The sequence below is a fragment of the Streptomyces sp. NPDC055189 genome (assembly GCF_053606765.1).
The window spans coordinates 1-55297 of record NZ_JBSGSG010000064.1 but is presented as its reverse complement, the minus strand read 5'-3'; the positions used below and the strand labels follow the sequence as shown (position 1 = coordinate 55297).

At 70.2% G+C, this 55297-nt stretch carries 57 protein-coding genes (1 of these 57 cut by a window edge); 23 read left to right on the top strand and 34 right to left on the bottom strand.

The features are described from left to right. The 6 genes from ACWFR3_RS33325 to ACWFR3_RS33300 all read right to left on the bottom strand — a co-directional run. Positions 1-1013 carry the 5' portion of an aspartate-semialdehyde dehydrogenase gene (locus ACWFR3_RS33325; protein ID WP_453738409.1) on the bottom strand. Its footprint begins 52 nt before the window's first position, so 1013 of the gene's 1065 nt are visible here — the first part of the coding sequence; it begins with the start codon at positions 1011-1013; the stop codon falls past the left edge of the window. Beyond that, positions 1010-2281 carry an aspartate kinase gene (locus ACWFR3_RS33320; RefSeq protein WP_453738408.1) on the bottom strand — a complete coding sequence of 424 codons (1272 nt, stop codon included), beginning with the start codon at positions 2279-2281 and terminating at the stop codon, positions 1010-1012. Before ACWFR3_RS33320 ends, ACWFR3_RS33325 begins: the two co-directional genes overlap by 4 nt. A 281-nt stretch (positions 2282-2562) precedes the next feature. Next, positions 2563-3141 carry a Uma2 family endonuclease gene (locus tag ACWFR3_RS33315; protein WP_453738407.1) on the bottom strand — a complete coding sequence of 193 codons (579 nt, stop codon included), beginning with the start codon at positions 3139-3141 and terminating at the stop codon, positions 2563-2565. Positions 3142-3191: 50 nt separating this feature from the next. Further along, a complete protein-coding gene (locus ACWFR3_RS33310) occupies positions 3192-4244 on the bottom strand; it encodes a hypothetical protein (protein WP_453738406.1) in 1053 nt (350 codons plus the stop codon). Positions 4245-4584: 340 nt separating this feature from the next. Further along, a complete protein-coding gene (locus ACWFR3_RS33305) occupies positions 4585-4836 on the bottom strand; it encodes a DUF397 domain-containing protein (RefSeq protein WP_453738405.1) in 252 nt (83 codons plus the stop codon). Next, on the bottom strand, positions 4826-5626 hold the full coding sequence (locus ACWFR3_RS33300; protein WP_453738404.1) for a helix-turn-helix domain-containing protein: 801 nt from the start codon (positions 5624-5626) through the stop codon (positions 4826-4828). The genes ACWFR3_RS33305 and ACWFR3_RS33300 overlap by 11 nt, the downstream gene beginning before the upstream one ends. 84 nt (positions 5627-5710) lie before the next feature. Here ACWFR3_RS33300 and ACWFR3_RS33295 point away from each other — a divergent pair, with 84 nt between their 5' ends. From ACWFR3_RS33295 to ACWFR3_RS33285, 3 genes are all read left to right on the top strand, one after another. After that, positions 5711-6109 (top strand): hypothetical protein, encoded by a 399-nt coding sequence (locus ACWFR3_RS33295; RefSeq protein WP_453738403.1) that lies wholly within the window; start codon positions 5711-5713, stop codon positions 6107-6109. A gap of 95 nt (positions 6110-6204) precedes the next feature. Beyond that, a complete protein-coding gene (locus ACWFR3_RS33290) occupies positions 6205-6612 on the top strand; it encodes a PadR family transcriptional regulator (RefSeq protein ID WP_453738402.1) in 408 nt (135 codons plus the stop codon). After that, complete coding sequence (locus ACWFR3_RS33285; RefSeq protein WP_453738401.1) at positions 6554-7693, top strand: hypothetical protein; 1140 nt, start codon at positions 6554-6556, stop codon at positions 7691-7693. Before ACWFR3_RS33290 ends, ACWFR3_RS33285 begins: the two co-directional genes overlap by 59 nt. Before the next feature lie 63 nt (positions 7694-7756). Here the strand turns inward: ACWFR3_RS33285 and ACWFR3_RS33280 are convergent, their stop codons facing one another. The 3 genes from ACWFR3_RS33280 to ACWFR3_RS33270 all read right to left on the bottom strand — a co-directional run bounded on the left by ACWFR3_RS33280 (position 7757) and on the right by ACWFR3_RS33270 (position 9613). Next, positions 7757-8446, bottom strand: a complete 690-nt coding sequence (locus tag ACWFR3_RS33280) for a DUF5063 domain-containing protein (RefSeq protein ID WP_453738413.1) — start codon at positions 8444-8446, stop codon at positions 7757-7759. Between the two features lie 112 nt (positions 8447-8558). Beyond that, positions 8559-9158 carry a recombination mediator RecR gene (recR, locus tag ACWFR3_RS33275; protein ID WP_030781910.1) on the bottom strand — a complete coding sequence of 200 codons (600 nt, stop codon included), beginning with the start codon at positions 9156-9158 and terminating at the stop codon, positions 8559-8561. Positions 9159-9271: 113 nt separating this feature from the next. Continuing rightward, entirely contained in the window at positions 9272-9613 is a 342-nt protein-coding gene (locus tag ACWFR3_RS33270; protein WP_190084082.1) for a YbaB/EbfC family nucleoid-associated protein, read from the bottom strand. A gap of 357 nt (positions 9614-9970) precedes the next feature. On the opposite strand from ACWFR3_RS33270, the gene ACWFR3_RS33265 reads away from it, so the two are divergent. Continuing rightward, a complete protein-coding gene (locus tag ACWFR3_RS33265) occupies positions 9971-10750 on the top strand; it encodes an SLATT domain-containing protein (RefSeq protein ID WP_453738400.1) in 780 nt (259 codons plus the stop codon). A gap of 152 nt (positions 10751-10902) precedes the next feature. On the opposite strand, the gene ACWFR3_RS33260 is transcribed toward ACWFR3_RS33265, so the two are convergent. The 5 genes from ACWFR3_RS33260 to ACWFR3_RS33240 form a co-directional block, all read right to left on the bottom strand. Continuing rightward, positions 10903-11553: a hypothetical protein gene (locus ACWFR3_RS33260; RefSeq protein WP_453738399.1), complete on the bottom strand. Its 651-nt coding sequence runs from the start codon at positions 11551-11553 to the stop codon at positions 10903-10905. A 67-nt stretch (positions 11554-11620) separates the two neighbouring features. After that, the gene (locus ACWFR3_RS33255; RefSeq protein WP_453738398.1) at positions 11621-14056 is read right to left on the bottom strand and encodes a glycosyltransferase; all 2436 of its coding nucleotides are present in this window, start codon (positions 14054-14056) and stop codon (positions 11621-11623) included. Continuing rightward, on the bottom strand, positions 14053-14769 hold the full coding sequence (locus tag ACWFR3_RS33250; RefSeq protein ID WP_453738412.1) for a GntR family transcriptional regulator: 717 nt from the start codon (positions 14767-14769) through the stop codon (positions 14053-14055). Before ACWFR3_RS33250 ends, ACWFR3_RS33255 begins: the two co-directional genes overlap by 4 nt. Before the next feature lie 247 nt (positions 14770-15016). Beyond that, a complete protein-coding gene (locus ACWFR3_RS33245) occupies positions 15017-16384 on the bottom strand; it encodes an aminotransferase class III-fold pyridoxal phosphate-dependent enzyme (protein WP_453738397.1) in 1368 nt (455 codons plus the stop codon). A 119-nt stretch (positions 16385-16503) separates the two neighbouring features. Then, positions 16504-16983, bottom strand: coding sequence for a hypothetical protein (locus ACWFR3_RS33240; protein ID WP_453738396.1), 480 nt, complete (start codon positions 16981-16983; stop codon positions 16504-16506). Between the two features lie 72 nt (positions 16984-17055). Here ACWFR3_RS33240 and ACWFR3_RS33235 point away from each other — a divergent pair, with 72 nt between their 5' ends. Together ACWFR3_RS33235 and ACWFR3_RS33230 are read left to right on the top strand one after the other, a co-directional pair. Then, a complete protein-coding gene (locus ACWFR3_RS33235) occupies positions 17056-17772 on the top strand; it encodes a response regulator transcription factor (protein ID WP_453738395.1) in 717 nt (238 codons plus the stop codon). Further along, positions 17772-19133 (top strand): sensor histidine kinase, encoded by a 1362-nt coding sequence (locus tag ACWFR3_RS33230; protein WP_453738394.1) that lies wholly within the window; start codon positions 17772-17774, stop codon positions 19131-19133. Before ACWFR3_RS33235 ends, ACWFR3_RS33230 begins: the two co-directional genes overlap by 1 nt. Here ACWFR3_RS33230 and ACWFR3_RS33225 read toward each other — a convergent pair. Next, on the bottom strand, positions 19057-19878 hold the full coding sequence (locus ACWFR3_RS33225) for a VTC domain-containing protein (protein ID WP_453738393.1): 822 nt from the start codon (positions 19876-19878) through the stop codon (positions 19057-19059). The two genes, ACWFR3_RS33230 and ACWFR3_RS33225, sit on opposite strands and share 77 nt — an antisense overlap. After that, positions 19875-20540, bottom strand: coding sequence for a DUF4956 domain-containing protein (locus tag ACWFR3_RS33220; protein ID WP_453738392.1), 666 nt, complete (start codon positions 20538-20540; stop codon positions 19875-19877). The genes ACWFR3_RS33225 and ACWFR3_RS33220 overlap by 4 nt, the downstream gene beginning before the upstream one ends. A gap of 188 nt (positions 20541-20728) precedes the next feature. Between ACWFR3_RS33220 and ACWFR3_RS33215 the strand changes: the two genes are divergently transcribed. The 3 genes from ACWFR3_RS33215 to ACWFR3_RS33205 all read left to right on the top strand — a co-directional run bounded on the left by ACWFR3_RS33215 (position 20729) and on the right by ACWFR3_RS33205 (position 23901). Further along, the gene (locus ACWFR3_RS33215) at positions 20729-21325 is read left to right on the top strand and encodes a DJ-1/PfpI family protein (protein WP_453738391.1); all 597 of its coding nucleotides are present in this window, start codon (positions 20729-20731) and stop codon (positions 21323-21325) included. Then, positions 21322-21840: a MarR family winged helix-turn-helix transcriptional regulator gene (locus ACWFR3_RS33210; protein ID WP_453738390.1), complete on the top strand. Its 519-nt coding sequence runs from the start codon at positions 21322-21324 to the stop codon at positions 21838-21840. The genes ACWFR3_RS33215 and ACWFR3_RS33210 overlap by 4 nt, the downstream gene beginning before the upstream one ends. A 78-nt stretch (positions 21841-21918) precedes the next feature. Next, the gene (locus ACWFR3_RS33205; RefSeq protein ID WP_453738389.1) at positions 21919-23901 is read left to right on the top strand and encodes a serine/threonine-protein kinase; all 1983 of its coding nucleotides are present in this window, start codon (positions 21919-21921) and stop codon (positions 23899-23901) included. Between the two features lie 62 nt (positions 23902-23963). Here the strand turns inward: ACWFR3_RS33205 and ACWFR3_RS33200 are convergent, their stop codons facing one another. Then, positions 23964-25247: an adenylosuccinate synthase gene (locus ACWFR3_RS33200; protein ID WP_453738388.1), complete on the bottom strand. Its 1284-nt coding sequence runs from the start codon at positions 25245-25247 to the stop codon at positions 23964-23966. Positions 25248-25411: 164 nt separating this feature from the next. Between ACWFR3_RS33200 and ACWFR3_RS33195 the strand changes: the two genes are divergently transcribed. Next, positions 25412-26254 carry a diacylglycerol kinase gene (locus tag ACWFR3_RS33195; RefSeq protein WP_453738387.1) on the top strand — a complete coding sequence of 281 codons (843 nt, stop codon included), beginning with the start codon at positions 25412-25414 and terminating at the stop codon, positions 26252-26254. 97 nt (positions 26255-26351) lie between these two features. On the opposite strand, the gene ACWFR3_RS33190 is transcribed toward ACWFR3_RS33195, so the two are convergent. Further along, positions 26352-26885 carry a GbsR/MarR family transcriptional regulator gene (locus ACWFR3_RS33190; protein WP_453738386.1) on the bottom strand — a complete coding sequence of 178 codons (534 nt, stop codon included), beginning with the start codon at positions 26883-26885 and terminating at the stop codon, positions 26352-26354. Positions 26886-26982: 97 nt separating this feature from the next. On the opposite strand from ACWFR3_RS33190, the gene ACWFR3_RS33185 reads away from it, so the two are divergent. The 5 genes from ACWFR3_RS33185 to ACWFR3_RS33165 all read left to right on the top strand — a co-directional run bounded on the left by ACWFR3_RS33185 (position 26983) and on the right by ACWFR3_RS33165 (position 32854). Next, the gene (locus tag ACWFR3_RS33185; protein WP_453738385.1) at positions 26983-27903 is read left to right on the top strand and encodes an ABC transporter ATP-binding protein; all 921 of its coding nucleotides are present in this window, start codon (positions 26983-26985) and stop codon (positions 27901-27903) included. After that, on the top strand, positions 27900-29513 hold the full coding sequence (locus ACWFR3_RS33180; protein ID WP_453738384.1) for an ABC transporter permease: 1614 nt from the start codon (positions 27900-27902) through the stop codon (positions 29511-29513). The genes ACWFR3_RS33185 and ACWFR3_RS33180 overlap by 4 nt, the downstream gene beginning before the upstream one ends. Positions 29514-29626: 113 nt before the next feature. Next, the gene (locus ACWFR3_RS33175; protein ID WP_453738383.1) at positions 29627-30952 is read left to right on the top strand and encodes a sensor histidine kinase; all 1326 of its coding nucleotides are present in this window, start codon (positions 29627-29629) and stop codon (positions 30950-30952) included. Continuing rightward, entirely contained in the window at positions 30949-31617 is a 669-nt protein-coding gene (locus tag ACWFR3_RS33170) for a response regulator (RefSeq protein WP_453738382.1), read from the top strand. Before ACWFR3_RS33175 ends, ACWFR3_RS33170 begins: the two co-directional genes overlap by 4 nt. A 19-nt stretch (positions 31618-31636) precedes the next feature. Next, a complete protein-coding gene (locus ACWFR3_RS33165) occupies positions 31637-32854 on the top strand; it encodes a cytochrome P450 (protein ID WP_453738381.1) in 1218 nt (405 codons plus the stop codon). Between the two features lie 19 nt (positions 32855-32873). Here ACWFR3_RS33165 and ACWFR3_RS33160 read toward each other — a convergent pair whose 3' ends face one another. From ACWFR3_RS33160 to ACWFR3_RS33115, 10 genes are all read right to left on the bottom strand, one after another. Further along, positions 32874-33752 carry an alpha/beta hydrolase gene (locus ACWFR3_RS33160; protein ID WP_453738380.1) on the bottom strand — a complete coding sequence of 293 codons (879 nt, stop codon included), beginning with the start codon at positions 33750-33752 and terminating at the stop codon, positions 32874-32876. Positions 33753-33873: 121 nt separating this feature from the next. After that, positions 33874-35148 carry a kynureninase gene (gene kynU, locus ACWFR3_RS33155; RefSeq protein WP_453738379.1) on the bottom strand — a complete coding sequence of 425 codons (1275 nt, stop codon included), beginning with the start codon at positions 35146-35148 and terminating at the stop codon, positions 33874-33876. Then, positions 35141-35962 (bottom strand): tryptophan 2,3-dioxygenase family protein, encoded by an 822-nt coding sequence (locus tag ACWFR3_RS33150; RefSeq protein WP_453738378.1) that lies wholly within the window; start codon positions 35960-35962, stop codon positions 35141-35143. Before ACWFR3_RS33150 ends, kynU begins: the two co-directional genes overlap by 8 nt. A 159-nt stretch (positions 35963-36121) precedes the next feature. Beyond that, a complete protein-coding gene (locus tag ACWFR3_RS33145; protein WP_453738377.1) occupies positions 36122-36535 on the bottom strand; it encodes a DUF3151 domain-containing protein in 414 nt (137 codons plus the stop codon). 90 nt (positions 36536-36625) lie between these two features. Beyond that, positions 36626-37657 carry a class II fructose-bisphosphate aldolase gene (gene fbaA, locus ACWFR3_RS33140; protein WP_453738376.1) on the bottom strand — a complete coding sequence of 344 codons (1032 nt, stop codon included), beginning with the start codon at positions 37655-37657 and terminating at the stop codon, positions 36626-36628. 154 nt (positions 37658-37811) lie between these two features. Then, a complete protein-coding gene (pyrE, locus tag ACWFR3_RS33135) occupies positions 37812-38363 on the bottom strand; it encodes an orotate phosphoribosyltransferase (RefSeq protein ID WP_453738375.1) in 552 nt (183 codons plus the stop codon). A gap of 30 nt (positions 38364-38393) precedes the next feature. Further along, positions 38394-39200 (bottom strand): aldose epimerase family protein, encoded by an 807-nt coding sequence (locus tag ACWFR3_RS33130; RefSeq protein ID WP_453738374.1) that lies wholly within the window; start codon positions 39198-39200, stop codon positions 38394-38396. Positions 39201-39288: 88 nt separating this feature from the next. Beyond that, entirely contained in the window at positions 39289-40104 is an 816-nt protein-coding gene (locus ACWFR3_RS33125; RefSeq protein WP_453738373.1) for an SRPBCC family protein, read from the bottom strand. 46 nt (positions 40105-40150) lie between these two features. Beyond that, complete coding sequence (locus ACWFR3_RS33120) at positions 40151-41716, bottom strand: polyamine aminopropyltransferase (protein WP_453738372.1); 1566 nt, start codon at positions 41714-41716, stop codon at positions 40151-40153. A 36-nt stretch (positions 41717-41752) separates the two neighbouring features. Next, positions 41753-42280 (bottom strand): DUF2617 family protein, encoded by a 528-nt coding sequence (locus tag ACWFR3_RS33115; RefSeq protein ID WP_453738371.1) that lies wholly within the window; start codon positions 42278-42280, stop codon positions 41753-41755. Between the two features lie 721 nt (positions 42281-43001). Between ACWFR3_RS33115 and ACWFR3_RS33110 the strand changes: the two genes are divergently transcribed. Further along, a complete protein-coding gene (locus tag ACWFR3_RS33110) occupies positions 43002-44201 on the top strand; it encodes a pyridoxal phosphate-dependent aminotransferase (protein WP_453738370.1) in 1200 nt (399 codons plus the stop codon). Positions 44202-44276: 75 nt separating this feature from the next. Here ACWFR3_RS33110 and ACWFR3_RS33105 read toward each other — a convergent pair whose 3' ends face one another. Next, positions 44277-44816 (bottom strand): YbjN domain-containing protein, encoded by a 540-nt coding sequence (locus tag ACWFR3_RS33105; RefSeq protein ID WP_190084111.1) that lies wholly within the window; start codon positions 44814-44816, stop codon positions 44277-44279. A gap of 103 nt (positions 44817-44919) precedes the next feature. Beyond that, complete coding sequence (gene clpB / locus ACWFR3_RS33100) at positions 44920-47553, bottom strand: ATP-dependent chaperone ClpB (RefSeq protein ID WP_453738369.1); 2634 nt, start codon at positions 47551-47553, stop codon at positions 44920-44922. A gap of 192 nt (positions 47554-47745) precedes the next feature. Between clpB and ACWFR3_RS33095 the strand changes: the two genes are divergently transcribed. Then, complete coding sequence (locus ACWFR3_RS33095) at positions 47746-48174, top strand: pyridoxamine 5'-phosphate oxidase family protein (protein WP_453738368.1); 429 nt, start codon at positions 47746-47748, stop codon at positions 48172-48174. A 132-nt stretch (positions 48175-48306) separates the two neighbouring features. Here ACWFR3_RS33095 and ACWFR3_RS33090 read toward each other — a convergent pair whose 3' ends face one another. Next, entirely contained in the window at positions 48307-48672 is a 366-nt protein-coding gene (locus tag ACWFR3_RS33090; RefSeq protein WP_453738367.1) for a hypothetical protein, read from the bottom strand. Positions 48673-49045: 373 nt separating this feature from the next. Here ACWFR3_RS33090 and ACWFR3_RS33085 point away from each other — a divergent pair, with 373 nt between their 5' ends. The 3 genes from ACWFR3_RS33085 to ACWFR3_RS33075 are packed head-to-tail and all read left to right on the top strand — an operon-like array spanning position 49046 to position 51955. Beyond that, positions 49046-49960 carry a helix-turn-helix transcriptional regulator gene (locus ACWFR3_RS33085; protein ID WP_453738411.1) on the top strand — a complete coding sequence of 305 codons (915 nt, stop codon included), beginning with the start codon at positions 49046-49048 and terminating at the stop codon, positions 49958-49960. 26 nt (positions 49961-49986) lie between these two features. After that, positions 49987-50961 carry a helix-turn-helix transcriptional regulator gene (locus ACWFR3_RS33080; RefSeq protein WP_453738366.1) on the top strand — a complete coding sequence of 325 codons (975 nt, stop codon included), beginning with the start codon at positions 49987-49989 and terminating at the stop codon, positions 50959-50961. A 19-nt stretch (positions 50962-50980) separates the two neighbouring features. Next, complete coding sequence (locus tag ACWFR3_RS33075; RefSeq protein ID WP_453738365.1) at positions 50981-51955, top strand: LuxR C-terminal-related transcriptional regulator; 975 nt, start codon at positions 50981-50983, stop codon at positions 51953-51955. 21 nt (positions 51956-51976) lie between these two features. On the opposite strand, the gene ACWFR3_RS33070 is transcribed toward ACWFR3_RS33075, so the two are convergent. Both ACWFR3_RS33070 and ACWFR3_RS33065 read right to left on the bottom strand, forming a co-directional pair. Further along, positions 51977-52603 (bottom strand): Uma2 family endonuclease, encoded by a 627-nt coding sequence (locus tag ACWFR3_RS33070; RefSeq protein WP_453738364.1) that lies wholly within the window; start codon positions 52601-52603, stop codon positions 51977-51979. 106 nt (positions 52604-52709) lie between these two features. Continuing rightward, positions 52710-53177, bottom strand: a complete 468-nt coding sequence (locus tag ACWFR3_RS33065; RefSeq protein ID WP_453738363.1) for an ATP-binding protein — start codon at positions 53175-53177, stop codon at positions 52710-52712. 258 nt (positions 53178-53435) lie between these two features. Between ACWFR3_RS33065 and ACWFR3_RS33060 the strand changes: the two genes are divergently transcribed. The 3 genes from ACWFR3_RS33060 to ACWFR3_RS33050 are packed head-to-tail and all read left to right on the top strand — an operon-like array spanning position 53436 to position 54757. Then, entirely contained in the window at positions 53436-54317 is an 882-nt protein-coding gene (locus ACWFR3_RS33060; protein WP_453738362.1) for a helix-turn-helix domain-containing protein, read from the top strand. A gap of 12 nt (positions 54318-54329) precedes the next feature. Beyond that, positions 54330-54533: a DUF397 domain-containing protein gene (locus tag ACWFR3_RS33055; protein ID WP_453738361.1), complete on the top strand. Its 204-nt coding sequence runs from the start codon at positions 54330-54332 to the stop codon at positions 54531-54533. 11 nt (positions 54534-54544) lie between these two features. Further along, positions 54545-54757 carry a DUF397 domain-containing protein gene (locus ACWFR3_RS33050; RefSeq protein WP_453738360.1) on the top strand — a complete coding sequence of 71 codons (213 nt, stop codon included), beginning with the start codon at positions 54545-54547 and terminating at the stop codon, positions 54755-54757. On the opposite strand, the gene ACWFR3_RS33045 is transcribed toward ACWFR3_RS33050, so the two are convergent. After that, positions 54725-55237 (bottom strand): hypothetical protein, encoded by a 513-nt coding sequence (locus ACWFR3_RS33045; RefSeq protein WP_453738359.1) that lies wholly within the window; start codon positions 55235-55237, stop codon positions 54725-54727. The two genes, ACWFR3_RS33050 and ACWFR3_RS33045, sit on opposite strands and share 33 nt — an antisense overlap. Between the last annotated feature and the right edge of the window lie 60 nt (positions 55238-55297).

Sequence of the window (55297 nt, the reverse complement as noted above, 5' to 3'; positions counted from 1 at the left end):
GTGTTCAGAGCGGCCCCCTTGCGCAGATTGTCCCCGCACACGAAGAGCTCAAGGGCGGTCGGATCGTCCAGCGCCCGCCGCACCCGGCCCACCCACGTGGGGTCGGTGCCCACCACGTCGGCGGGGGTCGGGAACTCGCCCGCGGCCGGGTTGTCGAAGAGCACGACGCCCGGCGCGGTGGCCAGGATCTCCCGTGCCTTGTCCACCGTGACCTCGTCCTCGAAGCGCGCGTGGACGGTCAGCGAGTGCGTGGTCACGACCGGCACGCGTACGCACGTGGCCGCGATCTTCAGATCGGGAAGCCCGAGGATCTTGCGGGACTCGTCCCGCACCTTCATCTCCTCGGAGGACCACCCGTCGTCCCGCAGCGTCCCGGCCCACGGCACCACGTTCAGCGCCACGGGCTCCAGGAACGGCCCGGTGTCGTCGCCGACAGCACGCCGTACGTCACCGGGGCTCGTGCCGAGCTCCGAGCCCGCCACCAGCTTCATCTGCCGCCGCAGCGTGTCGACGCCGTCGCGCCCGGCCCCGCTCACCGCCTGGTACGAGGAGACGATCAGCTCGCGCAGGCCGAACTCGGCATGCAGCGCGCCGATGGCCACGATCATCGAGAGGGTCGTGCAGTTCGGATTGGCGACGATGCCGCGCGGGCGTACGCGCGCGGCGTGCGGATTGACCTCGGGGACGACCAGCGGCACGTCCGGGTCCATCCGGAAGGCGGCGGAGTTGTCCACGACGACGACGCCCTTGGCCGCGGCAACGGGCGCCCACTGCGCGCTGACCTCGTCGGGCAGCTCGAACATGGCCACGTCGACGCCGTCGAAGGCCTCCTCGCTCAGCGCGAGGACCTCGACCTCCTCACCGCGCACGGCCAGCTTGCGGCCGGCCGAGCGCGGTGAGGCCACGAGTCGGATCTCGCCCCAGATGTCGGCGTGCTGCGACAGGATCTGGAGCATGACCGCGCCGACGGCCCCGGTCGCTCCGACGACCGCGAGCGTCGGCTTTCCGGTCATCGCCCGGTGCCTCCATAGACCACGGCCTCGTCCGTGTCGGAGTCGAGGCCGAAGGCGGTGTGCACGGCGCGCACGGACTCGTTCGCGTCATCGGCACGCGTCACGACCGAGATGCGGATCTCGGAGGTCGAGATCAGCTCGATGTTCACGCCCGCGTCGCTGAGCGCCTCGAAGAAGGCGGCGGTGACGCCGGGGTTCGTCTTCATACCGGCGCCGACCAGCGAGATCTTGGCGATCTGGTCGTCGTAGCGAAGGGAGTCGAAGCCGATGTCGGCGCGGGTCTTCTCCAGCGCGTCGATCGCCTTGCGGCCCTCGGCCTTGGGCAGCGTGAACGAGATGTCCGTGAGACCGGTCGAGGCTGCCGACACGTTCTGGACGATCATGTCGATGTTGACCCCGGAGTCCGCGATGGCGCGGAAGATCGAGGCGGCCTCACCCGGCTTGTCCGGCACGCCGACGACCGTGATCTTGGCCTCCGAGGTGTCGTGCGCGACACCGGAGATGATGGCCTGCTCCACCTTGCGGTCCCCTTGCGGTTCGTTGCTGACCCACGTGCCCTGCAGTCCCGAGAAGGACGAGCGGACGTGAATCGGGATGTTGTAACGACGGGCGTACTCCACACAGCGGTGGAGCAGCACCTTGGACCCGGAGCTCGCGAGCTCCAGCATGTCCTCGAACGAGATCCAGTCGATCTTCTGGGCCTTCTTCACCACACGCGGGTCGGCGGTGAACACACCGTCGACGTCCGTGTAGATCTCGCAGACCTCTGCGTCGAGCGCGGCCGCGAGGGCGACGGCGGTCGTGTCGGATCCACCACGACCGAGCGTGGTGATGTTCTTGCCCTCCTGGCTGACGCCCTGGAAACCGGCGACGATGGCGATGTTGCCCTCGTCGACCGACGTCTGGATCCGCCCGGGGGTCACATCGATGATCCGCGCTTTGTTGTGGACGGAGTCGGTGATGACACCGGCCTGGCTGCCCGTGAACGACTGGGCCGCGTGACCCAGGTTTTTGATCGCCATGGCCAGCAAGGCCATGGAGATCCGCTCCCCGGCGGTCAGCAGCATGTCGAATTCACGCCCGGCAGGGATCGGGGATACCTGCCCGGCAAGATCGATCAACTCATCCGTCGTGTCACCCATTGCGGACACCACGACAACGACCTGATGGCCGTTCTTCTTGGCGTCGACAACCCTCTTGGCGACCCGCTTGATGCCCTCGGCATCGGCTACGGAGGAGCCTCCGTACTTCTGCACGACAAGGCTCACGTGCGCTCCTCGCTCAGTCCGTCTCTTACCGCACTGCTGCGGTCGGCTCAGTCTAACGAGCGGCCGAAATTCGCCTCGCGGATATCGCATGGTGAGATGTCCCGCCCACCAGGTGATCATCCACAGGCATACGCCCCCGCTGCTCGGGAGGTACGTTTCGACCGCTCGGCTTGGCACATGCCCGTTTGGAAGTGGGCCACTCCGGAAAGTGGGGCGGGTCACAGCTCCGGGACCCGCTCTTCCCAGGCTCCAGCCTGCCCGCGCCTCAGTCTTCCCGGGCCTCAGTCGGCGTAGTCCTTGAGTTTCTCGGTGTTGAGGGTGATGGCTACGGGGTCCGGCAACTTGACGTCCGCACCGAACGGCTCCTTTGCCTGGCGGCGGTAGCGACCACCCTCCGGATCCGCGTACACCGTGACGGAGCAGTCGTCACGGTCGATCAGGAGATAGACCGGGATACCTGCCGCCGCATAGCCGTCCGGTTTCTCGATGCGGTCACGCCGGTTGGTGTCCGAGTCGTACGACGTGATCTCGACGACCATGAGCGCACCCTCGGGATCCGACCACTCACCATGGCCCTTGAGACCGCCTTCCAGTACGAGAAAGCCATCTGCCCGGGCGCGCCCTCGGCGGTAGCGCTCGGCCTTCACACCGCGCTCGGCATGCAGCCAGAAATCAGGACGCTGCTGCAGGCATTGTCGCTGCAGCCAAGCGATGATCTCGCTGTGATTGCCGTCCGGCATGGGCTTGACCACGATCCTTCCGTTGATGAACTCCAGCCACACGTGCTCGGGCGCGTGGCGCTCCAGCTCCTCGAATTCCTCGACGGAGATCAGCGGTCGGTCGGTGGCCCTGGGGGTCATGGCGTCGCCTCCTTGACTCCATGGTGCCTGGGCCGGCACTTCCTGCACGCTCATACGCCACCTCGCCCCGCCGGAAGCCCCGCCGCGCGGCGCAGCTCCGCCACGCGCGCGGTCACGTCCACCACGGCGTCGTCCGCTGCGGGGCGGGGGCGGGCGAGGAACGTGTCCGGGATGGGGATGGCCCGGCGAGCTCCCACCACAGCGTCCACCGCGTCCACCACGTCCGCTGCGTCCTCCACACACTGCTCGCAGTCGCAGGTCTCGGTCTCGGCACGGCACTCCGCGCAGATCCCGTTGATCAACTTCACGGACGTCTCGGGCTCTTCGCAGAGCCCGCAGACGAAGACGGCGCGGGTGACGCGGACGCGGCCAGGGGCCGCGGGCGTCTTGGGGTTCGGCCTGGGAGGCATCTTGCTCTCCAATCGGGTACGGGCGAGACCGCCCGGATTCGTGACGGTGGGCGGCAGCCCGGAGGTGAGGGCGAGGGTGATGTCCCGCGGGGTGGCCCCACGGGCCAACCACTCCGCAGCGCGGGGCTCCAACTGCTTGCACTCCCCTTCGGAGAGGGCCATGCGGCGGTCGGCGGTGCGGAGGCTCGCGAGGGCGCGGTAGGCGGGGGTGGGGGTTTCGGGGGACTCGGGGGTCTCGGGGGACTTGGGGTTCTCGGGGTTTTCGGGGGCGGGGTCCGGCTCCGTCTCCGGCGGCGGCTCCTCGGCGCGGGCGAGGCCCGGCTGGCAATCGTGCGTGACGTCCCGCCCGTGCCGGGCGCGGGCGAACTCCGCCCACCACTCCTCTGACCTGCGGATACGCGACCAGTACGTACGGGTGACCCAGCGCATCGAGTCGTCCTCGACGGTGAGGTGCTCCTTGATCCACCGGAGATGGCCGACCTCGGTCAGCCGCCCCAGCGAGGTGCGGACGGCTTGCTGGCCGTACAGGGGGTGCGCGGCGGCGAGGTCCTTGTAGCCCATCGCGGCGCCGTCTTCCAGATGGTCGACGAAGACGGCGATATCGGCGTCACGCGGATGCAGGTGCGCGAAATCCGCTTCCGTGTGCGGCTCTACGTCATCCGCAGGGCGCTTCCCGTAGCCCGTTTTGGCCATGGGGTGAGACGGGGACGGCAGGACAGGATTACGCTTGGCGTAAGTCACGGTCGAGGTCTTTCGATCCGTAGGACTAGGCCCCGGAGTTGGTGTTGGCGCACCGCCGGGGCCGTTCTATTGCCGCGAACGTAGAGCGCCTTTACGTTGCGGCGCAAGCTGACTACGGAACGTCACCCTTGAGGGTGACGCGCAGCTCAACTCCCCGTTCGGACTGGTTGGTTGGCTTCTATCTCCCAATCAACCAACCCAGGGAGGAGCTCGGGGCTCGGAGCTTGAGCTCCGGGGTGAACTGCAGGAAAGTCCCGCTCGGGGGCCGTAAATGGCCCTGTTCGGCGGGACTTTATTGAGAACGGGTGGCGTACCCGAGGAAGGCGGACCAGGCGGACGCCGGGAGGGTCAGGCGGGGGCCGGTCTCCGGGGGGAGCTTGGAGTCGCGTACGTGGATGGCGGTGGGGCAGGGGGCTATCTCTACGCAGGCGCCGCCTTCGCCATCGCTGTACGTGGACTTTCGCCAGTCGAGGGCGACTTCGAGGCAAGCATCCCCTTCGGGACCGCTACGACTGGACTTGAACCACTTCAGCTCATCGCTCACAGGTCTCCGCCATCCGCTCGATGAAGCGTGCCGACTCATCGGGGTCGAGAGCCATGCCGCGGATCATGCTAAGTCGTTCAGTCTGAGCGCTCATGACTTCCGGGTCGGCGGTCAGCTGACTCGTTGATGGCGCCTCCGTATACGCGAGACGTTCGTGATCCCGCGTCTCCAGCAGAATCATCTCGCCATGCAGGGCAGCAGTCATCGCCCGACCGAACGGCAGTACCTGGATCGACACGTTATGTCGGCGACCAGTATCCAAGAGGTGCAGCAGCTGATCCTTAGCAACGTACGGATTGACCAGCGCCGCCTCGTACACGACATAGCTGCACGCCACGAGCGGCTTACGAGTGTGAATTTCCTGTCGCTCCAGCCGCGCAGCAACCCGTTCCTCGATGGTCTCCTCATCCAAGGGCGGGACATGGTTACCGATCAACCTCCGCGCGAACGACTCCGTTTGCAGCGGCCCTGGGACCAGCAAGGGCTCGTACCACCACACGGTGATCGCCTGCTGCTCGTAAAGCATGAAGTCCTGCGCCCGAGCCGGAAACTTCTCCGCCCTCACGTACTCCTTCGCCGCACTCAGCAGCCCATCCGCATTGCAGAGCTCATCCGCCGCGTCCAACGCCCGAGCCGTAGGCATGCGAACGCCTTGCTCCATGGCCTTGATGGTGTCCGGAGAGTAGTTGGAGGCGGCCCCCAGCTCCTCACGCGTGACGCTCGCCTTGGTCCGCCACCGCTTCATCTGGTTGCCGCTGTAACGCCAAGTCGGGTTGTACTGAACGGACACAACAACCCCCTCCGGCGGATACACCGCGTTGTGTATCCCCTCAGTCACTACCGAGAGTAGCCCCGCGCAACGCACCGTGTAGCCATGACGAACGCAATCCACTGGCCCGAGTGGGTCCCCATGGCGGGGCACCATCTCCGCATGTCCGGCGTCCACTTCGACGCGCTGCGGATTCAGGGCGCACCAGGGGGACTGGTCGCCGCGCGGCTGGTCAGGGAGACGGGGGATGACGCGGGCCCCGTCATCTGCGAGGCATCGGGCGCCCGGTGGATGTACTTCCTGGTGGCTCCCGGTACGGCCAAGGACCACAGCTGGCCGCTTGGCGTACAGCGCTTCGGCACGCCGCGCACGGTGACGTACATCGGGGTTCCTGCGCTGGCGGGCAACACGTGGCCGCTGAGCTGGTACAGCGAGCCGACGCCCACGGCTCCGTACGTGGAGCCGGCCCGGCTGCTGAAGGCGCTGGGGCCGGTCGGGAGGTAGGGGGGATTGGGGGTGGTGGATGTCGGAGTTCTGGACTATTCTGAAAACGCAACTAGTCGAGAAGGACGGAAAGACGGGGACGGAGGGCTGAGCAGGTGCCGGAGTTCAGTTCCGCGTGGCTGCGGGCGGCGCTGCCGCTGTGTCTGCTCGGGATGCTGGAGCGCGGAGAGAGCTATGGGTACGCGCTGCTGCAGGAGCTGAGCGCGGCCGGGATGGCCAATGCCAAGGCGGCCACCCTCTACCCGGCCCTGACCAGGCTGGAAGAGGAAGGCGCCGTCGACATCCGCTGGAGTGCGGGCGAGGGCGGGCCCGGCCGGAAGTACTACAGCCTCACGGACGCGGGGCGCGAGCGGCTGGTCGTCGAGTACCACGCGTGGCGCGACTTCGACGGCGTGGTCACGGCCTTGGCCGGCTCGAAGGATCAGCGAGAACTGGGGGAACACGATGACGCGAACGGACGGCAGGGCACAGAAGCAGAGGCAGGAGCAGGAGCAGAAGGCTGACTGGGGCAGTGGCGATGACGCGCGGTGGGCCGCCGAGTTCGAGCTCGCGTTGGCCGTCGAGCACTCGGCGCCGGACGGGCTCGCCGAGCAGGTGCTTGAAGAGGCTCGGCTGACTGGCGTCGAGGCGGGGATACCCGTCAGGGAGATCTTCGGCAACCCTGCCGCGTACGCAGAGACGGTGGCCGCCGAGCGGATCGACGAGGCGCACCGCAGCTCAGTCGACCTCGAAGGCTTCGCCGCAGGTGATCGGTTCACCAGCTCGTTGCTCTTGGCCGGTGGGCAGGTCTTCCTGTTCGGTGTCGTGTTGTGGGTCAGTGGCGGGCTCTGGATCGATGTCGGCTGGCCCACGGGTGGCGCCGGTCTGCTGCTCACCGCGCTCGTCGTACTCGTCACCGGTGTCATTCCCGAACTGCGGGCTGCCGGGCGGCTTCGCGCGGGGAGGGTTGCCGCCGTCTGCGCCGGGGTGCTCGTCCTGGCCTGCGCGGCAGGGTTCACCGCAATACCCCGTGGGCCCCAAGTGAGCATTCCGGCACCGTCGTTGTTCGTCGTCGGCGCGCTGCTGGGTGTGCTGGGGTGGAATCTCTCCCCCGCGCGCGTCGGGCGCTGGTTCCGCGAGCGGGCAGCCGAGCCTTCCGAGGGGGTACGGCGGGACGACGACGAGGCCTGGCTGAAGCGACTCTCCGCGTTGCTGCGGGGGCGGCACGGGGTTTCGGCCGGCGAGGCCGCGCGGTGCGTGGCCGAGGCGCGGGATCATCTCGCCGCTTCGGGCGGACGTGCTGTCGACGAGTTCGGGGACGTCGACGTCTACGCGCTGCGGCTCAGCGAAGGGCCCCAGAAGCCACGGCGCGCGGCCCGGGCCGAGTTGATACCCACCGTCCTGTTCACCGGGGGCCTTCTCTGGTGGGGCCTCGACCTGGTCAACGATCCGGAGCCCGCGTCGCCATGGTTCTGGGCCAAGGTCGCCGTGCTGGTTGCCGGCATCTGGGCCTGGGTCACCACGACGTGGTCCCTGTGGCAAAAGCTCCGCCCGGCCCGCACGGGCGGGGCGGGCGGGCCGGGCGGCACGGACAGCACGGCGTGAGCTCTGTCCGGCCCTGGTATGCCGGGGTCGGATACTGCACCGAGCGCAGGCCCAGGGGCCCGGTTACTGCACCGAGCGCAGGCCCAGGGGCCCGGCGATCTCCTCCGCCATGACCTTGCCCGCTGCCTCGGCGAGCGCGTCCTCGGCCAGGTCTTCGTCCGTGTCCAGGCCGTTGAGGTCTTCGAGGGGCTGGTTCAGACGGATGTGGGCCACCAGGGACTGGAGGGCACGCAGGGCGCCCGAGGCGGTGGAGCCCCAGTTCGAGAAGTAGGAGAACTGCCACCACCAGAGGGCCTCCACCGTGCGGCCCGCGCGGTAGTGGGCAAGGCCGTGGGAGAGGTCGGCGATCACGTCTGCCAGGTCGTCCGAGATACGGCAGGCGACCGGAGCCTTGCGGGGCTCGTAGGGGTCGAAGACCTCGGAGTAGACGTCGATCGGCTCCAGCATGGCGGCCAGGCGCTCGCGCAGGTCGTCCACGTCGCGCTCGGGGCCGAGGTCGGGTTCGTAGCGCTCCTCGGGGACGATGTCCTCGTGTGCGCCCAGGCGGCCGCCGGCGAGGAGGAGTTGGGAGACTTCGAGGAGTAGGAAGGGGATCGCCGAGTCCGGCTCGTCGCCCTTCGCCACCTCCGTCACCGCGACGATGAAGCTCTCGATCTGGTCCGAGATCTGGACCGCGAAGGAGTCCGGGTCCTGGGCGGCGGCGTGCAGGAGGACCGTGGGCTCGGGGGCGTCGATCGGCTCCAGGTCGGCCATCGGCCCGCGCGTGACGATCGGCTCGCGCGCGACGGTCGGTGTCGGCTCAGGGGCGGCCGTCACTGCCTGCTTCGACGTCGACTTCGGATTCGTGGACTTCTCAGGCTGCTTCTTAGACATCTAGGAGTCGTCTCCCCTCGAAGGCGCGGCCCAGGGTGACCTCGTCCGCGTATTCCAGATCTCCCCCGACAGGGAGCCCGCTGGCCAGGCGGGTTACCTTCAGGCCCATGGGCTTGATCATGCGGGCGAGGTACGTCGCTGTGGCCTCCCCCTCCAGGTTGGGGTCCGTGGCGAGGATCAGCTCGGTGACCGTGCCGTCCGCCAGGCGCGCGAGCAGTTCTCGTATCCGCAAGTCGTCCGGGCCGACGCCCTCGATGGGGCTGATCGCTCCACCCAGTACGTGGTACTTCCCCCGGAACTCACGCGTACGCTCGATCGCCACGACGTCCTTCGGCTCCTCGACGACGCAGATGACGCTCAGGTCGCGGCGCGGGTCGCGGCAGATGTTGCAGAGCTCTTCCTGCGCGACGTTGCCGCAGGTCGCGCAGAAGCGGACCTTGTCCTTCACTTCAAGGAGGGCGTGCGCGAGGCGGCGTACGTCCGTCGGCTCCGCCTGCAGGATGTGGAAGGCGATCCGCTGCGCGCTCTTGGGACCGACGCCGGGCAGCCTGCCCAACTCGTCGATGAGGTCCTGAACCACGCCTTCGTACACGGGGTGCCTTTCCTGTCCTGCTCTTGCCGAGTATCGCGTCTTGCCGAGTATCGCGGTTTGGTACGTACGGTAGTTGGCCTCTGGCCCTCTTAGAAGGGAAGGCCGGTCGGCCGCTAGAAGGGGAGGCCCGGGATGCCTCCGCCGCCCAGACCCTGCGCGAGCGGGCCCAGCTTCTGCTGCTGAAGCGCCTGCGCGTTCTCGTTGGCCGCCTGGACCGCCGCGACGACCAGGTCCGCGAGGGTCTCGGTGTCCTCAGGGTCGACCGCCTTGGGGTCGATCACCAGGCCGCGCAGCTCACCGGAGCCGGTGACCGTCGCCTTGACGAGGCCGCCGCCCGCCTGTCCTTCGACCTCGGTGCGCGCGAGTTCCTCCTGCGCGGTCGCTAGGTCCTGCTGCATCTTCTGAGCCTGCTGGAGCAGCTGCTGCATGTCGGGCTGGCCACCACCGGGGATCACGATCAGCTCCTGTCTCGAATGTTCTGGGACGGTCTGTGGAGGTATTTACGGTGGATTTTCCACCTGGAACGAGCCTACGTGGTCGGGGGAGCCATCGCCCCAGCACTCTTTCGAGTGAGACCAGCCGTCCTCCTATACCTGATCAAGCGGCTCTTCCGGGCGGAAATACCTCGAATCCGGGCTCATGGCCACCCATTGGGCGGTAGGACTGGGGCTGCGCATGACTTCAGTCGCGTCAGTCGCATCGGTCGCATTGGTCACGGGAGTCGCTGCAGTACCAGCTGTTACGGGGCGTGCACCGTGAGGAACCGCCGCAGGGAAAAGTCAGGGATCTCGTAGAGGTAGAGGGAGTGCCGGGTGAGCCAGCCGGAGATGCAGCCCGAGGGGGTGCCCCAGGAGGGGCAGGGTGCCGGGGCGGGTCCGCAGCAGGGCGTTTCTGGTGGTGGTGCCGGTAGTGGGGCCGGTGAGGATCTGGTGGGGCGGGCCTTTCCGCTCGGCGACTGGGGGGAGCCTGCTCAGCGGCTCGACGAGTTGTACCGGTGGGTGGAGCGGGGGGCGCTCAACACCGTGCGGTGGTACCTCTCCGACCGGGCGTGGAAGCGGCGAGGGGCGCGGCTCGCGCGGGTCGGGGCGGCGGTGGGGGCCGTGGGCGCGGGGGTGTTTCCGCTGCTCGATCTGGCGGGGGCAGTGGGGGGCGTTGCCACGTGGGGGTTCGTCTCGCTGCTCGCGGGGGCCGCGTGCGTGGGGTGCGACCGGTTCTTCGGCCTCACGTCCGGGTGGATGCGGGACGTGGCCACCGCGCAGGCCGTGCAGCGGCGGCTTCAGGTGCTGCAGTTCGACTGGGCGTCGGAGAGTGTGCGGGAGGTCCTCGGGCCTACCGAGGGGACTGCCAGTGAGGCCGCCGAGCGGTGTCTCGGGGTGCTTCGGCGGTTCTCGGAGGATGTGACCGAGCTTGTGCGGGCGGAGACCGCGGACTGGATGGTGGAGTTTCGGTCCGGGCCCGCGCCGTTGGCCATGCAGGCGGCGGTTCCTTCCTCCCGGGGGGAGGCAGGGGCTTCTCTTCCCGCGCGGGCCGCGTTGCCGCCGGGGGCTCGGCCGCCGAACATGCCTCGGCAGCGGCCGCCTGAGCCTCGGTGAGGGGCGCTGGCGCTGGCTGGGGCCGGGCGGGTGCGGGTCGGGGCGGGCCCTGCGGGGCCTCCCCAATCCCGCCCCTTCCCGAAACTGGGGCTCCGCCCCAGACCCCCTACAAGATGTCCTCGAACGCCGGACGGGCTGAAAGGTACTCAGGGTCAGCTGTAGATGATCATGGAGCCTTGCGCCAGGCTTCTGGTTGTCGCCGCGTGGAGGCCCAGCCATACGTGGCGTTCCCGTGCGAAGGGGCTGTCGTCGGGGGGAGCCGGGGCCGCCGGTTCCTCCAGGGATGTGGGGCCCCGGGGCGGGGTCGGAGGGCGCGGCGGGTTGGCCGCGTCGATGCCGATGGACGGGGCCACGAATTCCAGTTCCCGCAGAAGCGCGTGGGACGAGCCCAGCGGGCCGCCCCCGGAGAGGAGTTCGTCGTTCGAGAGAGGGGCGGGGAAGTCCACCGGGACGTACGCCCCCGCGTGGTCGTAATGCCAGACCAGGTGCGACTGCTGGGCCGTCGAGTCGAACATCTCCAGCAACTGCTCGTAGTCACCGCCCAGTTCGTCCACGGGCGTGACCTCAAGGCCGCAGACCTGCAGCAGATACGCCCGGCGCAGGAAATGCAGCGCGTCGTAGTCGAAGCCCGCCACCGGGGCGACGTCCCCGGAGAGGCCCGGCATGTAGGCGAAGACGGGGACGGAGGGCAGTCCCGCCTCGTGCAGCGCCTTGTCGTACACAGCGATCTCTTCGGCGAAGGGATTGTCGGGGCTGTGGCACAGCACGTCGACGAGCGGGACCAGCCACAGGTCACAGGCCAAGGGGGCTCCTCATGTCGGACATCGGACGTTCCTCGCGTTCAGGCAGCGTAGTCCGGGCGGACGCCCGCTAGCTGCCCCTGTGCAGATCCCAGATCCACACCCCGTCTACCCACTTTCCGGGCCGGTCAAGGAGTTGCTCCACCGTTGCCCGCAGTGCGGCGTCGTGCTCCTGGGGCGCGAGGACCAGGACGCCCGCCTTCCAGTACGTCAGATCCTCGCGCGCCGCCCTGCGCCAGGCGTCCGTGAGTTGCGGGGCACGGCCCGACGAGCGGACGTCCGCCAGGAGGTTCGAGGTGTTGCGGGGCGAGGCGCCGTAGATGCCGATGCGGTCCGGGCCCCAGGGCCCGTTGAAGTAGCCGCCGGGCAGGCTGAAGCCCAGGTCGGCGGTGGTCTGCCAGTGCAGCGCCTCCGCGCCGGCCGGGTCCGGCAGCGGTATCGGTACGAGGGACTCGCCGTCGCCCACGTACTTCCGCCAGGTCCCGTCGGCGATGAACGCCGGGGGCTGCGCCCGCTCCACCGCACGCAGCGGCGCCGGCACGATCGGCAGGAGCGCGAGGGCGACCGCGGCCACGCCCGCGTACCGCGCCGCCGTCGCCCGGCGCCCGGGAGCCAGGAGGCGGGCGAGCGCCAGTGCGAGCAGCATGCCGAGCGCCGGAGCGCACACCATCGCCACCCGCGACTCGATGACCGACTCGAAGAGCGGGGCGTGCGCCAGGGGCGCCCACGGGCCGGGAAGCACGATGTCCGTCAGCGGAATCCGGAACTTCGGTCCCAGGGAGAGGACCGCCGCCGCGACGGCCGTGAACGCGAGCGCCTTCACCACCGCCTGCTCCCAGAGACGTACGACGACGGCGAAGGCCAGCGCGACCAGGGGCCAGCCATAGAAGGCGTTCTGCTCGGTGGGGTTCTGGGCGAGGGCGCTCGCGGTCTCCGCGCTGCCCGCGAGCGAGCGTTCCGCGAAGGAGAGGAGGGCGAGCGGGCTGTTGCCCGCGTTGTCGCCGTGCAGCACGCTCGTGTAGCTCTGCGGCCCGAAGAACTGCCAGTACAGCGGGAAGGCGACCAGCGGGACCGTGACCGCCACGGCCACCCCGAGGCCGCGCGCCAGGGGCCGGAACGCCTCCCTCGCCACGTCCTTGCGCACCACGCCGTACGCCGCCGCGAACAGCAGCATGCCCATCGCCGCGAGCAGCAGCGGTTCCTCGCCGAGGAAGATCTGGTAGGTGGTGAAGAGGCCGAGGACGACCCCGTCGCGTACAACTCTGTCGCCGTCGCCCTCGCAGAGGCGCAGTGCCCTGTCGATGATCAGCGGGATCATGAACAGGACCATGAAGTTCGGGTGCGCGTGGGCGTGGCTGATCATCGGTGGCGCGAAGGCGGCGAGCGCCGCGCCGACGGCCGCCGCGCCCCGGTGCCGTACGAGACGCCTGAGGATCAACCAGTACCAGGCGACCGCCGTCGCGGCCAGGCCGAGCGTCATCGCCGCGTTCAGGGCTACCGCCGGGCCGAAGAGCCAGGTCACGGGGGCAAAGGGGACGGAGAGGCCGAGCATGACCGTGTTGGCCATGAGGTTCACGCCGTCGGGGAAGTTCTGGAGGGTCGTGAAGAGGGGGTTGTGGAGGTGGCGGACGTTGTCCGCCGTCACCGCGAAGAACCACTCCCACTGGTTCTGGTCCTGGAGGGAGTCGGGGAGATAGCGGTCGCCGGGTGCGACCAGGCGGCCCGAGTAGAGGATGACCGCCATGGAGAGGAAGAGCGCCGCCACGAGCCAATCCGCCGGGCGGACGGCGCGGACCTTGAGCGAGGTCAGTTCGGCGAGGACCTTCACGTAGTCGAAGGGGCGGACCTTCGAGCCCTCCTGGTGCGCCCAGCGCACCGGCACCTCGGCCACCGGCCAGCCGGCGCGGCGGAAGTACTGCAGTATCTCGACGTCTATCCCCCAGCCGCGCAGGCGGGACGCGGCGAAGGCTTCACGGGCACGGTCGCCGTCGAAGAGCTTGAAGCCGCACTGGGTGTCGCGGACTCCGGGGACGGCGACCGTTCGTATCAGGAAATTGCCGCTGCGGCCGAGGAGCTCGCGCAGTCGGTGCTGGTGGGCCTCGATGGTGGCCTCCGCGCCCGCGCGGGAGCCGATCGCCGCCTCGTGGCCGTCGGTGAGCGCCTTGTCCAGGCACTCCAGTTCCTCGATGGGGGTGGCCAGGTCGGCGTCCGTGATCAGTACGCGGTCGCCGCGCGAGGCGAGGACGCCCAGGCGCAGGGCGTGGCCCTTGCCGCGGTTGCGGTCGGAGTGGATCAGCTGGACGCGGACATCGGCGGCCTCGGCGTCGGCCGCGATGTCGGGGGTGGCGTCCGTGGAGCCGTCGTCCACGACGATCAGCTCCCACCGGGGGCGTTCGCCGTCGCCCGCGTAGCCGTCGTCGAGATACGCCCGGATAGCGGCGAGCGTCGGCGCCAGGCGCCGTTCCTCGTTGTAGGCGGGGACGACGACGGTCAGATCCACACTCATGCAGCGGCCGCTAGACGTTCGATGAGGGCGAGCGAGTGGGTGTTGTACTCGTCGATGATTCTGTGCGCGGCCTCGGGGTCGCGGTGCGCGAGGGCGTCGACGAGCTCGGTGTGCCGGGCCCAGAGGGTGCCGCGCAGGTCGCCGTCGCCGCGTTCGACGGCGCGGCGCAGGTAGGTGACGGCGCAGACCCAGGACTGGACGCGGATGCGGTGCAGGAAGTCCGAGAGGTAGGCGTTGCCGAAGAGGGCGCTGAGTTCGCGCCAGAAGCGCAGGTCGTAGCCGATGAGGACGTTCAGGTCGCCCGCGCAGGCGGCGCGGGCGGCTTCCTCGCCGCGGCGGCGTACGGAAAGGAGCGCGGCGGCGGCTTCGCTCTGCGGCTTGGGTCCCAGCGGGGTGCCGTTTCTCGCGAGGTCGCGGAAGATTCCGTCGGCGACGAGCCTGCGGGCCTCCAGCATGCCGCGGTAGTCCGCGAGGGAGTGCTCGTGGACGCGGTAGCCGCGGTGCTGGTCGGCGTCGAGGAGGCCTTGCGCGGCGAGGTTCACCAGGGCTTCGCGGACGGGGGTCGCGGAGACGCCGTACTGCTCGGCGATCTCCTTGACCGTGAACTCCTGGCCCGGCTCCAGACGACCGCCGAGGATCTCGTCGCGCAGCGCGTCGGCGATCTGCTGGCGCAGAGTGCTGCGGATGACGGCGGGGCCGTCGGTGCCGGGCATCTGGGGTCCCTCGGAGTCGTCGTACGGGTCGCACTTGCTTACGAGCACGTCAGACTACGCGGTCGGGGTTCCCGGGGGCCGGGGCCGTTCTCGGGCGCGGGGCAATCGGGTGGGTGGGCGGGAAAGATCCGCCGCGAAGCGGCGGCACAGGCGGCGACGGCCCCGCGGCCGGCAACGGCGGGCGTCGGCCCCGGGCCGGGCCGGGGCGGGGCGGCCCCGGCGCCCGGGGGCCCCGGGGCCGGTCCGGTCAGGCCGTGTGTTCGTCCGCCACCGCCAGCGCGGCGTCAAGGGCCGCCAGGCCCTCCTTGGCCTCCGTGTCCGTGATGTTGCACGGGGGGACCACGTGGGTGCGGTTCATGTTGATGAAGGGCCACAGGCCCTGCTTCTTCGCGGCGGCGCCGAACGCGGCCATCGGGGCGTTCGCCTCGCCCGTGGCGTTGTACGGGACCAGGGGCTCGCGGGTCTCCTTGTTCTTGACCAGCTCCAGGGCCCAGAACATGCCGAGTCCGCGGACCTCGCCGACGCTCGGGTGCCGTTCGGCGAGCTCGGCGAGGGCGGGAGCGATGATCTCCGTGCCGACGCGGGCCGCGTTCTCGACGATGCCCTCGTCCTCCATGGCGTTGATCGTCGCCACCGCGGCCGCGCAGGCCAGCGGGTGGCCGGAGTACGTGAGACCGCCGGGGTAGGGCCTGCGGGCGAACGTGTCGGCGATGGCGGAGGAGATCGCGACGCCGCCGAGCGGGACGTAACCGGAGTTCACGCCCTTCGCGAAGGTGAGGAGGTCGGGGACGATGCCGCCGTCGAAGTGGTCGGCGGCGAACCACTTGCCGGTACGCCCGAAGCCCGCCATCACCTCGTCCAGGATGAGGACGATGCCGTGCCGGTCGCAGATCTCGCGGACGCCCTTGAGGTAGCCCGGCGGCGGGGTCATGATGCCGGCGGTTCCGGGGACGGATTCGAGGATGATCCCCGCGATGGTCGCGGGGCCCTCGAAGGCGATGGTGTCCTCCAGGTGCTGGAGGGCGCGCTCGCACTCCTGCTGCTCGTTCTCGGCGTAGAACGCGCTGCGGTAGAGGAACGGCGCCCAGAAGCGGACGACGCCCGCCGAGCCGGTGTCGGAGGCCCAGCGGCGGGGGTCGCCGGTGAGGTTGATCGCGGCGGCGGTGGCGCCGTGGTACGAGCGGTAGGCCGAGAGGACCTTGGGGCGGCCGGTGTGGAGGCGCGCCATGCGGGTCGCGTTCTCCACGGCCTCCGCGCCGCCGTTGGTGAAGAAGATCTTGTCCAGGTCGCCGGGGGTCCGCTCGGCGATGAGGCGTGCGGCCTCGGAGCGGGCTTCCACGGCGAAGGCGGGGGCGAAGGTCGTCATCTCCGCCGCCTGCTTCTGGATCGCGGCGACGACCTTCGGGTGCTGGTATCCGATGTTCGTGAAGACGAGGCCGCTGGTGAAGTCGAGGTAGCGGTTGCCTTCGTAGTCCCAGAAGTACGAGCCCTCGGCGCCGGCTACGGCGAGGGGGTCGATCAGCTCCTGGGCGGACCAGGAGTGGAACACGTGTGCGCGGTCTGCTGCCTTTACGGCGGCGCCGACCTGGGGGTTCGGGTTCGGCTGAGGGGTCATGGGGGCGAGGGTAAGTGTCCACGGTGTGGACTGCACATGGGCGTCCTGTTTCGCGGGGGCGGGGGGCACTGGACAGTGTGTCGGGGGCTTTTCCCCGACCCCGCCCGCCGGACGGACTATCAGTCGTCCGCCACCACCCTCGCCCCCGGCCGCCCGTCCGCCCCGCAGCGGATCTCGTACGGCAGGTCGTCCTGGTCATCGTCGTCGTCGCTCGGTTCCGCTTCCAGACGGGCCACCCTGCCCGGGCCCCGTTCCACGTCGTCGTCGATGTGGAAGCCGTCCGACGGGCTCCACGAGACCAGGTACACCGTGCCGTCCTTCCGGCACTCGACCGTCGCCGTTCCGCCCGTGAAGCGCAGGGTCGACCGCTCCGATACCGGTTTGGGGGGCGTGCTGGACGGCGAAGGCGATTTCGGCGGGGGAGACGCCGATGCCGACGTAGCTGCAAGGGCTCTCTCCACCGCGCCCTCGTCCAGGGGACGGCTGTGCGCCGCGTTGCCGCTGTCCGAACTGGCCAGCTGCCAAGCGCCCAGCGCTCCTGCGGCCGTACCCATCGCCACCCATGCCGCGGTCACCGCCGCGCTCCGCCACTTCCTCATCCGGCCACTGTGCCGCACAGTTTCCTAACGCCCGGTTAAGGGCTGCCCAAAGCACCTGACTACGGTGGATGTATGGCCCATCTTCTCGTCGTGGAGGACGATCCCCAGCTGCGCGGTGCCCTGGTGCGGGCTCTGCGCGACAAAGGACATGCCGTCGCCACCGCGCCCAGCGGCATGGCAGGTCTGGACGCCGCGGTCACCCACCGCCCCGACCTCGTCGTGCTCGACCTGGGGCTTCCGGACGTGGACGGCGGGCAGGTTCTTCGCATGCTGCGTGCCGTCAGCGACGTACCCGTCATCGTCGCGACCGCCCGCGACGACGAACCGGAGATGGTGGCCGTCCTGGAGAACGGCGCCGACGACTACATCGTCAAGCCGTTCGGCGCCGCCCAGCTGGACGCCCGTATCAAGGCGGTCCTGCGCCGCCTCGGTGCCGCCGAAGTGGCCGAGGAGCCCCTGCGCGTGGGGGGTCTGGCCATCGATCCGGCCGCTCGCGAAGTCACCCTGGACGACGGTCCTCTCGATCTCACCCCCCGTGAGTTCGACCTGCTCTCCTACCTCGCCCACCGCCCCGGCCAGGTCATCTCCCGCCGCGAACTCCTCGCCGAGGTATGGCAGCAGCCCCTCGGCGGCGCCGACAAAACCGTCGACGTCCATCTCTCCTGGCTCCGCAGAAAGCTCGGCGAGACCGCTCAGGCGCCTCGCTACCTCCACACGGTCCGCACGGTGGGCGTAAAGCTGACGCCCCCCGAAGAGAGCCCCGCCCCCCAAGACCCGGCGGCCGGCTGATGCGACGCAGTCTTCTCCTCCTCACCGCCGCCACCACCGCCCTCGTACTCACCGCCCTCCTCGTCCCCCTCACCCTCCTCACCCGCACCCACGCCGCCGACCGCACCACCGCCGAGGCCACCGCCCGTGCCCAGTGGGTGGCGCACGCCATCGGGCCCGCCCTCGCGACCCCGGACGAGCGTGAGACCGCTGAGCAGACCGTGGAGAGCGTCAACACGCAGGATCTGCCGACCACTTCGCTCGTCCTCGCCGACGGCAGCGTCATCGGGCCCGATCCCGGCGGGGCGCCCCGCGTCACGGACTCCATCCGCCTGGCCCGCACCGGACGCGCCTTCACCTACGAACCCTCCACCGGCGGGCGTCAGGTCCTCGTCCCCGTGCAGGGGGCCGCCGGCGGTACGGCCGTGGTGCAAGTGACCCTCAGCGACAAGCAGCTGTACGCGGGGACCATGACCTCCTGGCTCGTGCTCGCCGGGATCGGGGTCGGCCTCGTCCTCATCGGTCTTCTCCTCGCCGACCGCCTCGGCGCCCGCCTTGTCGGCGCCACCCGCCGCCTCGCCCGCACCGCGGACCGCTTGGCCGCAGGCGACCTCACCGCGCGCGCCACCCCGGAAGGCCCGCCCGAACTGCGCCTGGTCGCTGGCCAGCTGAACCACCTCGCCACCCGCATCGACGAACTCCTCACCGCCGAGCGCGAGAACGCCGCCGACCTCGCCCACCGCCTGCGCACCCCCGTGGCCGCCCTGCGCCTGGACGCGGAGACCCTCCGCGACTCGGAGGAGGCCCAGCGCATCGCCGCGGACGTCGCCGCCCTGGAACGCAGCGTCGACGACGTGATCCGTAAGGCCCGCCGCCCATTGCGGGACGCCCCTTACGCGGACCTGGCCGCCGTGGCCCGCGAACGCGCGGCCTTCTGGCTGCCGTTGGCAGAGGATCAAGGACGTACGACGGAGACCGAGACAGGGTCAGCGGCGGAAGCCGCTCCCGTACCCGTGCCCGAAGACGACCTCACCGCCGCCATCGACGCCCTCATCGGCAACGTCCTCGACCACACCCCCCAGGGCACCCCGTTCCGCATCACCGTCCGCACCACCCCGGAAGGACAGGCCGAACTCACCGTCGCCGACGAAGGACCCGGCCTCCCCGCGACCTACGCGGCCGCACGCGGTTCCAGCGGCGGCGGCTCCACGGGGCTCGGCCTGGACATCGCCCGCCGCACGGCGGAATCCGCGGGCGGCACCTTCGACATGGCGTCGGACGCCAACCGCGGCACCCGCGTGACGCTCACCTTCCCGCGTGCGCCCCGGACGCCTCCGCAGCCCTCGGAAACGCGACCCGGACCGCCCGGGCCCACCGATTGACCCCGAGCTCCGGCCGCAGCGCGGCGAAGCCGCCGCAGTACTTCGTGAAGTCGGCGGCCCGCACTCCGTACCGGTGCAGGACCCGGTCGGCCTCGGTCAGGTGCCCTTGCGTCTTGGTCTCCACCAGGACGAGCCCGGAGTCCGCCGCCACCGACCGCCCCGTGGCCACGTCCCGCACCACGAGCCCGGCATCACACGTGATCCGCTGCCCGTCGGCCACGAAGGTCGCCCGCTGGTACTCCGTGACCAGGGCCGTGGTCAGACCGCCCGGAGCCTCGATTCCGTACGACCCGCTCAGCACACCCGCGAGGAAGCCCTGGCGCTCGGAGTCGAGCACACGGTCGTCGCCCTCAAGACGCTGCCGGTGCTTGACCGTCTCGCCGCGGCCGCTCTTCAGCTTGATCTCGAACTGCCGCTCGCCGCTGTCCTGGTAGACCCGCTCCCGGATGCGGTAGCGCAGCCGCCTGCCCTGCCGGTGATGGTGATAGGTGAGCAGCTCAGGGGTGTCGTAGTACGTCGAGTGGTAGCTGAACCAGCGCTTTCCGCCGATGCTCAGGGCCCGGAAGGGGCCCGAGGCGCGGCGCGGGTCCGTGAGGAGCGCGGCCAGGTCGTCGAAGATCTCGACCGGCACGAGATAGCTGTTGTCGTAGCGGGCGAGCAGTTCGGCGCGCGCGTTGACCTCGTCGAGCGAGATGGGGTGCGCGGCGAGTGCGGCGCGTCCGATGGCGCGTACGGCGGGGTTCACACGGTCTCCTTCTGGGGGACGGGGGCAGGCGTGCGGGACCGGGTCGTGCGGCGTCGTGGTGCTGTACGTATGAACTCCCCGGCCCGCTCGGAAGGTTCCGGTTGCCGGAAGCGGACTTCCAGAACCATCAGGTCACGGACGTAGTCGATCTCCTGGACGGTCCAGCCGAGCGGCTCGCCCAGGCGCCGCGACAGCTCGGCACGCAGGGCGGTCTCCTCGCGGTACACGGCGTCCAGAGTGATGACCGCACGCCGGTCACCGGCGAAGAGGCGGGGATGGTCGGCGCCGTACATCACCAGGAGCAGCACGGCCGCGAGCCCGGCGGCGACCGGCAGATCGAGGCCCGGAAGGCCGCAGAGCAGGCCCAGGACGAGGGTGATGAAGTAGTACGCCACCTCCTGGTGCTGCACCGCGTCCGAGCGGAGCCGGACGATCGAGAGCACCCCGAAGAGCCCGAACCCGAGCGCGAGACCGCCGTTGCCGCCGGCGCTCGCGAGGGCGGAGACGACCGCGAAGAGCGCGACGTTCAGGGCGAGGTAGGCGGGCACCAACTCCCTTCTGCGGTGGCGTGGATAGAAGACCCCGAAGGTCAGGAGGGTCACGGCCACCAGATCGAGGCCGAGATGGGCGGCCATCTGTCCGAGGTTCTCTGCGCTGTCCATGACCAGGACGCTAGGGAACGGCGGGTTAAGGGCGCCCCCAGCGGGAGTTAACGAGCCCCGGACGGTCGCACGGCCGAGTATCGGCGATGCATTGACAGCATGCTGTCTTTTTGACAGCATGCTTACATACGCACCGACACAGGCACCATGCACCACGCCATGAACCACCCCACCCCGTGGAGGCAGTCATGACCCGCAAGCCCGTGCACCTCGCCGTTTACGACACGCTCGCCGACTGGGAGCCCGGTTACGCCACCGCGTACCTCGCCCGCGCCGGGTACGAGATCCGCACCGTCGCCGCCGACTCGTCCGCCCCCGTCACCACGGCGGGCGGCGTCCGCATCCAGCCCGACCTGGCCCTCGCCGACCTGCGTCCCGAGGACAGCGAACTGCTGATACTGCCCGGCGCCGATCTGTGGGACACGGGCGACGACCTCGCCCCCTTCGGCCGCGCGGCCCGCGCCTTCCTCGACGCGGACGTGCCGGTCGCCGCGATCTGCGGGGCCACCGCCGGGCTCGCCCGCGAAGGGCTGCTCGACGAGCGCACGCACACCAGCGCCGTGTCGTTCTACCTCGCGGCCACCGGATACAAGGGCGGCGAGCGGTACGTGGACGCCGACGCCGTCACGGACGGCGGGCTGATCACGGCGGGGCCGACCGAGCCCGTGGCCTTCGCCCGCGAGATCCTCGGGCGGCTCGGCGCCTTCGAGGGCGCGAAGCTGGACGCCTGGTACCGCCTGTTCCACGACTCGGACGCGTCCGCCTACGAGGTGCTCGAATCGTGAGCGCCGACCGCGACCAGGCGTCTGCCGACCGCGACGAAGCGCCCGAGGAGCGGGTGCGGGAGCAGCAGGACCTGTTCTCCCGCACCGCCCTCGGCGCCTTCCGCCTCAACGGCCAATTCCTCTCCGTGGCGGACGACTTGGCCAAGACGGGCGACCTCACCGCCGCCTGGTGGCAGGTGCTCGGCGCCGTCCTGCGCGAGCCCCTGCCCGTCGCCGGGATCGCCCGCGCGATGGGCATCACCCGGCAGAGCGTGCAGCGCATCGCCGATCTCCTCGTGCGCCGCGGCCTCGCCGAGTACGTGCCGAACCCCGCCCACCGCCGCGCCAAGCTCCTGCGCCCCACGGACGAGGGCCTGGCCGCCGTCAGGAAGATCGACCCCGGCCACGCGGCATGGGCCGCCCGGCTCTCGGACGCGCTCGGCGAGGAGGAATTCGCCGAGACCGTAAGGGTGTTGGAGCGGCTTTCCGGCGTCCTGTCCGGCCTGGATACGGAACAACCCGTTACGGAGCCGTAGCAGGCAGTCCGTGCGCCGATGTCGCAGCGCCCCACTATCCTCGATCTGTTGCACACCAACGGGGGAGGTCGCGCGGCGATGGAAAAGCTCGGGCCCGGGGATCCACAGCGAATAGGCGCCTACCGGCTGCTCGCGCGGCTCGGCGCGGGCGGCATGGGGCACGTCTATCTGGCGCGGTCCGACCGGGGACGTACGGTCGCGGTGAAGCTGGTGCGTGAAGAACTCGCCGAACAGGAGGAGTTCAGGAACCGCTTCCGGCAGGAAGTGCAGGCGGCGCGGCGGGTCGGCGGCGCGTGGACGGCGCCGGTGCTCGACGCGGACACCGACGCGACGATCCCCTGGCTGGCCACGGGATATGTCGCGGGGCCCTCGCTCCAGAGCGTCATCTCGCACGACCACGGGCCGCTGCCCGAGCGGTCCGTGAAGATACTGGCCGCCGGACTCGCCAACGCGCTCAAGGACATTCACGCGGCGGGCCTCATCCACCGCGACCTCAAGCCGTCGAACGTACTCGTCACGATCGACGGACCCCGCGTCATCGACTTCGGCATCGCCCGCGCGCTCGAAACGGTGACCGACGGCGGTCTGACCCGCACCGGCGCGCTCGTCGGCTCGCCCGGATTCATGGCGCCCGAGCAGGTGCGGGGCGACCGGATCACGCCCGCGTGCGACGTGTTCTGCCTGGGTTCCGTCCTCGCGTACGCGGCTTCGGGCGCGCTGCCGTTCGGCACGGCCAACAGCGGCGTGCACGCGATGATGTTCCGCATCGCGCAGGAGGAGCCGAACCTTCAGGACCTTCCGGAGGAGCTGGCCGAGCTCGTCGGCGACTGCCTGCGCAAGAACCCCGCGGACCGGCCCTCGCTGCAGCAGCTCCTTGAGCGGACCGGCGCGGAGGACACGCTCGGCGACGGCGGCCGGACGCGCGACCCTTGGCTGCCGGGGGCGCTCGTGGCTCAACTTGGGCGTCACGCCGTGCAGTTGCTGGACACGGAGGACCCGGACGAGGGCGGGTCCCAGGCGCCGCCCGCGCAAGGCCCTGGAGGAACGGCGAACCCGCCGGTGTCGCTCGCGCCGCCGAGAGAACTGACGGCGGGGAACAGCGAGGGCGCCGCGCCCAAGCCGGCCTGGGCCGACAGTGGGGCTGGGGCTGGAGCCGGGGCCGCCGCCGGAGCCGCTGCTGCTGCTGCTGCCAAGCCCGCGCCCGTCGAAGGGGACACCCCGCCGCCGCCCGGCAACCCGGGCGACTCCTCCCTCGACCACCTCCCCACGATGATCACCAACGGCCAGGCACCGCCCCCCACTCCCCCGCCGGGCCCGTCGTACGGCTACCCACAACAGCACCCCCAGCCCCAGCAGCACCCCCACACCCCGCCTCCCGGCTACGGCTACCCCCAGCAGGGCCCGTACGGACCGACGCCTCCCTACGGACCCACACCTCCGTACGGCCCTCTCGTCCACCCCCGGCCCGAGCCCCCGCGCCGCAGCGGCCGGTCCACCGCCGCGCTCATCGCGGTGGCCGTCATAGTGGCCATAGGAGCGGGCGGCACGGTGTACGCGGTGATGAAGGGCGACGGCACCACGAAGGCGGGCGGCACGAACTCCAAGTCGCCCTCCGACAGCGCTCCTTCGACGCCGGGCACGCCGTCCGGGGAGGACTCGTCTCAGGCCGAGGACCCGCCCACGACTCCCGCTTCCAAGGAGGAGGACGGCACCGTCCCTGACAAGTTCCTCGGCACCTGGAACGGCTCCATCCAGAACGACCTGGGCAGCAACTCCCGCCAACTCGTGCTCCAGCAGGGCGACGTCGGCGACACGATCATCTCGATCACGGCGGACGGCCCGACCGACACGGGCGGCACGTACCACTGCGTGTTCCAGGGCAAGCTGGAGTCGGCGAGCGGCAACACCCTGCGCGTCGGCCCGACGGACGTGATCGTCGGCGAGCCCGCGACCTCCTGCAAACCGGGCCAGGCGAGCACGATCACCCTGCTCTCGAACGGCAGGCTGCACCGCGAGAACACCGGCACGGACAAGGGCCTGACGTACGACAAGCAAGGTTGAGCGGGAGCGGGAAACGACGGAGGGGCGCCCCGGCAGAGCCGGAGCGCCCCTCGGTCACGCGGCTAGATGAACGAGTTGATCTCGATCGTCTCCGTGCGGCCCGGGCCCACGCCGATCGCGGAGATCGGGGCGCCGGACATCTCCTCCAGGGCCTTCACGTAACCCTGCGCGTTCTTCGGCAGGTCGGAGAAGGTCTGGGCCTTGGTGATGTCCTCGGACCAGCCGGGGAGGTACTCGTAGACCGGCTTCGCGTGGTGGAAGTCCGTCTGGTTGTACGGGAGTTCCTCGACGCGCTTGCCGTCGATCTCGTACGCCACGCAGACCGGGATCTGCTCCCAGCCGGTCAGGACGTCCAGCTTCGTGAGGAAGAAGTCCGTCAGGCCGTTCACGCGGGTCGCGTAGCGCGCGATCGGCGCGTCGAACCAGCCGCAGCGCCGGTCGCGGCCGGTGGTGACGCCGCGCTCGCCGCCGATGCGGCGCAGGTCCTCGCCGTCCTGGTCGAAGAGCTCGGTCGGGAACGGGCCCGCGCCGACACGCGTGGTGTACGCCTTCAGGATGCCGATGACGCGGCTGATCTTCGTCGGGCCCACGCCCGTACCCGTGCAGGCGCCGCCCGCGGTCGGGTTCGAGGAGGTGACGAAGGGATACGTGCCGTGGTCCACGTCCAGGAGCGTGCCCTGGCCGCCCTCGAACAGGACGACCTTGTCCTCGTCGAGCGCGTCGTTGAGGATCAGCGTCGTGTCGGCGACGTACTGCTTGATGTTCTCGCCGTGCTCCATGAGCTGCTCGACGATCTGGCCGACCTCGATGGCGCGGCGGTTGTAGAGCTTGGTGAGGAGCTGGTTCTTGACCTCGAGAGCCGCCTCGACCTTCTGCTCCAGGATCGACTGGTCGTAGAGGTCCTGGACGCGGATGCCGGTGCGGTTGATCTTGTCGGCGTACGTCGGGCCGATGCCGCGCCCGGTCGTACCGATCTTGCGCTTGCCGAGGAAGCGTTCCGTCACCTTGTCGACGGTCACGTTGTACGGCGTGATGATGTGCGCGTTACCGCTGATCAGAAGCTTCGACGTGTCGACGCCGCGCTCGTTCAGACCGCTCAGCTCGGAGAGCAGGACCGACGGGTCGACGACGACTCCGTTGCCGATGACGGGCACGCAGTCCGGGGAGAGAATCCCGGAAGGGAGGAGATGCAGCGCGTACTTCTGGTCGCCTACGACGACCGTGTGGCCGGCGTTGTTGCCGCCCTGGTAGCGCACTACATAGTCCACGGAGCCACCGAGCAGGTCAGTGGCCTTTCCCTTGCCTTCGTCACCCCACTGAGCACCGAGCAGCACAAGTGCGGGCACAGGCGTACACCCCTTCCGGGCGGGGCATGTCCAAGGTCTGGGGGCCGTAGCCGCCGTATGGGTGTGCCTTGGATGCTGCCCCGGAATAGACGAAGCCCCTGGCGCAATAGCGCAAGGGGCTCTTGCACAAAGATGCTACCCGAGGACGAAAGAAAGGGCGCACGTTGTCGGCTCGCGACCAGCTGCTAGTCGTCATCGACCCGGTCGCCCGGCGCACGGACGGTGAGTCGGTACGGATTGCGAAAGACGTACTCGGCGCGGGAGCCGCCGTCCGGATATGCCTGCCGGAGGGCCCTGAGGAGTTTGCGAAAGCCCTGGTCAAAAGGGGTGCCCGGCGTCCCGTGGTGATCGGCGACGATCGGGCGCTGCTGCGTGCCGTGACGGTTCTGCACCGCGAGCGCGAGCTCGATTCCTGTGCGGTTTCGGTCGTTCCGGTGGGGGCTTCCCAGGTACTTTCGCTCTCGCTCGGGGTTCCTTCGGGAGCCGTGGCGGCGGCCCGCGCGGTGCTCGAAGGGGTCGAGCGGCGGCTTGATCTGCTCGTCGACGACAGCGACGGGGTGGTCCTGGGCAACCTGCGGATCCCGCCCGTCGCGTCCCCGGCCCCGGATCCGGACCCGGCTTCCGGGGGCACGCCGGTGGACGCCCACCCGTGGCTGCGCACCTGCCAGTCGTTCGTACGCACTCTCGCGCGCCCCGCGCGCGTGGCGTCCGCTCCGGGGCCCGCGCCCGCGCGGCTGCGGGTGGAGGCGGACGGCGTGCTCGTGGTGGACCTGGACCAGCCGGTGGAGGGGATCTCGGTGAGCCCCGGACCCGACGGCCTCGCGCAGGTCGAGGTCAGACCCTCCTCGGTGGGCGCGGCGACGGAGGCCCTGCGGGCGCGGGCACGGACGATCACCGTGTCCGGGGCGGACTTCCGCTACCGGGCGGACGCGGTGGTCGGAGGGCCCGTGCGGACCCGGACGTGGTCGGTCAGGACGGGGGCGTGGGGCTTGACGCTGCCTCGGTGACTTTCGGGGGCGGCGGTCTCACCGGCGGCCTCACTGGCAGCCTCGCCGGCAGCCTCCGACCGAGCAGGTTCACCGGCAGCCTCCGGCCGAGCGGGCGCTACTTGCCGAAGAGGCTCTCGCGGTGCACCCGCCACCGCTCCAGCATCCCGTCGAGCTCCAGCTGGACGAACTCGAAGAAGGCGAGCGTCTCGGCCATGCGCCGGCCCGCGGGGGTGTCGGGGCCCAGGCTGGCGACGCCGTCGTTCAGGGCGCTCTCCCAGCGCTTGAGGATCCCGTCACGGTTGGCCAGCGCCTCGTACCACTGATTGCTGTGCACCCGGAAGATGTCGCGCCGGGTGCCGGGCTCGCGCTCACGGGAGACCATGTGCTGCTGCGTGAGGTAGCGGACGGCGCCCGAGACCGCCGCCGGGCTCACCTGGAGCCGCTCGCCCAGCTCGGCCGATGTCAGCGCGCCCGAGTCCGAGGCGAGGAGCGCCGCGAAGATCCGCGCGGGCATCCGCGGCATGCCCGCCTCGACCAGCTGCGCGGCGAACTGCTCCACGAAGCGCGAGACGACCTCCTCGTCACGCCCTCCGTCACGCTCCCCGTCACGCGCCGCCACTTCGTCGGACCCCCGGAACCCGTTGGGCATCTGCCGATCATCTCCCCTGCTCCGCCGGTCGGTCGTGATCGAGTTTATACGGTTTCTTAACTTCACAAATTTGTGAAACCAGCGTACGTTCTGAAACATGACGAAGGCAATCACCGTCTCCGGACTGCACAAGTCGTTCGGACGGACGCACGCGCTTGACGGTCTCGACCTCGACGTCGAGACCGGCGAGGTCCACGGCTTCCTCGGCCCCAACGGCGCCGGGAAGTCCACGACCATCCGGGTCCTCCTCGGCCTTCTCCGCGCCGACTCCGGAGCCGCCCAGCTCCTCGGCAAGGACCCGTGGAGCGACGCCGTCGAACTGCACCGGCGGGTGGCCTACGTACCGGGTGACGTCACCCTGTGGCGCAACCTCTCCGGCGGCGAGGTCATCGACCTCTACGGGAAGCTGCGCGGCGGCCTCGACGCGGCCCGCAGGGCCGACCTCATCGAGCGGTACGAACTCGACCCGACCAAGAAGGGGCGTACGTACTCCAAGGGCAACCGGCAGAAGGTCGCCCTCGTCGCCGCCTTCGCGTCCGACGTCGACGTGCTCATCCTCGACGAGCCGACCTCCGGGCTCGACCCGCTCATGGAGGAGGTCTTCCAGAGCTGCGTCGAGGAGGAGCGCGACCGGGGCCGCACCATCCTGCTCTCCTCGCACATCCTCAGCGAGGTGGAGACGCTCTGCGACCGCGTCAGCATCATCAGGAAGGGCACGACCGTCGAGACCGGGTCGCTGGCCGACCTGCGCCACCTGACGCGGACCAGCGTCACCGCCGAGCTGGCGAAGCCGCCGAACGGGCTCAGGGCGCTGCCCGGCGTCCACGACGTCGACGTGTCCGGCAACCGCGTCAAGCTCCAGGTCGAGACCGACAAGCTGGACGCGGTGCTGCGCTCGCTCACCGAATCCGGCGTCCGCTCGCTCCTCTCCACGCCGCCCACGCTCGAAGAGCTCTTCCTGCGGCACTACCAGGACGACGTGCGGACCGACGAGACCGACGAGATGGTGTCGCGATGACCGCCGTGGCCATGGCGCGGTTCGGAACGCGCACCGGCGGATCGCGTCAACTGGCAGGTACGGGTGCCCTGTTGAGGCTCGCCCTGCGGCGCGACCGCATCATGCTGCCCGTCTGGGTGTTCATCGTCGCCGGTCTGGTCCTCGCCATGCCGGGCGCCCTGGAGCAGTCGTACGGCACGGCTGCCGAGCGGTCCGACGCCATGCGGTCGATGAACGCCAACTCCTCGATGCGGGCGCTGTACTCGCCGGTCTTCGGGGACTCCATCGGCGCGCTCTCCGCCTGGCGCATCGGCGTCTACGCCGCGATCCTCGCCGCCGCGATGAGCCTGATCATCGTCGTACGGCACACCCGTGACGAGGAGGAGACCGGGCGGCAGGAGATGCTCTCCGCCGCGATGGTGGGGCGGCGCGCGCCGCTGACCGCCGCGCTGCTCGCCGCGTTCGTGGCGAACGCGGCCGTGGCGCTGCTCATCGCGGGCGGCATGGCCGGGCGGGGCTCCGGCGGGGCGCTCGCGCTGGGGCTCGGCATCGCGGGCACCGGCATGCTCTTCGCCACCATGGCGGCGATCGTCGCCCAGCTCACGGAGAGCGCGCGCCTCGCCAAGGGGCTGACCTCCGGGGTGCTCGGCGCCGCGTACGTGCTCAAGGCCGCGGGGGACGCCGGGACCGGGGGCGGCGAGTCCGTGCTGACCTGGCTCTCTCCGCTCGGGTGGGTGGAGAACCTGCGGGCCTTCGCCGGTGAGCGGTGGTGGGTGCTGCTCCTGATCGGCGGCGCGATCGTGGCGCAGGGCGCCCTCGCGTACGACCTCGCGGGCCGCCGTGACGTCGGCATGAGCTTCCTGCCGACCCGGCCGGGGCCCGCGAGGGGCAAGCTCGGCACGGCGGGCGCACTGGCCTGGCGGCTGCAGCGCGGCAGCGTGGTCGGCTGGGTGCTCGGCTTCCTGGCCTCCGGCGTCGTCTTCGGCGGGATGGCCGAGGGCGCGGCGGACATCGTCGGCGACAACCGCAACACCCGCGACATCATCCAGCGCATGGGCGGCCAGTCCGGCCTCACGGACGCCTTCCTCTCCACCATGGTCGGCATGCTGGGCATGATCGCCGCGCTGTACGTCGTCGCCTCGGTGCTTCGGCTGCACGGCGAGGAGACCTCGCAGCGGGCGGAGCCGGTTCTCGCCAACGCGGTGGGGCGGCTGCGGTGGGCCGCGGGGCATCTCGTCATCGCCTTCGGCGGTGCGCTGCTCCTGATGCTGGTGGGCGCCTTCGGTCTCGCCCTCGGGTACGGGAAGGACCTCGGGCCGATCATGGGCGCGTGCCTGGTGCAGGTGGCCGCGATCTGGGCGGTCGGGGGGCTCGCGGTGCTGCTTGTGGGGGCGGTCCCTCGGGCGGCGGTGGCTGCGTGGGCGGTGGCCGGGGTCTGTCTTGCGATCGGCTGGATCGGGCCCGCGCTTGACCTTCCGCAGGTGGCGATGGATCTGTCTCCGTACGGGCATCTGCCCAAGCTGCCCGGCGGGGGGATGGAGTGGGGGCCGGTTGTGGTGCTGCTCGGCATCGCTGTGGGGCTGGTTGCCGTGGGCCTGGCGGGGTTGCGGCGCAGGGACATGACGTCGTAGCCGGGGCGTCGGGCCATCCCCCCCGTTACCCCCGTGTAGTACCTGCGACGGACCCCCGGGAACCCCTCCCTGGCGGGACGACCCTCCGCCCCCGTCCCCGTACCTTCGTAAGCGTGACTGATGCGACCAAGACCGCCCGCGGCAACTCCCGCAGCCCGGAGTTCCGCCTGGCCATGAGCGCACTCGGAGGGCTCCGCCAGGACCTCTTCCGCGGCGCCTTCGCCTACCGCCCGCTGCCCCAGACGCCTACGGACGGCTCGCTGGCCCGGCGCCTTCCGGCCCGGATACGCCCGTACTCCGGGTGGGCTCCGCACGCGGCGGTCGGGGTGGCGGCCTTCTTCGTCTTCCTCGTCGGGTACGCGGACGACGGCGGCGGCCTCGGCTACGTGCTCACCGGGCTCATCCCGGCCGGCGCCGTCGTCATGACCCTGGTCAGGCCCGTCGGCGCCTGGTGGGTCCTGCTCGCGAGCACGCCCTTCTCCGGCGCCATCGGATACGCCTGGGACGACCATCCATGGACGGCCAGCGTCTTCATCGCGAACATCGTCGTGATGACGGTGGTCACCCTGCGGACCCGGCCGCGCACCGCCGCGTGGATGTGGGTGGGCACCGCGCTCTTCGGCATCGGCTCCGAGGTCTTCCTCAGCCCCGGCTACGGCACGAACACCCCGGAGATGCTCTTCTTCTCCGCGCTCGCCCTGCTCGCCGCCTCTCTGGTGCACATCCGCCGCGAGGCCAGGCACGAGGTCAGCGTGCAGCGGACGGTCACCGAGATGGAGCGCGGCAAGCGCACGCTCCTGGAGGAGCGGACGACCATCGCGCGCGAACTGCACGACGTCGTCGCGCACCACATGTCCGTGGTCGCCATCCAGGCGGAGGCCGCGCCCTACCGCGTCGAGAACCCGCCGCCCGAGCTGGAGCAGGCGTTCGTCACCATCCGCGAGAACGCCGTGGCCGCGCTGACCGAGCTGCGCCGCGTCCTCGGTGTCGTACGAGCCGAGGACTACGAGGCGCCGGACGCCCCGCAGCCCACCCTCGCCGACCTCGACCGGCTCATCGCGAACGTCCGCGAGACCGGCCTCGACGTCGAGAAGGTGATCACCGGCGCGGTCCGCGAGCTCCCGCAGGGCGTCGAGCTCTCCGCGTACCGCATCGTCCAGGAGGCGCTGAGCAACACCCTGCGCCACGCACCCGGCGCCACGGCCCGCGTCGAGGTCGGCTACGTGCTTGGCGGGCTCGGCCTGCGCATCGTCAACGGGCCCGCGACCGGCCTGGTCAAGCCCTCCCCCGGAGCGGGCCACGGCCTGACCGGCATGCGCGAACGTGTCACCATGCTGGACGGCGAGATGACCACTGAGAACACCGAGGACGGTGGCTACGAAGTCACCGTCTTCCTGCCCGTCGCGTCCGCGTCGGAGCCCACCGGAGGCCGGGAATGACGATCCGCGTACTGATCGCCGACGACCAGATGATGGTCCGCGAAGGCTTCTCCGTCCTGCTCAACGCGATGCCGGACTTCGAGGTCGTGGGCGAGGCGGTCAACGGCCGCGAGGCGGTCGAACGCGTCCGCGAACTCGAACCGGACGTCGTCCTGATGGACATCCGCATGCCCGAGCTGAACGGCATCGAGGCGACCCGCGAGATCGTCGCGGCGGACGTCGAGTCGAAGGTCCTCGTCCTGACCACCTTCGACCTCGACGAGTACGTCTACCAGGCGCTGCGCGCGGGCGCCTCCGGCTTCCTCCTGAAGGACGCCTCCGCCCGTCAACTGGCGGACGGCGTAAGGGTGGTGGCGGCGGGCGAGGCCCTGCTCGCGCCCTCCGTGACGCGCCGCCTCATCACCGAGTTCTCCAAGCTGGGCGAGACGCCCCGCCTCTCGGCGACGGTCCAGGCACAGCAGTACGGCGAGCTCACCGAGCGCGAGACGGAGGTGCTCGTCCTCATCGCCCAGGGCCTGTCCAACGGGGAGATCGCCTCGCGCCTCGTGGTCGCCGAGTCCACGATCAAGACCCACGTGAGCCGCATCCTGGTGAAACTGGGCCTGCGCGACCGCACCCAGGCAGCGGTATTCGCGTACGAGGCAAGGCTGGTCACCCCCGGCTGAGCCCCATTACCGTCCCTCCATGGACGCCACGAACACCCCCTTCGCCCCCTGGGCTCCCGAGTTCATCGCCGACCCGTACCCCGCCTACGCGCAGCTGCGGGACGCCGGGCGTGTGCACTACTTCGCGGCGACCGATCAGTGGCTCGTCCCGCACCATGCCGACGTATCGGCGCTGCTCCGGGACCGGCGGCTCGGGCGGACCTATCTGCACCGGTTCACCCACGAGGAGTTCGGGCGGCACGCGCCGCCGGCCGGGCACGAGCCGTTCCACGTCCTGAACGACAACGGCATGCTCGACCTGGAGGCGCCCACCCACACCCGCATCCGGCGCCTGGTGTCGAAGGCGTTCACGCCGCGCACGGTGGAGCGGCTGCGGCCGTACGTCGAGGGGTTGGCGGACCGGCTCGTGCGGGATCTCGTCGCCGACGGGGGCGGGGATCTCGCCGCCCGCGTCGCCGAGCCGCTGCCGGTGGCCGTCATCGCGCAGATGCTGGGCATCCCGGAGGAGGACCGGGGCCAACTGCGGCCCTGGTCGGCCGACATCTGCGGGATGTATGAACTGAAGCCCTCCGAGGAGACCGCCGCGCGGGCGGTCACCGCATCGCTCGAATTCTCGGCCTACCTGCGCGAACTCATCGCCGTGCGGCGCGAGAAGCCCGGCGACGATCTGATCTCCGGGCTCATCGCCGCATACGAGGACGGGGAATCCCTCAGCGAGCAGGAGATGATCTCCACCTGCGTGCTGCTGCTCAACGCGGGGCACGAGGCGACGGTCAACGCCACCGTCAACGGCTGGTACGCCCTCTTCCGCAACCCGGAACAGCTCGCCGCCCTGCGCGCCGATCCAGAGGGGCTGGCCCCCACCGCCGTAGAAGAGCTGATGCGGTACGACACCCCGTTGCAGCTCTTCGAACGGTGGGTCCTGGACGACATCGAGATCGACGGCACCGTCATCCCGCGCGGCAGCGAGGTCGCCCTCCTCTTCGGCTCCGCCAACCGCGACCCGGCCGTCTTCACCGCCCCCGACGCGCTGGACCTGGCCCGCGCCGAGAACCCCCACATCTCCTTCAGCGCGGGCATCCACTACTGCATCGGCGCACCCCTGGCCCGCATCGAACTGGCGGCTTCGCTGGGCGCGTTGCTACGGCGGGCGCCGGGCCTGAAGCTGGCCGCGGAGCCGGAACGGAAGCCGAACTTCGTGATCCGGGGACTGCGGGAGCTGCTGGTCGAGGTCTGAGCCCCGTACGCGCCCCTCGTCAGAACGCCAGCTGCGCGATCTCCTCCGCCACCACCGCACACGCGTCCGCCGCCGGGTCGATCAGGGGGAAGTGACCGACGTCCTCCAGGAGCGTGACCCCGACGACCTCGCCCGCCTTCGCCGCCGCGTCGGCGTACGCCTCGGCGACCGCCTGCGGCACGACGATGTCGGTACGGCCCTGGACGACGGTCGTGGCGATGCCGGTGGGCAGCAGGGCCGCCGGGTCGGCGTGCGCGAGGCGCTCGTCGAAGTTCTCCTTGCCGCCGAGGAACTGGAGCACGGCGCCCGAGCAGACGCCCAGCTCCTGCGCGACACGGAAGTCGGCGATCGGCGCGAGGGCGACCGCGCCCCGGAAGGGGGCAGGGCGGTCGATGCGCCACGGAGAGCCGACGGGCAGTACGTGCCGGGCGGCGGCCCAGAGGGCGAGATGACCGCCGGCGGAGTGCCCCGTGACGACGGTGCGGCGGATGTCCGCCGACGGCAGGAGGTCGGCCACCAGGGCGGGAAGCGCGTCGAAGGCGGCGGCCACGTCGTCGAACGTCTCGGGCCAGCTGCCCGCGGCCGGGCCGCCGCCCTGGGCGGGGATCGGACTCCCCCTGCGGTACTCGACGTTGGCCACGGCGAAGCCCCGCCGGGCCAGGAAGTCCGCGAAGGGCGTGATGTGCTGCCGGTCGTACGGAGCGCGCCAGGCTCCGCCGTGCAGGACGACCACCAGGGGCGCGGCGGCCCCCGTGCCGGTCCGGGGTTCGTAGAAGTCGACCACCTGATCGAGGTGTTCGCCGTACGCCGCGATGGCGTCGGGCGTCACCACGGGGTGCGAGAAGGCGGCTTCGGCCTCGGCGGCATCGCGGGCCACGGCGTCGGCGTCGTCCGGCATGCGACAACCTCTCTGCGGGTACGTGGGGGTACTGGTCTCTTGATCTTCCCCTACCCCGCCCCTTCCCGGAACCGGCTCCGGGCGGGCCGGAAAATCAGCCCGCCCGGTGAACGGCCGGACGTTACCCCGCGGTCCCGCCCAGCGTCCGCGCGAGCACGGCCGCCGCCCGCTCCGCATCGGCGAAGCCGACGTACAGCGGTGTGAAGCCGAAGCGCAGTACGTCCGGCGCCCGGAAGTCACCGACCACGCCCTGCTCGATGAGCCGTCGCATCACGTCACCCGCGTCGTCGGACCGCAGGGCGATCTGGCTGCCGCGTTCCCCGTGCGCGGCCGGGGTGAGGACCTCTACGCGGCCCTCGGGGACGTAGGCCCGCACGCACTCGACGAAGAAGTCCGTGAGCGCGAGGGACTTGGCCCGCACGGCCTCGATCGACACCCCGTCCCAGACGTCGAGCGCCGCGTCCAGGGCCAGCATCGACAGGATGTCGGGCGTACCGACCCGCCCCCGCAGGGCACCCTCCGCGGCCTCGAACTCCGGCCGCATCCCGAAGGGCTCGGCGTGCGAGTTCCAGCCGGGCAGCGGGGAGTCGAAACGGTCCTGCAGATCCGCCCGTACGTAGATATACGCCGGTGAACCGGGCCCCCCGTTCAGGTACTTGTAGGTGCACCCGACCGCGAGGTCCACGCCGTGCTCGTCGAGCCCGACGGGCAGCGCGCCCGCGGTGTGGCACAGGTCCCAGACCACGAGCGCGCCCGCCTCGTGCACGGCCGCCGTCAGACCGGGCAGATCGTGCAGGCGCCCGGTGCGGTAGTCGGCGTGGTTGAGCAGGACGACGGCCGTGCGCGGGCCGAGAACGCCGGGCACCTCGGCCGGCGTGACCGGCACCAGACGGCAGCCCGTCAGGCGCGCGGCGGACTCCGCGATGTACCCGTCCGTGGGGAACGTCGTCGCGTCAACGACGATCTCGTCGCGTCCCTCGTCCGTGTCACGGGCCATGCGTACGGCCGCGACGAGCGCCTTGAAGATGTTCACGCTCGTCGAGTCGCCGACCACGATCTGGCCGGGGGCGGCGCCCACGAGCGGGGCTATGCGGTCGCCGATGCGCTCGGGGGCGGTCCACCAGCCGCTCTCGTCCCAGGAGCGGATGCGGAGCTGGCCCCACTGGCGGGTGATGACGTCTGCCACGCGGGCCTGGACGTTCGCGGGCAGGGCGCCCAGCGAGTTTCCGTCCAGGTAGACGGTGTCGTCGAGGACGAACTCCTCGCGCTTCGCGCTGAGTTCGTCGTCCGCGTCCCTCTTTGCCGCTTGCGCCCGGAGATCCCGCTCGCCGCCGTCGTGGGTTTTGCCCACCCGTCCCGCCCTGCGGGACGCCTGCCCAAAACCAGGCTCAGACATGGCTCCTCGCAGTCCAAAGCTCGGGGAAGACGTTCTTCGTCGCGCGCTTCTCCAGCCAGGCCACGCCCGCCGAGCCGCCCGTGCCCGTCTTGGAGCCCATCGCGCGGCGGGTCGCCACCAGGTGGTCGTTGCGCCAGCGCCACACCAGCTCGCCGACATCCGTCAACGTCTCGCCCAGGCGGGCGAGTTCGTTGCTCTCGTCGCCGGAGTAGAGGTCGGTCCACACCTTCTCGACCGCGGGCGACGGCTCGTACTTCTGCGTCAGGTCACGCTGCAGCACGGAGGCCGGAACGGCGTATCCGCGGCGGGCGAGCAGGGCGAGGACCTCGTCGTAGAGACTCGGCTCCTGGAGCGCCTTCTCCAGCTCCGCGTGGACGCGCGGGGCGCCCCGGTGCGGCACCAGCATGGACGCGGACTTGTCGCCGAGCAGGAACTCCATGCGGCGGTACATCGCGGACTGGAATCCGGATCCCTCGCCGAGCGCGGAACGGTAGGAGTTGAACTGCGCGGGGGTCAGCTGGGCGAGCGGGCGCCACGAGGCATTCAGCGCCTCCAGCTCGCGGAGGCTTCTCTTGAGCGCGGCCACGGCGGCGGGAATGTCGTCGCGGCGCAGAGCGTGCGTCGCCGTCTCCCACTCGTGCACGATGACCGTGAACCACAGCTCCATCACCTGGGTGGTCACCAGGAAGACCATCTCGCCGGGGTCGTCCGAGCGCAGGTGCTGGAGGTGCGTGAGGACGTCCGCCTGGACGTAGTCCTCGTAAGGGGTGGTTCCTGCGAAGTCGAGGTTCGGGGTGTCCGCCTCTTGGGACATCGCGATCTCCTTGATACGTACTCCGGGTAGCGGTCCGCCCCTGCCGTTACCGACACGGGGGCCCCGGTCCCCACCGGCATCCTCCGCAACATCCCATGAAACGGCAAGACCTGCCTGGTCACAGCGGCGTCCAGGCAGGTCAGGCACGTACGAGAAGGGCTAGCCCAGGGTGTCGGCGGCCGTCTCCGACGAGTCCCTCAGGAAGCCCGAGCAGCGCTCGTACTCCTCCTGCTCACCGATCGCCTGCGCGGCGCGCGCGAGGCCGTGCAGGGCCCGCAGGAAGCCGCGGTTCGGCTCGTGCTCCCACGGCACCGGGCCGTGGCCCTTCCAGCCGGCCCGGCGCAGCGAGTCCAGGCCGCGGTGGTAGCCGGTACGGGCGTACGCGTACGACTCGACGACGCTGCCCCGCTCGAACGCCTCGTCGGCGAGCTGCGCCCAGGCGAGCGAGGAGGTGGGGTACTTCGCGGCGACGTCGGCGGGCGCCGCGCCGTTCGCGAGGAGCTCGCGCGGCTCCGGGTCGTCGGGCAGGTGGGTCGGGGGCGGTCCCCCGAGCAGATCCTTGTGAATGGCCATGGGTTCCAGTCTGCGCCATGGCGCGACGCGAAGGGCCCGCTACCCCCTCCCGGGAGGGGGTGGCGGGCCCTTCGGCGGGAACGGCAGGGCTTACTTCAGCTTCGTGCCCGTGGAGCGCAGGTTCGCGCAGGCCTCGGTGACGCGCTTGGCCATGCCCGCCTCGGCGGACTTGCCCCAGGTGCGGGGGTCGTACGTCTTCTTCGAGCCGACCTCGCCGTCGACCTTCAGGACGCCGTCGTAGTTCTTGAACATGTGGTCGGCGACGGGACGCGTGAAGGCGTACTGCGTGTCCGTGTCGAGGTTCATCTTCACGACGCCGTTCTCCAGGGCGGTCGCGATCTCCTCGGCGGTCGAGCCGGAGCCGCCGTGGAAGACGAAGTCGAACGGCTGCGAGCCCGCGGCCTTGCCGTGCTTGGCGGCGACGCCCTCCTGGAGGTCCTTGAGGAGCTCCGGGCGCAGGACGACGTTGCCCGGCTTGTAGACGCCGTGGACGTTGCCGAAGGACGCGGCCAGGAGGTAGCGGCCCTTCTCGCCCAGGCCCAGGGCCTCGGCGGTGCGCAGCGCGTCGTCGACGGTGGTGTAGAGCTCGTCGTTGATCTCGTGCGTGACGCCGTCCTCCTCACCGCCGGTCGGGGTGATCTCGACCTCAAGGATGATCTTCGCGGCGGCGGCCTTCGCGAGCAGCTCCTGGCCGATGGCCAGGTTGTCGGCGAGGGTCTCGGCGGAGCCGTCCCACATGTGCGACTGGAAGAGCGGGTTGCGACCGGCCTTGACGCGCTCGGCGGAGACGTCGATCAGCGGACGGACGTAGGTGTCCAGCTTGTCCTTGGGGCAGTGGTCGGTGTGCAGCGCGACGGTGATGTCGTACTTCGCGGCGACGATGTGCGCGAACTCGGCGAGGGCCACGGCGCCCGTCACCATGTCCTTGTTGTGCTGGCCGCCCAGGAACTCCGCACCACCGGTGGAGATCTGGATGATGCCGTCGCTCTCGGCCTCCGCGAAGCCGCGCAGTGCGGCGTGCAGCGTCTGCGAGGAGGTCACGTTGATGGCCGGGTAGGCGAACTTGCCTGCCTTCGCCCGGTCGAGCATCTCGGCGTAGACCTCGGGGGTTGCGATGGGCATGTGTCCGCTCCTTGTGATGTGCGGGTGTGTGCTTGGCCCTGACCTAAGGGGGCGACGTCATCGTCGCCCCCATCTTTCCAGACTCGCCGGGCGGCTCCGGCCGCCCGCCACATACTGGATCCGGTCCGTCCGCGGGGGATGCCCCGGGGATGCCCTAGTCCAGGCCGAGGTCGTCCTTGGAGTACGCGAAGAGGTACGGCACCCCGGCGCCCTCGGTGATCTTCTCGCCCGCACCGGTGGCGCGGTCCACGATGGTCGCGACGCCGACCACCTCGGCCCCGGCCTCGCGCACGGCCTCGACGGCGGTGAGCGGGGAGCCGCCGGTGGTGGAGGTGTCCTCGACGACGAGAACGCGGCGCCCCTTGATGTCCGGGCCCTCGACGCGGCGCTGCATGCCGTGCGCCTTGGCGGCCTTGCGCACGACGAAGGCGTCGAGCCGCTTGCCGCGCGCGGCGGAGGCGTGCAGCATCGCGCCCGCGACGGGGTCGGCGCCCATGGTGAGGCCGCCCACGGCGTCGAATTCCAGGTCGGCGGTGAGGTCGAGAAGCACCTGGCCGACCAGGGGGGCGGCCTCGCCGTCGAGGGTGACGCGGCGCAGGTCGATGTAGTAATCGGCTTCGAGACCCGAGGAGAGGGTCACCTTGCCGTGCACCACGGCCTTGTCCTTGATCTGCTGCAGCAGGGCACCACGTACGTCGTCAGTCATGCCTGTCAGCTTAAAGCCGCGTCCAGCAGCTCAGAGCCGCGTCCAGGTCCAGGTCGTCGACGCCTCAAGGGGCTCGATGGGGGTGACCAGGCGGGGCAGGGTGTTCAGCCCGTTGGGCGGCCCGGTCTGCGGCTCCACGCACACGGCGGCTTCCTGCTCGTCGTACACGACGACCCACTGCTCGCGGCTCTTCACGCTGAGCTCAAGCTGCCCGGGCCAGGTGAGGGTGACGTCGACGCCGTCCGGCATCCCGAAGCAGTCGTCCCAGGGGCCGGGGGCGGGGGTGATGCGGTTGCCGGTGGGGAGGTGGTCGTCGCCGCGCTCCTCCTGCCAGGCGGCTTCGAAGTCGATGCGTACGTCCTCGCCGCCCTCGCCGCCCTCGCCCCCGAGGTTGCGGTTGAACCAGGGGTGCCAGCCCGCCTGGGCGGGGAAGGAGTCGCCGTACGTCTCGATGCCGAGGGTGAGGGTGAGGGAGTCCTCGGTGAGGGCGAAGATCTGGGTGACGCGGCCTTCGTAGGGCCAGGGGTCGGCGAGGTCGTAGGTGAACGCGGCCTCGCTCTTGGTGGCCCGGGCGGTGCGCCATGGAGCGTCCCTGGCGAAACCGTGGATGGCGTGGGGCGGGGAGTTGAGGGGCATCTGGTGGGTCGTGCCGCCGTTGCGGAACTTTCCCTCGCGGATGCGGCCGGCCCAGGGGGCCATGGGGAAGCAGCCGTAGCGCTCGCCCTGCCGCAGCAGCTCGACGCCGCCGACCCGAAGACTCCCCACCCGGCAGCCGTTCCCCGGCTGCAGCTCAACTTCCGCGTCGCCCGCGGTCAGTGTCACGTTTTCGCTACTCACGGGGTCGACCTTACGGGCAGGGGCCAATCACAGCCCGTCCGGCGTTTGAGGACATCTTGTCCGGGGTCCGGGGCGGGGCAGGGGAAAATCACCGCCGCCGACGCAACGCCCGCCCCGCCACGATCGCCGAGGCCAGCACCACCGCAGCCGCGGGCGCGGCCCACCGCAGGGTGGCCCTGGACGACAGGGACTCCGCGGCGGGCGCCGGCGCGTACCGCCCCCGGGGCGGCGCGTGGTCGACCTCCTCCGCGCTGCGCCCGATCATCGTCCGCCGAGCGTGCGCCGCCTCCGCGGGTGGCGCCAGAATGTCCTCGACGCTGACATCGACGTCATCATCGGCATCCCCGTCGAGCGACGAGGCAGGCACCTCCGTCTCGAAGACGGACGCCGCCTCCGCGGGCTCCACGGGCGCCAGGGGCTCCACGGGTTCGATGACCACGGGCTCGGGCTCGGGCGCCGCGGGCTCCGGCTCGGCCCCCCGCGCAAGCCCTTCCGCGAACCGCTCGAGAAGCCGCCGCACCGCATTCTCCACAGCCTGTGGAGAACTTTCGGCGACGCGCCCCTGCCCCGCCCCCGTCCCGGCGAAAACCAGCCGGGTCCCGCTGTCGTCCCCGGCAGGATCGAGCCGCACGGTGAGGGAGAGCTTCACGGAGCCGCCGCCCCGCACCTCCACGCCCTCGCCCTCGATCGCGAAGGAACCGTCGCCTCGCGCGGCAACCCGCGCGGCCCCGCGGTATGTGATCGTGTGACCGCCGACCCGCACCTTGAGACGGCCGGAGAGCGGACGGGCGGACTCGTCCGCGTCGCGCTGCAGTCCGGGCACCGCCCCAGCGACCTGCTCGGGGTCGCTCAGCACCTGCTGAAGACGGTCGGCGGGAACCGGAACGAACACCTCATGCTCCATGGCATCCGAGCCTACCCACGTGGCCGAGACCATGTACGTCAGTTCGTCAGTTCGCGTACCGCGGGTGTACCAGCGTGGAGGGGACAAGACCTCGTACCCTCGTCCGTTCGGCGGACACGACGCCCGCGGGCGGCAGCGCGGCGGCCCGGCTCGGCCCGATGACCGGGCGGGATCCGGACGAGCCGGACGCTCCGGACGCTCCGGATGACCCGAACGCTCCGGAGGCGAGCACGAAGCCCCAGTCGGTGGAGCGGCCCGCCACGCGGTACGGCTCGGTCAGCAGCCCCGCCGCCCGCAGCGTCGCCTCCACCGTCCAGAAGACGCGGGGCCTGTCGGCGACGGGACCGGCGTGCACGGTGAGACGGCCGCCCGCGGCCAGGGCCCGCCGCGCGAGGCCGTAGAACTCCTGGGAGTAGAGCTTGGCGCTCGCGGTGCTCACGGGATCCGGCAGATCGGAGATCACCACGTCGTACGTACGAGGGGGCGAGCGCAGCCAGCGGAACGCGTCGGCGTGCACCACCCGCACCCGGGGGTCGCGGTAGACCTGTTCGTTCAGCTCGCTCAGGGCCGGGTCTCGGCGCGCCAACCGCACGAGGCCGGGGTCGAGTTCGACGACGTCCACCCGCCGCACCCCCGGATGCCGCAGCACCTCGCGCGCCGCCAGGCCGTCGCCGCCGCCCAGGACCAGCACGCGCGCGTGCCTGCCGCCGGTCATCGCGGGGTCGACCAGCGCCCGGTGGTAGCGGTGCCCGTCCCGGCCGCTGACGCGCAGGCGCCCGTCGACGTAAAGATCGAGCGATTCGTTCCTTCCGCCGGTGAGGACCACTTCCTGGATGTCGGTGTGCACGGCGATCCGTACGTCCGTTCCGTAGACCGCGCGCCGCGCCGCCGCCTCGAAGTCGCCGACGAGCACGGCGGCCGAAGCGAGCAGGCCCAGGACCGTGACGTTCGCGACGAGGAGCACCCAGCGGCCGCGCGCGCTCAGGTCGTGCCGGAACAGGCCGAAGACGAGCGCCCCGCCCGCGACCGCGTTGACCGCGCCGGTGATCAGCGCCCCGGACAGCTGGCCGAGCAGGGGAAGCAGCAGGAAGGGGAAGGCGAGGCCGCCCACCAGCGCGCCCACGTAGTCGGCGGCGAACAGGTCCGACACGGCGCCGCTGGGGTCCTGCCGCTTGATCCGCTGGATGAGCACCATGAGGAGCGGGACCTCGGCGCCGATGAGCAGGCCGATGGCGAGCGAGAACGCGACGAGCAGATAGCGCGAACCGCCCGCCCAGACCTCGCCGTTGTCGCCGGTCCAGGCGAATGCCGCGTACAGAGCCATCGCGCTCAGCCCGCCGACCAGCGCGAGCGCCGACTCCACCAGGCCGAAGCCGACCGCCGCCCGGCAGCGCAGATGTTTGGCGAGCAGGGAGCCGATGCCCATGGCGAAGACCATCACCGAGAGGACGACCGACGCCTGTGTGACGGAGTCTCCGATCAGGTAGGAGGCGAGGGCGACCAATTCGAGTTCGTACACGAGACCGCAGGCCGCGCAGATGAAGACGCCCGCGAGGACGAGCAACCGCCCCGTCCGGGGTGTCACGGGTAAATGTGTTGACGGCTCGATCACCTTGGGAACGCTACGTCACCGAACTCTTACGCCCGGTCACCCACAAGGGTGCATCGCGGGCATTCGCACCCCCACGCGGGTACGGGTCGCGACGAGTTGCCCGTCTTGTGGGTAGGCGTGCCAGGTGCGCCACTGCACCGCGCCTTCGTGCCGCTGCGCCAGCATGGCCGTGAACGCGTGGGGACTGCCGGGGAAGACCCCGGCGAGGCCGTGCGGATGCTCGGCCACCAGGGCGAGCAACTCCTGTGCGCGGCCCGCGAACTGGCCGCGCGAGAGGGTTTCGACGCGGGCGGCGAATTCGTACTCCCAGTCGCCCAGGCGCTTGGAGACGCCGAGCGGAAGAGGCGTACTGCTGCCGGGGATGCAGGCGACGGTCTCGGAGCAGGTGCCCTGCTCCTCTTCGAGCAGCACTTGGTGCGAGGCGCCCAGGAGCCGCAACTCCATTCTCGCGTCGGCTAGTTCCAGTTCGAGTGTGGCGAGCGCGGGCAGCGGCTCACGCCCCAGAGTCCAGGCGAGGTCCGCGGCGCACGTGTCGGTGTAGACAGTCTTCAGGGTCGTGAGCATGGGTCGGCTCCGCTAACACGCAATGGAAGTGGTGCCGGCGCACCCGGTCGTCGGAGACCGGGAGGTCGGAATGCCGGCTCGTACCCACGAGACGTCCCTGTTGTCCAAGTAGTCCGTTTCGAGGGCGGCGCTGACGGTTAAGAGGGAATCATGGACTGCTGCACTGCCACAGCGTTTTTACCCAACTTCGGAGGGTTTCCACCCCCGCGGGGGCTGCACAGTTCAACTGTTCAATGACTCAACGACGAAGTGCCCGGCACGAGTTGCCTCGCACCGGGCACTTCAAACAACGGACGGACCAGCTGCCCCGTGTCAGCTGCCTCCGCCACCACCACACCCGCCACCGCCGCCACCGCCGCCGCAGGAGGAACCGCCACCACAGGACGACCCTCCGCCGCAGGAGCTGCCACCGCCGCTGTCACCGCCGCCGGCCCACCAACCACCACTGGAACCCGACGAGCCGGCCGACCCCGAGTACGTACCGCTGCCGCTTCCGCGCCCGGCGTACACAGCGAGTCCGACGACCAGAGCCACCGCGACAATCACGAAGACCAAGACCACGACCTTCACGCCCCTTTCCGTTCCCCCGAAGCAGGCCCCCCGTGGGTCCGCGTTCTTCTTTGTTGTTCGTGTTGCACTTGCGTGAAAGGGGAATGCCCCCGCGGCCGTCGGCCCAAAGCAGAGTTGAGCAACTCCAGAGGTTCGGCGCAGGATGGCGGTCATGACCTCCACTTCCGGGAGCGGGCGCCCGCTGCTCAATCGCCGCCTTGCCGAATTCGGTACGACTATTTTCGCCGAGATGTCCGCCCTTGCGGTGAAAACAGGCGCCATCAACCTCGGTCAGGGCTTTCCCGACACGGACGGTCCCGAGGAGATCCGCGAGGCCGCGGTCCGTGCCCTGCGCGACGGACGCGGCAACCAGTACCCGCCCGGCCCCGGCATCCCCGAGCTCCGCGCGGCGATCGCCGCCCACCAGCAGCACCGGTACGGCCTCGCGTACGACCCCGACCGCGAGGTCCTGGTCACGGCGGGCGCCACCGAGGCGATCGCGGCCTCGCTGCTCGCCCTGGTCGAGCCCGGCGACGAGGTCATCGCCCTGGAGCCGTACTACGACTCGTACGCGGCGTCGATCGCCCTCGCGGGCGGCAAGCGGGTCCCCGTGACGCTGCGCCCGGACGCCGCGGCAGGACGTTTCCGCCTCGACCTGGACGAGCTGCGCGACGCGATCACGCCGCACACCCGGCTGCTGCTCCTGAACACCCCGCACAACCCGACCGGCACGGTCCTGACCCGCGCCGAGCTCGCCGAGATCGCGAAGCTCGCGGTCGAGCGCGACCTCCTCGTGGTCACGGACGAGGTCTACGAGCACCTGGTCTTCGACGACGGCGAGGGCACGGAGCACATCCCTCTCGCCTCGTTCCCCGGCATGCGCGAGCGCACGGTGACGATCGGCTCCGCGGGCAAGACGTTCTCGTACACCGGCTGGAAGGTCGGCTGGATCACGTCCACGCCGGAGCTGGTGACGGCGGTCCGCTCGGCGAAGCAGTTCCTCACGTACGTCTCCTCGGGCCCGTTCCAGTACGCGATCGCCGAGGCCCTTGCCCTGCCGGACTCGTACTTCGCGGACTTCCGCGAGGGCATGCGCGCCAAGCGGGATCTGTTGAGCGAGGGCCTGACGGCGGCGGGCTTCGACGTCTACCGCCCGGCGGGCACGTACTTCGTCACCACCGACATCCGCCCCCTGGGAGAGTCCGACGGCTTCGCCTTCTGCCGGGCCCTGCCCGAGCGCGCCGGCGTCGTCGCCGTACCGAACGCGGTCTTCTACGACCACCGGGAGGCCGGGGCGCCGTTCGTGCGCTTCGCGTTCTGCAAGAAGGACGAGGTGCTTGCGGATGCGGTCTCGCGGTTGAAGTCGCTGTAGCAGTCGCGGGCGGACGTGCGAGAGCCCGGCCGGGGTGTCCCGGCCGGGCTCTCGTTCTGGCGTGACCTGCGCTGATCAGGCCTCGTCGTCGGGCTTCGCGTCACCCTCGGTGCCGTCCACCTCGGCCTCGAGGCCGAGCTGCTCGACGAGCCACTTGTCGAACTCGATGGCGGCCCGCACCCAGCTGACCGTCGACGACACGAAGTGCTCCAGGGAGACACCCGTGCCGATCAGCATCTGCGCCTCGCCGATGAGGCGGACGGTGCCGTCGTCGTGGGTGTGCGTGTAGACCTTCGGCCACAGGGTGCGGCGGTTCCAGTCGTCGATCGCTTCGAGGAGCTGCTGCTTCTCCTCGATGCCGTGCGCGCGGTCGTAGAACGTCCGCACCGAGAAGACCTGCTGGTCGCCCTCGCCACGGAACATGAAGTACGTGCGGAACTCCTCCCACGGCGCCGCGAGGTCACCCTCGTCGTCGACGACGTGCTTGAGCTCCATCTGGTCCAGGAGCTGCTTGACCAGGTCCTGGTCGGGGACAACGGGGCCCGCCGGTCCATCGCCCTGCTGCGGTTCGGGCTGTCCCCCGAAATTCGGAATCGAGGACGGGTCGATGCTCACGTGCTTAGTCCCTTCGTACGGATTCCGCCATCCTGCCCCATGTCGGGCGGGGGCCCGCAACCCCCGCCCCCGATGTGACCGGGTTATGCCGTCGAGAAGACCCTCACAGGGACTTTCCGGTGGTATTTCCAGCGGTATTTCCCGCGGCATTTCCGGCCGCCGGACCGACGATCAGATCGTCCCCGAAGGTGTCCACGCGCACCGTGTCCCCGTCCTTCACCTCGCCCGAGAGGATCTCCTTGGCGAGGCGGTCGCCGATGGACGTCTGGATGAGGCGGCGCAGCGGCCGTGCGCCGTACGCCGGGTCGTTGCCCTCGTCCGCCAGCCAGGCCAGCGCCTCGGGCGAGACGTCCAGCGTGAGCCGCCGCTCGGCCAGCCTCTTCGCGAGGCGGTCGATCTGCAGCTTCGCGATGTGCGCGAGCTCGTCCTTGTCGAGCGCCGAGAAGACCACGAGGTCGTCGAGCCGGTTCAGGAACTCCGGCTTGAAGGAAGCCCGTACGACGTCCAGGACCTGCTGCTTCTTCTCCTCCGGCGAGGTCGTCGGCTCGACGAGGTACTGGCTGCCGAGGTTGGACGTCAGGACGAGGATGGTGTTGCGGAAGTCCACCGTCCGCCCCTGCCCGTCGGTGAGGCGCCCGTCGTCGAGCACCTGCAGCAGTACGTCGAAGACCTCCGGATGCGCCTTCTCGACCTCGTCGAGGAGCACCACGCTGTACGGGCGCCGGCGCACGGCCTCGGTGAGCTGGCCGCCCTCCTCGTACCCGACGTAGCCGGGCGGGGCGCCGACGAGGCGGGACACGCTGTGCTTCTCGCCGTACTCGCTCATGTCGATGCGGACCATGGCGCGCTCGTCGTCGAAGAGGAAGTCCGCCAGTGCCTTCGCCAGCTCGGTCTTGCCGACGCCGGTCGGGCCGAGGAAGAGGAAGGACCCGGTGGGCCGGTCGGGGTCGGCGATCCCGGCCCTTGTACGGCGCACGGCGTCCGACACCGCCTGCACGGCCTCGGTCTGCCCGATGAGCCGCTTGCCGAGCTCTTCCTCCATGCGGAGCAGCTTCTGCGTCTCGCCCTCCAGGAGGCGTCCGGCGGGGATGCCGGTCCAGGCGGCGACCACATCGGCGATGTCGTCGGGGCCGACCTCCTCCTTGACCATGGTGTCCTTCGAGACCTCTTCCTCGGCCTCGGAGGCGACCTCAAGGTCGTGTTCGAGCGTGGGGATCTCGCCGTAGAGCAGCTTGCTCGCGGTGTCGAAGTCGCCGTCGCGCTGGGCGCGCTCGGCCTGGCCGCGCAGCTCGTCGAGCTTCTCCTTCAGCTCACCGACGCGGTTGAGGGACTGCTTCTCCTTCTCCCAGCGCGCGTTGAGCCCGCGCAGCTCCTCCTCCTTGTCGGCGAGGTCGCGCCGCAGCCGCTCCAAGCGCTCCTTGCTCGCGGGGTCGGTCTCCTTGCTGAGCGCCAGCTCCTCCATCTTCAGGCGGTCGACGGAGCGCTGGAGCTCGTCGATCTCCAGGGGCGAGGAGTCGATCTCCATGCGCAGCCGGGACGCGGCCTCGTCGACGAGGTCGATGGCCTTGTCGGGCAGGAAGCGCGAGGTGATGTACCGGTCGGAGAGCGCGGCGGCGGCGACGAGCGCGCTGTCGGCGATCTGAACCTTGTGGTGGGCTTCGTAGCGCCCCTTGAGCCCGCGGAGAATCGCGATCGAATCCTCGACGGTCGGCTCGTCGACCAGGACCTGCTGGAAGCGGCGCTCCAGGGCGGGGTCCTTCTCGATGCGCTCGCGGTACTCGTCGAGGGTGGTCGCGCCGACCATCCGCAGCTCGCCGCGGGCGAGCATGGGCTTGAGCATGTTGCCGGCGTCCATGGCGGAGTCGCCCCCGGCGCCCGCTCCGACGACGGTGTGCAGCTCGTCGATGAAGGTGATGATCTGCCCGTCGCTCTCCTTGATCTCGGAGAGGACGGTCTTGAGCCGCTCCTCGAACTCGCCGCGGTACTTCGCGCCCGCGACCATCGCACCCAGGTCGAGCGAGACGAGCCGCTTGTTCTTCAGGGACTCGGGGACGTCGCCCTTCACGATGCGCTGGGCGAGCCCTTCGACGACGGCGGTCTTGCCGACGCCGGGTTCGCCGATGAGGACGGGGTTGTTCTTCGTGCGCCGGGACAGGACCTGCACCACGCGCCGGATCTCCTGGTCACGCCCGATGACGGGGTCGAGCTTTCCTTCCCTGGCGGCAGCGGTGAAGTCGGTCCCGAATTTCTCCAGGGCCTTGTACTGGCCCTCCGGGTCCTGGTTGGTCACCCGGCGTCCTCCCCTTGCCTTCTCGAACGCGTCGAGCAGCTTCTTCGCACTGGCCCCGTTCTTGCTCAGGACCTCACCGGCGGAGCCGCCCTTCGCGGCGATGCCGATCAGCAGATGCTCGGTGGAGAGGTAATCATCGCCCAGCTCCTTCGCGCGCTTCGAGGCGTCGGCGATGACCGCGAGCAGATCGCGGTTGGGCTGCGGCGGTGCGACGGTGGAACCCGTGACGCTGGGCAGGCTCCCCAGTACCCGCTCGGCGTCGGCGCGGACGGCGGCCTGGTCGGCCTCGACCGCGACGAGCAGGTCGGTGATGTTCTCGTTGTCCTGCCCCTCCAGCAGCGCGAGCAGCAGATGCGCGGGGGTCAGGTCGGCGTGCCCTTCCTGTACGGCCCGGCTGCTGGCCGCGTTGATCGCGTCCCGGCTCCTGTTGGTCAGCTCGGCGTCCACGTGAGTCGTCTCCTCCTTGCGATCCTTGCGATCCGTATGACCCGGTGGTTCGGGTGACCCGGCGATTCGGGTGACCCAGCCCACCTGCTTTAAACAGCGTACATAAAGTTGAGTCTATTCCACTCAAGAATGCCGGACGGCGGCTAACGGGTGCCGGACGGCTCAGGGAGGCCGAACGGTTAAGTTCCCTGCATGGCCATCGACCCGCATCACCCGACGCCCGCCTACCTCAGCTTCTGGCGCGAGCGGCATCTGTGCACGCTGACGACACCGCGCCCCGACGGCACCCCGCACGTCGTGCCGGTCTGCGTGACGTACGACCCGGAGGCGGGGGTGGCCCGCGTACTGGCGAGCAGGTCGAGCACGAAGGTCAAAAACGTCCTCGCGGCGACGGCAGGCGACGGGACCGGGGCGCGGGTGGCGGTCTGCCAGGTCGACGGGCGGCGCTGGGCGACGCTGGAGGGGATCGCGCGCGTACGCACGGAGGCGGCGGAGATCGCGGAGGGCGAGCGGCGCTACGAGGAGCGGTACGGCAAGCCGCCGAGGGTGAATCCGAACCGGGCGGTCATCGAGATCTCGCTGACGCGGGCGATGGGCACGCGGTCACTGGGCGAGGAGTAGCCGTACGCCGGGGCGCACCCGGCACACACCGCACACACCACACACACCACAGCGGCGCCACCGTGTTCAGGTCCACGGTGGCGCCGCTGCTGGGGGAAGCACCTGCGCGATGTACAACGACGGGGGATCGCGTCAGGCGCTGCGGGGGGTGGCTGTGATGGCTCTTGTAGTGCTGGAACTCTTTTCCTGCTGCTCACCGGGCTGGCCGGGGTCACCGACAAGCTGGTGGTCACGACGGTCGAGATTGACGAAGACCATCCCGTACCGAATGGCACACCGCACGGGCTGCGGGGCGCCTCGCGGCTTGCGGAGGCACCGGTAGGCCCGGATCTCCTCCTCTTCGTCACGGGTGACGACCACCGGCTCACCGAGAAGCGTGACCATCAACGAGTCGCCTGCGTGGGGTATCGCGGTGGCGAGATCGATGAAGTGCCAACCGGAGCGGTAGGCGGTGGCCATTTCCCGTCGGAAGGTGCGGTCGTCGGGCGGGGTACTCATGCGCCTGCTCCCGCCGGGGCGACGCCCCAGACCAGATCCCCCGGCAGGGCCGAAACAGAAGGCGCCTTCGCGGGCTTTGCCCCCCAGACGAGATCACACGTAGTCACCGCGCCCAGGGCAAGCCCTGCGGAGAAGGTGGTGACAAGCACCGAGCGAAGCATGCGCTTAAACATGGTCGGCTTCGTCCTCACTTGGTAGGTTCCTCTCCCCCGGCTCAACAAGACGATGTCTCAATTCAGCACGTCAAAGCCACAGGGTGGATGCATCATGTTCCTGCACGTTCAGGACCCTGGGGGGTGGAGATTTGCTTACAACAGGTGCAATACCGACACATCCTCACCCCTCAACCCCACTTTGTGTCGAGGGGTCCGAGCTGTATGCCACTGCTCTGCGCACGGGACGCCTGATGCGCGCAGAGGCCGAGAAAGTTCCTTGCCTAGCGGAATCCGGGCTCGTACATCCGGATCCCGACGACGCCGACTGGCTGCGTCCCGTACCTCCGTCGGCCGCGCTCGCCCAACGACTGCATCCCCTCGAGCGCGAAATCCAGGAACGTCGAAGGATCGCCGTTGAACTAACCGATGTCTTCGAGCCATTCATGGCGATCACCTCGCAGATGGAGCCGACCACTCAAGGGTTCACCGTCCTGGAGGGAGACGCCCGGATCGGCGCGACCATCGAACGGGCCACGGCGGAGTGCCGTTCCGAGATCCTCACGATCCAGCCCGGCGGCGGACGCAGCGAGAACGTGCTCAACCTGGCGATGAAGCGCGGCCAGACCGTCATCGACCGCGGCATCACCATGCGTACTCTCTACCAGCACACCGTCAGGCACAGTCAGGGAACGCTGGCCTACGCGGCGCGGATGGCTCAGGGGAACGTCGAGGTACGGACCCTGGAGGAGCTGATCGACCGGATGATGATCTTCGATCGGACGGTCGCCCTGATTCCCGCGCACACCCGTCAGGACGCGGCTCTGGAGCTTCGCCACCCCGGCCTCATCGAGTACCTGGCCAAGGTCTTCGAGCAACTCTGGAACCGGGCTACCCCGCTGGTCGACGATGTGCCCTACGCGCCACCCACCAACGGCATCACCGGCGTGCAGCGCACGATCGCCAGAATGCTCATCGAAGGCCACGTCGCCGAGGCCATCGCCCGCCGCCTCGGCATGAACGTCCGCACCTGCCGCGCTCACATCGCCAAGATCGCCGCCGCGCTGGGGAGCGGCAGCCGTGCACAACTCGGCTACCTGATCGCCCAGTCCGGAATCCTCGACAAGGATCAGTGAAACTCGGTCGGGGGAGCGAGCGGAACATGACGTTGCAGTCCCATGCGCACGGAGCCGACGATCTGTGCACGGCGGGCACCGCCCTGTACGAACGCGCTCTGGCAGAGGGGCGCATCCGCAGCGAGGCAGCTGAAGCGGCGCCCTGTCTGATCCGCTTCGGGCTCCTGCGGGCCGACGCCGACGACCCGGCCTGGCTGCGGCCCACCGCGCCCGCGCTCGCCCTCCCCCGGCTGCTCGAAACCATCGGGCACCGCATCGCGCGGCACCGGAGCCGCGGGGCGAGCCTGGCCACGACGTTCGAGTCGCTCATGGCTCTCGCCCCCCGCCATGCCGACCCCGCCGGCTCCTCCGCCATCACCGTGCTGAACGGACTGCCCGTCATCCAGGAGGCGGTGGCGCGGGCGCTGGCCGACACCAGCCAGGAAATGCTTTCGATCCAGCCCGGCGGCTTCCGGCCTCCCGAGGTGCTCGCCAAATCGCTGCCCGACGCGAAAGGCGCCCTCGCCCGAGGCGGTCGTATGCGCACGCTGTACCAGCACACCTCGCGCCATTCGCTGTCCGTGTTCGGCTACCACGACCAGCTCCAGGGAGACACCGAGGTCCGCACGCTCGACGAGGTCACCGAGCGCCTCTTCGTCTTCGACCGCGTGGTCGCCTTCATACCGGCGAGCAAGGATCGCAGCGTCGCCCTCGAGATCCGCCTCCCCGCACTCGTCGAGCACCTCGCCGCCGGCTTCGAGTGCCTCTGGAGCCTGGCCACGCCGATGTACCCGCACGCGGAGGAATTGCCGTCGAGCAACGGCATCACGACTCGCCAGCAGGCCATCGCGTATCTCCTGGTGGACGGGCTCACGGACTCGGAGATCGCACTGCGGCTCGGCATGAACGTCCGTACGGCCCGCGTGCACATCGCCAAGCTCTCCTCCGTCCTCGGCAGCAGCAGCCGGGCCCAGCTCGGCTACCTCATCGGCCGGTCGGGCATCCTGAGGCGCCAGGACTGACAGCCGGAGGGACGACGAGATGGCCGGACAGCACATCGCCCACGGCGCCGACACACTCTGCGAAGCGGGCGCCGCCGTCTATGAGCGTGCCCTGCTCGACGGGCGCATCCCCCGTCACGACGCCGACCGGGCCCCCTGCCTGATCGACCACGGGCTCCTGCACCCGGACATCGACGACATGAGGTGGCTGCGCCCCACCGCGCCCGCGGTCGCCCTGCCGCGGCTCCTGGACGGCATCGAGAAGGCCATCGCCGAGGAGCGTGATTACGAGGCGCGGCTGACCAAGGCCTTCGAGCCGCTGACGGCTCTCGGCAACCACCCGGCTCCCGCGTCCGGCACCTCCGGAATCACCGTCCTGGACGGCCTCCCCCGTATCACCGATGCCGTCAGCCGGGCGATGGCCGACGCCACGGAGGAAATGCTGACGGTGCGCCCGGGCAGCCTCCGCGCACCCGCACTTCCACCCGCCTCACCGGCAGGCCAACAGTCCATGCTGACTCGGGGCTGCCGACTTCGCAGCCTCCGCCCGCACCCGGCACGTCACCCGCTACCCGCCCCCGCCCACTACGAGCAGTTCAACGGCGACATCGAGATTCGCACCCTCGACGACGTCAGCGATCACCTGATCGTCCTGGACCGCACGGTGGCGTTCATCCCCGCCCACCGCACCGATGCCGTGGCACTCGAACTCCGCAACCCCGCCGTGGTGGACTTCCTCGTCACGACGTTCGAACGCCTGTGGCGCCTGGCCACGCCGCTGTACCCGGGCGCCGCACACCGCCTCCCGGAGGGCGGCGTCACCCCCCGCCAACGTGCGATCGCCACCCTGCTCACCGAGGGCCTGACCGACGCCGACATCGCCGACCGCCTCGGCATGAACATCCGCACCGCACGCATCCACATAGCAGCCCTGGCCGAAACCCTCGGCAGCGAAAGCCGAGCCCAACTCGGCTACCTCATAGGCCAATCAGGAATCCTGGACACAGGAAAGTGAACTTCCGCAGGGCCACGACCTCTACCCGCGCCGCGCCCCCGTGATCGCCTCCCCGATCGTGAACCCCTTGGCGGGCCCTTCGGGGATCGCAACCTCGGTCCCGTACGGGACCCGGTGTACGCCTACCCAGTCCGCCTTCTCCGGCTGCGGTTCGGTCAGGACGGTGACGGTGCCTTCGCCGTCGTGGTCGTCGATGATCACGTAGACGGGGATACCCGCGCGGGCGTACTCGCGGCGCTTCCGCGCCCGGTCCCGCCTGCGGCATTCATGCCCCGGCGAGACAACCTCGACGACGAGATTCACCCCGGACGCCTTGACGCCTACACCTTCGTCGTCGGCATGGGCCTTCAGTTCCCTTGGAGCGACGAGACAGTCCGGGGTCCACGTCTGGCGGCCGCGGACCACGTTCAGGTTGTTGTAAGGCGCGTACGGGCCTGCGGCGAGCGCCAACGCCATGGCGTCCCGTAGCCGGTTGACGGTCTGCGCGTGGGCAATGCGACCAGTTGGCGACAACTCGATGGCTCCCTCGATGATCTCAGCGCGGTAGCCCTCGGGGAGTTCCATGGCCTTCCACGCCTGCCACAGCACCTCGTCCTGTTCAGCAAGGCCGGTCTCGTAGGCGCGGGCATCGGTTCTGGTGTCAGACATGGTGAGGCGCACCTCCATTCCGTGTGGGCTTGGCGTCCCTGGGGCACAAGCAACGCGATCACGGTAGGTACGGCGATGGGGCCGACCAGGGGATACGCGGCCCTGCTCACCCGATGCGGTGAGGGCGAAACGGTCCTCCGGGCACGGCCTCTCCCAGCTCGAACCACACCCCCTTCGCGTACCGCCCCGCCCTGTCGTCCGCGACGCCCCACGTGTCGGCCAGTTCCGCGACCAGGGCCAGCCCTCGCCCCCAGCAGGCGGCCGCCCCTGCTGCGGGGTGCGCCACGACCGGCGGGTCCGGGCTCTCGTCGAAGACCGTTACCCGCAGGCGGGTGAGGGTCAGCAGGATGCGGAGCATCGCGGAGCCCTTGGTGTGCAGGTGCACGTTCGTGATGAGTTCCGAGGTGCAGAGGGTCGCCGGCATGACCAGGGGCTCTCTGTCCAAGGTGCGCAGGACGGTGCGTACGAAGTCCCGGCCGACCTTGGGGGAGGTCGCGTCCCCCGGCGTGAACAGGCTGTAGTCGTAGACCAGTTGGGCGTGGCGGTGGGCGGTGCGAGGGCGGTCTGCGGGCATGACGGTTGCTCCCGTCGGGAGGGGTGGGGGAGGTGGTGCGCGCCCCTTGCCGGGCGATGGCGTTGCCCATGCGCGCCCGGGTGGCGCGGTGGGTGCCTTTCGGCTTGTGGGCAGGGGGAGTTGGGCGGCTCCAGTGAGTAACTGGCTCTACACCCAAGGTAATGGTGGAGGTTTACAATATTCAAGCTATTCGCCGCGATCGGTGGACGAACTCCCCCCATCTGGGGAGACTTTGAGCGACTGAACGAGGAGTAGCCCGTGGGACTGCGCACCACCATCAGCGAACGACAGCGACGACTCGGCTCCGAGCTCAAACAACTGCGCGAACAGAGGGGTCTGAGCGCCGGGGAAGCCGCGGAGCGGATCGGCATGGGCCGTGCCCAGCTCAGCCAGATCGAGACCGCGAAGACGACGATCCTGACGGGCCGCCTCCGCGAGCTGTGCCAGCTATACAGATGCACAAATGCGACCTACGTTGACGGTCTCGTCGCTCTATCCGAGTCAACGGGAAAAGGGTGGTGGAGCGCCTACAGGAACCGCATTGGCGTGGGAGCCCTCGACCTCGCGGAGCTGGAAGCCGGCTCAACGCAGTTGCGAGCACATGAATCCCTGCTGATCCCCGGACTGCTGCAAACCGAGGAGTACACCCGCGCCATCCTCGCCAGCGCCAAGCCGGCCCACGGCTCCATCGACGATGCCGTCACCTTCCGGGCAAGGCGGCAGCACATCCTCACCGGAGACAACCCGCCGACCTTCCACGCGGTCATTCACGAAGGCGCCCTGCGGATGCGGTTCGGCGGCCCTTCCGTCATGCGTGCGCAACTACTGCGCCTGATCGAACTGGCACGGCTCCCCCATGTGACCATCCAGATCTTCCCGTACGAGGCCGACGCCTACGCCGCGTACACCGGCAACTTCCTCTACGCCAGGCCCACCGTCGACCGGCTGAGCACCGTCGTACTGGAACACCCCATCGCGTCCCTGCACCTCGGGGACAACGAGCACCTTGCCGAGTACGGCGCGCTGTTCGATGCTCTGACCGAGCGCGCACTCAGCCCCATCGACGCGCAAGCAGCCCCAGAGACACATGCGGCGAAGGACTCACTGGCCCTGGTCCAGCACGTGCTCTACACCTTCTGAGGAAAGCCGACAATGTTCCAGCTCACCTGGCAGAAGTCGTCGTTCAGCGGCGGCGCCGAAGGCAACTGCCTCTACATAGCCACCGCCCCCGACGGCACAATCCGCCTCCGCGAGAGCGACACCCCGGACACCATCCTGACCACCGCCCCCGGCCCCCTCGCCGCCCTCCTAAAGTCCCTCTCCCCCACGACCCGCACCCGAATGCCTACGCACTGAAGGAGCCACAAATGCCCCGCCTGAACTGGCAAAAGTCCTCATTCAGCGGTGGCCCGGAGAGTAACTGCCTCTACATAGCCACCGCCCCCGACGGCACAATCCGCCTCCGCGAGAGCGACGCCCCGGACACGACCCTCACCACCGCCCCCGGCCCCCTCGCCGCCCTCCTGACGTCCCTCTCCCCGGCGAACCTAGACGTCGGCGGTTTCGGTCCAGCGGCGTAGCAGTTCTTCCCGCTTCGCCGCCCCCGGCGACCCGCCCTCGTGTCCGCGGCCCCACTCCGCCATCGCCGCCAGCGTGGTCCACAGAGTGCCCGCGCCTTCCGTGAGGCGGGACAGGAGGGCCAGGGACAGGTCGCGCTCCGTCTCGGAGTAGCCCGCCGCCGCTGCCGAGTACACCGTCAGGTCCGTGTCACCCTCGGCGTCCGTCACGCGCAGCGTCATCATCGGCGCTTCGTCGCTCCCGCCGAGACCCCCCGCGAGTACCGCGTTCACCAGGACACCCACTTGGCGCTGCAGGGACTTCATGGGGACATCCCGCGCCGTCAGAGCGTGGACGTCCTCCCAGGGCCACAGGCCCTCCTGCTTGTCGCCCAGCGCCACCACGCCCTCCGGCGTGAGCCGCACCCCCGCCGCGAGGCCCGACGGCTTCGCGCCCACGTACACATCGCCCTCGGCGATCCAGAACAGGCCCACCATGGCCATCTTCCGCTCAACTCCCCCTGTACAGCACAAAAATGTGAGTGGGGGCCGGGAAGCATGCGC

What these genes read in the sequence shown, in the direction of transcription:
- ACWFR3_RS33045 (WP_453738359.1), bottom strand. Translation starts at nt 55,237, where the DNA reads ATGGCCATGGTGGGCCTGTTCTGGATCGCCGAGGGCGATGTGTACGTG.
- ACWFR3_RS33075 (WP_453738365.1), top strand. Translation starts at nt 50,981, where the DNA reads ATGGCCGGACAGCACATCGCCCACGGCGCCGACACACTCTGCGAAGCG.
- ACWFR3_RS33090 (WP_453738367.1), bottom strand. Translation starts at nt 48,672, where the DNA reads ATGAGTACCCCGCCCGACGACCGCACCTTCCGACGGGAAATGGCCACC.
- ACWFR3_RS33230 (WP_453738394.1), top strand. Translation starts at nt 17,772, where the DNA reads ATGCGACGCAGTCTTCTCCTCCTCACCGCCGCCACCACCGCCCTCGTA.
- ACWFR3_RS33180 (WP_453738384.1), top strand. Translation starts at nt 27,900, where the DNA reads ATGACCGCCGTGGCCATGGCGCGGTTCGGAACGCGCACCGGCGGATCG.
- ACWFR3_RS33285 (WP_453738401.1), top strand. Translation starts at nt 6,554, where the DNA reads ATGACGCGAACGGACGGCAGGGCACAGAAGCAGAGGCAGGAGCAGGAG.
- ACWFR3_RS33070 (WP_453738364.1), bottom strand. Translation starts at nt 52,603, where the DNA reads ATGTCTGACACCAGAACCGATGCCCGCGCCTACGAGACCGGCCTTGCT.
- ACWFR3_RS33310 (WP_453738406.1), bottom strand. Translation starts at nt 4,244, where the DNA reads ATGGCCAAAACGGGCTACGGGAAGCGCCCTGCGGATGACGTAGAGCCG.
- ACWFR3_RS33280 (WP_453738413.1), bottom strand. Translation starts at nt 8,446, where the DNA reads ATGGCCGACCTGGAGCCGATCGACGCCCCCGAGCCCACGGTCCTCCTG.
- ACWFR3_RS33245 (WP_453738397.1), bottom strand. Translation starts at nt 16,384, where the DNA reads ATGACCCCTCAGCCGAACCCGAACCCCCAGGTCGGCGCCGCCGTAAAG.
- ACWFR3_RS33315 (WP_453738407.1), bottom strand. Translation starts at nt 3,141, where the DNA reads ATGACCCCCAGGGCCACCGACCGACCGCTGATCTCCGTCGAGGAATTC.
- ACWFR3_RS33165 (WP_453738381.1), top strand. Translation starts at nt 31,637, where the DNA reads ATGGACGCCACGAACACCCCCTTCGCCCCCTGGGCTCCCGAGTTCATC.
- ACWFR3_RS33250 (WP_453738412.1), bottom strand. Translation starts at nt 14,769, where the DNA reads ATGCCCGGCACCGACGGCCCCGCCGTCATCCGCAGCACTCTGCGCCAG.
- ACWFR3_RS33110 (WP_453738370.1), top strand. Translation starts at nt 43,002, where the DNA reads ATGACCTCCACTTCCGGGAGCGGGCGCCCGCTGCTCAATCGCCGCCTT.
- ACWFR3_RS33220 (WP_453738392.1), bottom strand. Translation starts at nt 20,540, where the DNA reads ATGGACAGCGCAGAGAACCTCGGACAGATGGCCGCCCATCTCGGCCTC.
- ACWFR3_RS33170 (WP_453738382.1), top strand. Translation starts at nt 30,949, where the DNA reads ATGACGATCCGCGTACTGATCGCCGACGACCAGATGATGGTCCGCGAA.
- ACWFR3_RS33240 (WP_453738396.1), bottom strand. Translation starts at nt 16,983, where the DNA reads ATGAGGAAGTGGCGGAGCGCGGCGGTGACCGCGGCATGGGTGGCGATG.
- ACWFR3_RS33160 (WP_453738380.1), bottom strand. Translation starts at nt 33,752, where the DNA reads ATGCCGGACGACGCCGACGCCGTGGCCCGCGATGCCGCCGAGGCCGAA.
- ACWFR3_RS33205 (WP_453738389.1), top strand. Translation starts at nt 21,919, where the DNA reads ATGGAAAAGCTCGGGCCCGGGGATCCACAGCGAATAGGCGCCTACCGG.
- ACWFR3_RS33125 (WP_453738373.1), bottom strand. Translation starts at nt 40,104, where the DNA reads ATGGAGCATGAGGTGTTCGTTCCGGTTCCCGCCGACCGTCTTCAGCAG.
- ACWFR3_RS33255 (WP_453738398.1), bottom strand. Translation starts at nt 14,056, where the DNA reads ATGAGTGTGGATCTGACCGTCGTCGTCCCCGCCTACAACGAGGAACGG.
- ACWFR3_RS33295 (WP_453738403.1), top strand. Translation starts at nt 5,711, where the DNA reads ATGACGAACGCAATCCACTGGCCCGAGTGGGTCCCCATGGCGGGGCAC.
- ACWFR3_RS33050 (WP_453738360.1), top strand. Translation starts at nt 54,545, where the DNA reads ATGCCCCGCCTGAACTGGCAAAAGTCCTCATTCAGCGGTGGCCCGGAG.
- ACWFR3_RS33080 (WP_453738366.1), top strand. Translation starts at nt 49,987, where the DNA reads ATGACGTTGCAGTCCCATGCGCACGGAGCCGACGATCTGTGCACGGCG.
- pyrE (WP_453738375.1), bottom strand. Translation starts at nt 38,363, where the DNA reads ATGACTGACGACGTACGTGGTGCCCTGCTGCAGCAGATCAAGGACAAG.
- ACWFR3_RS33145 (WP_453738377.1), bottom strand. Translation starts at nt 36,535, where the DNA reads ATGGCCATTCACAAGGATCTGCTCGGGGGACCGCCCCCGACCCACCTG.
- ACWFR3_RS33055 (WP_453738361.1), top strand. Translation starts at nt 54,330, where the DNA reads ATGTTCCAGCTCACCTGGCAGAAGTCGTCGTTCAGCGGCGGCGCCGAA.
- ACWFR3_RS33115 (WP_453738371.1), bottom strand. Translation starts at nt 42,280, where the DNA reads ATGCTCACGACCCTGAAGACTGTCTACACCGACACGTGCGCCGCGGAC.
- ACWFR3_RS33190 (WP_453738386.1), bottom strand. Translation starts at nt 26,885, where the DNA reads ATGCCCAACGGGTTCCGGGGGTCCGACGAAGTGGCGGCGCGTGACGGG.
- ACWFR3_RS33065 (WP_453738363.1), bottom strand. Translation starts at nt 53,177, where the DNA reads ATGCCCGCAGACCGCCCTCGCACCGCCCACCGCCACGCCCAACTGGTC.
- fbaA (WP_453738376.1), bottom strand. Translation starts at nt 37,657, where the DNA reads ATGCCCATCGCAACCCCCGAGGTCTACGCCGAGATGCTCGACCGGGCG.
- ACWFR3_RS33150 (WP_453738378.1), bottom strand. Translation starts at nt 35,962, where the DNA reads ATGTCCCAAGAGGCGGACACCCCGAACCTCGACTTCGCAGGAACCACC.
- ACWFR3_RS33215 (WP_453738391.1), top strand. Translation starts at nt 20,729, where the DNA reads ATGACCCGCAAGCCCGTGCACCTCGCCGTTTACGACACGCTCGCCGAC.
- ACWFR3_RS33185 (WP_453738385.1), top strand. Translation starts at nt 26,983, where the DNA reads ATGACGAAGGCAATCACCGTCTCCGGACTGCACAAGTCGTTCGGACGG.
- ACWFR3_RS33095 (WP_453738368.1), top strand. Translation starts at nt 47,746, where the DNA reads ATGGCCATCGACCCGCATCACCCGACGCCCGCCTACCTCAGCTTCTGG.
- ACWFR3_RS33235 (WP_453738395.1), top strand. Translation starts at nt 17,056, where the DNA reads ATGGCCCATCTTCTCGTCGTGGAGGACGATCCCCAGCTGCGCGGTGCC.
- kynU (WP_453738379.1), bottom strand. Translation starts at nt 35,148, where the DNA reads ATGTCTGAGCCTGGTTTTGGGCAGGCGTCCCGCAGGGCGGGACGGGTG.